General features: G+C 37.0%; 54 protein-coding genes and 8 pseudogenes (2 of these 62 cut by a window edge). 20 read left to right on the top strand and 42 right to left on the bottom strand.

Going from position 1 to position 57671, the window contains the following annotated elements:
- From HYG88_RS04475 to HYG88_RS04490, 5 genes and pseudogenes are all read right to left on the bottom strand, one after another.
- Positions 1-89 carry the start of a hypothetical protein gene (locus HYG88_RS04475; protein WP_178882662.1) on the bottom strand. It extends 412 nt beyond the left edge of the window, so only the first 89 of its 501 coding nucleotides appear in the window; the start codon lies at positions 87-89; its stop codon lies off the left edge, out of view.
- Between the two features lie 417 nt (positions 90-506).
- Positions 507-1598 carry a 3-deoxy-7-phosphoheptulonate synthase gene (locus HYG88_RS04480; RefSeq protein WP_005160221.1) on the bottom strand — a complete coding sequence of 364 codons (1092 nt, stop codon included), beginning with the start codon at positions 1596-1598 and terminating at the stop codon, positions 507-509.
- Between the two features lie 118 nt (positions 1599-1716).
- Positions 1717-2604 carry a sulfite exporter TauE/SafE family protein gene (locus HYG88_RS04485; protein ID WP_005160219.1) on the bottom strand — a complete coding sequence of 296 codons (888 nt, stop codon included), beginning with the start codon at positions 2602-2604 and terminating at the stop codon, positions 1717-1719.
- Positions 2605-2847: 243 nt separating this feature from the next.
- A pseudogene (locus HYG88_RS15235) lies at positions 2848-2979 on the bottom strand (DUF1634 domain-containing protein); the annotation flags it as partial.
- Positions 2975-3136, bottom strand: a pseudogene (locus HYG88_RS04490) (PepSY domain-containing protein); the annotation flags it as partial. The pseudogenes HYG88_RS15235 and HYG88_RS04490, both read right to left, overlap by 5 nt.
- Positions 3137-3359: 223 nt before the next feature.
- Between HYG88_RS04490 and lpxB the strand changes: the two are divergent.
- On the top strand, positions 3360-4538 hold the full coding sequence (gene lpxB, locus HYG88_RS04495) for a lipid-A-disaccharide synthase (RefSeq protein ID WP_171063561.1): 1179 nt from the start codon (positions 3360-3362) through the stop codon (positions 4536-4538).
- Between the two features lie 38 nt (positions 4539-4576).
- Here the strand turns inward: lpxB and HYG88_RS04500 are convergent, their stop codons facing one another.
- Positions 4577-5446: a DUF2797 domain-containing protein gene (locus HYG88_RS04500; protein ID WP_005160214.1), complete on the bottom strand. Its 870-nt coding sequence runs from the start codon at positions 5444-5446 to the stop codon at positions 4577-4579.
- 38 nt (positions 5447-5484) lie between these two features.
- On the opposite strand from HYG88_RS04500, the gene HYG88_RS04505 reads away from it, so the two are divergent.
- Both HYG88_RS04505 and HYG88_RS04510 read left to right on the top strand, forming a co-directional pair.
- Positions 5485-5946 carry a DUF6231 family protein gene (locus HYG88_RS04505; protein WP_005160212.1) on the top strand — a complete coding sequence of 154 codons (462 nt, stop codon included), beginning with the start codon at positions 5485-5487 and terminating at the stop codon, positions 5944-5946.
- 158 nt (positions 5947-6104) lie between these two features.
- The gene (locus tag HYG88_RS04510; RefSeq protein ID WP_005160209.1) at positions 6105-6725 is read left to right on the top strand and encodes a YidB family protein; all 621 of its coding nucleotides are present in this window, start codon (positions 6105-6107) and stop codon (positions 6723-6725) included.
- Between the two features lie 65 nt (positions 6726-6790).
- Here HYG88_RS04510 and HYG88_RS04515 read toward each other — a convergent pair whose 3' ends face one another.
- The 5 genes from HYG88_RS04515 to HYG88_RS04535 all read right to left on the bottom strand — a co-directional run bounded on the left by HYG88_RS04515 (position 6791) and on the right by HYG88_RS04535 (position 11041).
- The gene (locus tag HYG88_RS04515) at positions 6791-7897 is read right to left on the bottom strand and encodes a porin (RefSeq protein WP_005160206.1); all 1107 of its coding nucleotides are present in this window, start codon (positions 7895-7897) and stop codon (positions 6791-6793) included.
- Between the two features lie 253 nt (positions 7898-8150).
- On the bottom strand, positions 8151-8564 hold the full coding sequence (locus HYG88_RS04520; protein ID WP_005160203.1) for an HIT family protein: 414 nt from the start codon (positions 8562-8564) through the stop codon (positions 8151-8153).
- An 87-nt stretch (positions 8565-8651) separates the two neighbouring features.
- Positions 8652-8921: a YARHG domain-containing protein gene (locus HYG88_RS04525; RefSeq protein ID WP_005160201.1), complete on the bottom strand. Its 270-nt coding sequence runs from the start codon at positions 8919-8921 to the stop codon at positions 8652-8654.
- Between the two features lie 158 nt (positions 8922-9079).
- Complete coding sequence (locus tag HYG88_RS04530; protein WP_005160199.1) at positions 9080-9952, bottom strand: NAD(P)-dependent oxidoreductase; 873 nt, start codon at positions 9950-9952, stop codon at positions 9080-9082.
- 3 nt (positions 9953-9955) lie between these two features.
- Positions 9956-11041, bottom strand: a complete 1086-nt coding sequence (locus HYG88_RS04535; RefSeq protein ID WP_005160197.1) for an alpha/beta fold hydrolase — start codon at positions 11039-11041, stop codon at positions 9956-9958.
- A gap of 134 nt (positions 11042-11175) precedes the next feature.
- On the opposite strand from HYG88_RS04535, the gene HYG88_RS04540 reads away from it, so the two are divergent.
- The 11 genes and pseudogenes from HYG88_RS04540 (at position 11176) to aroC (ending at position 20102) form a co-directional block, all read left to right on the top strand.
- Positions 11176-12363, top strand: a complete 1188-nt coding sequence (locus HYG88_RS04540) for an O-succinylhomoserine sulfhydrylase (protein WP_005160195.1) — start codon at positions 11176-11178, stop codon at positions 12361-12363.
- Between the two features lie 11 nt (positions 12364-12374).
- Positions 12375-12704: a YbaB/EbfC family nucleoid-associated protein gene (locus HYG88_RS04545; protein ID WP_005160192.1), complete on the top strand. Its 330-nt coding sequence runs from the start codon at positions 12375-12377 to the stop codon at positions 12702-12704.
- 66 nt (positions 12705-12770) lie between these two features.
- Positions 12771-13367, top strand: a complete 597-nt coding sequence (gene recR, locus HYG88_RS04550; RefSeq protein WP_005160191.1) for a recombination mediator RecR — start codon at positions 12771-12773, stop codon at positions 13365-13367.
- A 279-nt stretch (positions 13368-13646) separates the two neighbouring features.
- A complete protein-coding gene (locus HYG88_RS04555) occupies positions 13647-14789 on the top strand; it encodes an HRDC domain-containing protein (protein WP_005160190.1) in 1143 nt (380 codons plus the stop codon).
- Between the two features lie 138 nt (positions 14790-14927).
- Positions 14928-15233, top strand: a complete 306-nt coding sequence (locus tag HYG88_RS04560) for a YcgL domain-containing protein (protein WP_005160189.1) — start codon at positions 14928-14930, stop codon at positions 15231-15233.
- Complete coding sequence (locus HYG88_RS04565; RefSeq protein WP_034601375.1) at positions 15226-15612, top strand: hypothetical protein; 387 nt, start codon at positions 15226-15228, stop codon at positions 15610-15612. The genes HYG88_RS04560 and HYG88_RS04565 overlap by 8 nt, the downstream gene beginning before the upstream one ends.
- Positions 15613-15649: 37 nt before the next feature.
- Positions 15650-16501, top strand: a complete 852-nt coding sequence (locus HYG88_RS04570; RefSeq protein WP_005160188.1) for a MoxR family ATPase — start codon at positions 15650-15652, stop codon at positions 16499-16501.
- Positions 16502-16513: 12 nt separating this feature from the next.
- On the top strand, positions 16514-17701 hold the full coding sequence (locus HYG88_RS04575; RefSeq protein WP_005160186.1) for a VWA domain-containing protein: 1188 nt from the start codon (positions 16514-16516) through the stop codon (positions 17699-17701).
- 45 nt (positions 17702-17746) lie between these two features.
- Positions 17747-17887 (top strand): annotated as a pseudogene (locus tag HYG88_RS04580) (tryptophan synthase subunit beta); the annotation flags it as partial.
- Between the two features lie 102 nt (positions 17888-17989).
- Positions 17990-19000 (top strand): 50S ribosomal protein L3 N(5)-glutamine methyltransferase, encoded by a 1011-nt coding sequence (prmB, locus tag HYG88_RS04585; protein ID WP_005160183.1) that lies wholly within the window; start codon positions 17990-17992, stop codon positions 18998-19000.
- A 10-nt stretch (positions 19001-19010) separates the two neighbouring features.
- Positions 19011-20102: a chorismate synthase gene (aroC, locus tag HYG88_RS04590; RefSeq protein ID WP_005160180.1), complete on the top strand. Its 1092-nt coding sequence runs from the start codon at positions 19011-19013 to the stop codon at positions 20100-20102.
- A 67-nt stretch (positions 20103-20169) separates the two neighbouring features.
- On the opposite strand, the gene HYG88_RS04595 is transcribed toward aroC, so the two are convergent.
- Positions 20170-21399: a GGDEF domain-containing protein gene (locus HYG88_RS04595; protein WP_005160176.1), complete on the bottom strand. Its 1230-nt coding sequence runs from the start codon at positions 21397-21399 to the stop codon at positions 20170-20172.
- 341 nt (positions 21400-21740) lie between these two features.
- On the opposite strand from HYG88_RS04595, the gene HYG88_RS04600 reads away from it, so the two are divergent.
- Together HYG88_RS04600 and HYG88_RS15415 are read left to right on the top strand one after the other, a co-directional pair.
- Positions 21741-22487 (top strand): TenA family transcriptional regulator, encoded by a 747-nt coding sequence (locus HYG88_RS04600; RefSeq protein ID WP_178882663.1) that lies wholly within the window; start codon positions 21741-21743, stop codon positions 22485-22487.
- 267 nt (positions 22488-22754) lie between these two features.
- Positions 22755-23014, top strand: a pseudogene (locus tag HYG88_RS15415) (helix-turn-helix transcriptional regulator); the annotation flags it as partial.
- Positions 23015-23526: 512 nt separating this feature from the next.
- Here HYG88_RS15415 and HYG88_RS04605 read toward each other — a convergent pair.
- From HYG88_RS04605 to HYG88_RS04615, 3 genes are all read right to left on the bottom strand, one after another.
- On the bottom strand, positions 23527-24297 hold the full coding sequence (locus HYG88_RS04605; RefSeq protein WP_005160169.1) for a tetratricopeptide repeat protein: 771 nt from the start codon (positions 24295-24297) through the stop codon (positions 23527-23529).
- Positions 24298-24694: 397 nt separating this feature from the next.
- Positions 24695-25273 carry a hypothetical protein gene (locus tag HYG88_RS04610; RefSeq protein ID WP_005160167.1) on the bottom strand — a complete coding sequence of 193 codons (579 nt, stop codon included), beginning with the start codon at positions 25271-25273 and terminating at the stop codon, positions 24695-24697.
- Positions 25274-25288: 15 nt separating this feature from the next.
- Positions 25289-25864, bottom strand: a complete 576-nt coding sequence (locus tag HYG88_RS04615) for a hypothetical protein (RefSeq protein ID WP_005160165.1) — start codon at positions 25862-25864, stop codon at positions 25289-25291.
- 245 nt (positions 25865-26109) lie between these two features.
- On the opposite strand from HYG88_RS04615, the gene HYG88_RS04620 reads away from it, so the two are divergent.
- Complete coding sequence (locus HYG88_RS04620; protein WP_034602689.1) at positions 26110-26361, top strand: VF530 family DNA-binding protein; 252 nt, start codon at positions 26110-26112, stop codon at positions 26359-26361.
- A 70-nt stretch (positions 26362-26431) separates the two neighbouring features.
- Here HYG88_RS04620 and HYG88_RS04625 read toward each other — a convergent pair whose 3' ends face one another.
- Positions 26432-26740 carry a helix-turn-helix domain-containing protein gene (locus HYG88_RS04625; RefSeq protein ID WP_004954417.1) on the bottom strand — a complete coding sequence of 103 codons (309 nt, stop codon included), beginning with the start codon at positions 26738-26740 and terminating at the stop codon, positions 26432-26434.
- Positions 26737-28068 carry a type II toxin-antitoxin system HipA family toxin gene (locus HYG88_RS04630; RefSeq protein ID WP_005160161.1) on the bottom strand — a complete coding sequence of 444 codons (1332 nt, stop codon included), beginning with the start codon at positions 28066-28068 and terminating at the stop codon, positions 26737-26739. Before HYG88_RS04630 ends, HYG88_RS04625 begins: the two co-directional genes overlap by 4 nt.
- A 277-nt stretch (positions 28069-28345) precedes the next feature.
- On the opposite strand from HYG88_RS04630, the gene HYG88_RS04635 reads away from it, so the two are divergent.
- Positions 28346-29044 (top strand): DUF1826 domain-containing protein, encoded by a 699-nt coding sequence (locus tag HYG88_RS04635; protein WP_005160153.1) that lies wholly within the window; start codon positions 28346-28348, stop codon positions 29042-29044.
- A gap of 4 nt (positions 29045-29048) precedes the next feature.
- Here the strand turns inward: HYG88_RS04635 and HYG88_RS04640 are convergent, their stop codons facing one another.
- The 12 genes and pseudogenes from HYG88_RS04640 to HYG88_RS04690 all read right to left on the bottom strand — a co-directional run.
- Entirely contained in the window at positions 29049-29891 is an 843-nt protein-coding gene (locus tag HYG88_RS04640; RefSeq protein WP_005160150.1) for a DUF4268 domain-containing protein, read from the bottom strand.
- 134 nt (positions 29892-30025) lie between these two features.
- Positions 30026-30826 (bottom strand): sulfite exporter TauE/SafE family protein, encoded by an 801-nt coding sequence (locus tag HYG88_RS04645; protein WP_005160149.1) that lies wholly within the window; start codon positions 30824-30826, stop codon positions 30026-30028.
- A gap of 51 nt (positions 30827-30877) precedes the next feature.
- A complete protein-coding gene (locus HYG88_RS04650; protein WP_005160147.1) occupies positions 30878-31369 on the bottom strand; it encodes a flavin reductase in 492 nt (163 codons plus the stop codon).
- A 129-nt stretch (positions 31370-31498) separates the two neighbouring features.
- The gene (locus HYG88_RS04655) at positions 31499-32527 is read right to left on the bottom strand and encodes a methionine synthase (protein ID WP_005160145.1); all 1029 of its coding nucleotides are present in this window, start codon (positions 32525-32527) and stop codon (positions 31499-31501) included.
- A 30-nt stretch (positions 32528-32557) separates the two neighbouring features.
- Positions 32558-33550, bottom strand: coding sequence for a DUF1852 domain-containing protein (locus HYG88_RS04660; protein ID WP_178882664.1), 993 nt, complete (start codon positions 33548-33550; stop codon positions 32558-32560).
- Positions 33551-33937: 387 nt separating this feature from the next.
- A complete protein-coding gene (locus tag HYG88_RS04665) occupies positions 33938-36070 on the bottom strand; it encodes a TonB-dependent siderophore receptor (protein ID WP_005160141.1) in 2133 nt (710 codons plus the stop codon).
- Between the two features lie 165 nt (positions 36071-36235).
- Positions 36236-36307 (bottom strand): annotated as a pseudogene (locus HYG88_RS15240) (type 1 glutamine amidotransferase domain-containing protein); the annotation flags it as partial.
- A 70-nt stretch (positions 36308-36377) separates the two neighbouring features.
- A complete protein-coding gene (locus HYG88_RS04670; protein WP_005160139.1) occupies positions 36378-38582 on the bottom strand; it encodes an OsmC domain/YcaO domain-containing protein in 2205 nt (734 codons plus the stop codon).
- Positions 38583-38884: 302 nt separating this feature from the next.
- Positions 38885-39580 (bottom strand): GntR family transcriptional regulator, encoded by a 696-nt coding sequence (locus HYG88_RS04675; protein ID WP_005160135.1) that lies wholly within the window; start codon positions 39578-39580, stop codon positions 38885-38887.
- Positions 39581-39591: 11 nt separating this feature from the next.
- Positions 39592-43197, bottom strand: coding sequence for an urea carboxylase (gene uca / locus HYG88_RS04680; protein ID WP_005160132.1), 3606 nt, complete (start codon positions 43195-43197; stop codon positions 39592-39594).
- Positions 43198-43212: 15 nt separating this feature from the next.
- Positions 43213-45039 (bottom strand): allophanate hydrolase, encoded by a 1827-nt coding sequence (gene atzF, locus HYG88_RS04685; protein WP_005160128.1) that lies wholly within the window; start codon positions 45037-45039, stop codon positions 43213-43215.
- 236 nt (positions 45040-45275) lie between these two features.
- A pseudogene (locus HYG88_RS04690) lies at positions 45276-45529 on the bottom strand (IS701 family transposase); the annotation flags it as partial.
- 48 nt (positions 45530-45577) lie between these two features.
- On the opposite strand from HYG88_RS04690, the pseudogene HYG88_RS04695 reads away from it, so the two are divergent.
- Positions 45578-45880: pseudogene (locus tag HYG88_RS04695) on the top strand (helix-turn-helix domain-containing protein); the annotation flags it as partial.
- A 22-nt stretch (positions 45881-45902) separates the two neighbouring features.
- Here HYG88_RS04695 and HYG88_RS04700 read toward each other — a convergent pair.
- The 10 genes from HYG88_RS04700 to HYG88_RS04745 all read right to left on the bottom strand — a co-directional run bounded on the left by HYG88_RS04700 (position 45903) and on the right by HYG88_RS04745 (position 55057).
- The gene (locus HYG88_RS04700; protein ID WP_005160127.1) at positions 45903-46487 is read right to left on the bottom strand and encodes a uracil-DNA glycosylase family protein; all 585 of its coding nucleotides are present in this window, start codon (positions 46485-46487) and stop codon (positions 45903-45905) included.
- A gap of 644 nt (positions 46488-47131) precedes the next feature.
- Positions 47132-48001 (bottom strand): MBL fold metallo-hydrolase, encoded by an 870-nt coding sequence (locus tag HYG88_RS04705; RefSeq protein ID WP_005160126.1) that lies wholly within the window; start codon positions 47999-48001, stop codon positions 47132-47134.
- 11 nt (positions 48002-48012) lie between these two features.
- Positions 48013-48423, bottom strand: coding sequence for a DUF6691 family protein (locus HYG88_RS04710; RefSeq protein ID WP_005160125.1), 411 nt, complete (start codon positions 48421-48423; stop codon positions 48013-48015).
- Positions 48420-48839 carry a YeeE/YedE family protein gene (locus tag HYG88_RS04715; protein ID WP_005160124.1) on the bottom strand — a complete coding sequence of 140 codons (420 nt, stop codon included), beginning with the start codon at positions 48837-48839 and terminating at the stop codon, positions 48420-48422. The genes HYG88_RS04710 and HYG88_RS04715 overlap by 4 nt, the downstream gene beginning before the upstream one ends.
- Positions 48840-49421: 582 nt before the next feature.
- Positions 49422-49898: a DUF6438 domain-containing protein gene (locus HYG88_RS04720; protein WP_005160116.1), complete on the bottom strand. Its 477-nt coding sequence runs from the start codon at positions 49896-49898 to the stop codon at positions 49422-49424.
- Between the two features lie 113 nt (positions 49899-50011).
- The gene (gene ispD / locus HYG88_RS04725; RefSeq protein WP_005160098.1) at positions 50012-50716 is read right to left on the bottom strand and encodes a 2-C-methyl-D-erythritol 4-phosphate cytidylyltransferase; all 705 of its coding nucleotides are present in this window, start codon (positions 50714-50716) and stop codon (positions 50012-50014) included.
- Positions 50700-51071 (bottom strand): cell division protein FtsB, encoded by a 372-nt coding sequence (gene ftsB, locus HYG88_RS04730; RefSeq protein ID WP_005160096.1) that lies wholly within the window; start codon positions 51069-51071, stop codon positions 50700-50702. The genes ispD and ftsB overlap by 17 nt, the downstream gene beginning before the upstream one ends.
- Positions 51072-51197: 126 nt before the next feature.
- Complete coding sequence (gene eno / locus HYG88_RS04735; RefSeq protein ID WP_005160092.1) at positions 51198-52487, bottom strand: phosphopyruvate hydratase; 1290 nt, start codon at positions 52485-52487, stop codon at positions 51198-51200.
- A 44-nt stretch (positions 52488-52531) separates the two neighbouring features.
- Positions 52532-53389: a 3-deoxy-8-phosphooctulonate synthase gene (kdsA, locus tag HYG88_RS04740; RefSeq protein WP_005160090.1), complete on the bottom strand. Its 858-nt coding sequence runs from the start codon at positions 53387-53389 to the stop codon at positions 52532-52534.
- Between the two features lie 30 nt (positions 53390-53419).
- Positions 53420-55057, bottom strand: coding sequence for a CTP synthase (locus tag HYG88_RS04745; protein ID WP_178882665.1), 1638 nt, complete (start codon positions 55055-55057; stop codon positions 53420-53422).
- Between the two features lie 371 nt (positions 55058-55428).
- Here HYG88_RS04745 and HYG88_RS04750 point away from each other — a divergent pair, with 371 nt between their 5' ends.
- On the top strand, positions 55429-55875 hold the full coding sequence (locus HYG88_RS04750; protein ID WP_005160086.1) for a hypothetical protein: 447 nt from the start codon (positions 55429-55431) through the stop codon (positions 55873-55875).
- A 70-nt stretch (positions 55876-55945) separates the two neighbouring features.
- Here the strand turns inward: HYG88_RS04750 and HYG88_RS04755 are convergent.
- The 3 genes and pseudogenes from HYG88_RS04755 to HYG88_RS04765 all read right to left on the bottom strand — a co-directional run.
- Positions 55946-56507 (bottom strand): annotated as a pseudogene (locus tag HYG88_RS04755) (hypothetical protein).
- Between the two features lie 19 nt (positions 56508-56526).
- Entirely contained in the window at positions 56527-57246 is a 720-nt protein-coding gene (locus HYG88_RS04760) for an SGNH/GDSL hydrolase family protein (RefSeq protein WP_005160077.1), read from the bottom strand.
- Positions 57247-57276: 30 nt separating this feature from the next.
- A protein-coding gene (locus tag HYG88_RS04765; protein ID WP_005160074.1) for a nuclear transport factor 2 family protein crosses the window boundary here: on the bottom strand, positions 57277-57671 show its 3' portion. It continues 22 nt past the right edge of the window; only the last 395 of its 417 coding nucleotides appear in the window; the start codon falls outside the window, past its right edge; it ends in the stop codon at positions 57277-57279.

The raw sequence follows: 57671 nt of genomic DNA on the forward strand, positions 1-57671 counted from the left end.
AAGAAGATATGCCAGAGCAAACAAAGCAAAGTAATCGCACCGAATGAGGCACGCCACTTTAGCAAGTGTTGACGAAAACTGGACTTCATATCAGCGATACGTCGTAGGGGAAATGTGGCAGCAGTATAATTAAAAAAATGTTACAGTTCAAAACAAATCCAATATTTAAGAACACAAATATATGGCAGATTACCGTATAAATTTTCCAGTTTTTTCGATGACGAACAATGGGTATTTGAATCTAAAGGATGGATTATTTTAGTATTAACGTATAGAAATAAGAATTATGAATTAGTTTTCTACGACCCTGTTCGTTTGATGCAAACCATAAATGATGATTTGCATTCCAGTCAATGTTTTATAGAACAAAATTTAATTGTAATCCCAAACGTAAATAGGGCAAATATTGAAAAAGTAGTTTTAGATCTAGTGAGTCATGAAACTTTAATGGAAAATTTAAAAATAAAAACAGGCTCATGAGAGCCTGCTTTACATCTACTTAAAGATTAACGATTTGGTAAAACATCTTTAAGTGCTTCATGCATTTCTAACAATGCTTTTTCTGTTGTATCCCAATCGATACAACCATCAGTCACAGATTGACCATATACTAGATCACATAGGTTTTCAGGAATATCCTGACGACCGCCTTTAAGGTGACTTTCAACCATGATACCTACGATTGATTTATTACCATCCAGAATTTGCTCTGTGATGTTCTTTAAAACCAAAGGTTGCAGGTACGGGTCTTTGTTTGAGTTGGCATGACTGGTATCAATCATAATCTTGTTGCTGACTTTGGCTTTTGCCAAAGCTGCTTCTGCTTCCGCAACAGAAGAAGCATCGTAGTTTGGCTTGCCATTACCACCACGTAATACCACATGAGCATAAGGATTGCCTTTGGTATTGATAATTGCCACCTGACCATTTTCATTTAAGCCGAGGAAGCTATGACCGTGCTTAACCGATTGCATTGCATTGGTTGCAACAGTCAAGCCGCCATCTGTACCGTTTTTAAACCCAACAGGAGATGATAAACCAGAAGACATTTCACGATGTGTTTGGCTTTCTGTAGTACGTGCGCCAATCGCAGACCAAGAAATTAAATCTTGATAATATTGCGGTGAGTTTGGATCAAGTGCTTCAGTCGCACATGGCAAACCTTTTTCATTTAATTCAAGCAAAAGACCACGACCAATATGTAAACCTTTTTCAATATTGAAAGAGTCATTCATATCTGGATCGTTGATTAGACCTTTCCAACCGACTGTCGTACGTGGTTTTTCAAAATATACACGCATCACAAGGTATAAAGTATCTTTTACTTTTTCACTTAATTCTTTTAAGCGATCAGCATATTCATTTGCAGCTTTAACATCATGGATTGAACAAGGTCCAATCACCACAAACAAACGTTTGTCATTGCCGTCTAAAATATTACGTACAGTTGCACGTCCTTGTAACACAGTTTGAGATGCAGCTTCAGATAAAGGAAGATCAGCTTTCAGTTCCGCAGGGGTAATTAAGGTTTGAATGCTTTTAATATTAACGTCGTCGATATCTGGCTGAGAAACTGGATTTGACTGTAGAGTATTCATTGCTGTCACAAATTCAATCGAAAGAAGAGGTTATTTTGTCTACGAATATAGCATGAAAAGCCGATTGATTAACTATCGATTCGCAAAAATTGCGGAAAACAATCGGCTTTTTTCAGAATTAAACCATACTAGATGAATGGCTTGTTTGTTGAACAACAGCAACTTTATGGATTTCAACTGGTTTAGGTTTTGCCTTAACTGGATTAACCATAAAGTTAACACCAAGGGCAAATAATGTAATACCTAAGATTCTACGAATAAGTCTTTCTGGCATACGCGAACTAATTAAAGTTCCGACAATAATTGCAGGAATAGAACCAACAAGTAACCACATTAATAAATGAAAGTCGACATTACCTGAAGACATATGACTTAAACCAGCAACAGCGGTTAATAAGACAGCATGTACGACATCTGAACCAATAATACGGATCATCGGTAAGTTAGGAAACATAATTACGAGCGCCATAATCCCGAAAGCACCAGCGCCTACAGAAGACAGGGTGACGAAAATACCTAAAACCATGCCCATGATGACGATATATAAGCGTTTATGCTGGAGAGCATGCTGCTCACTTTCCATATTTGCTTGTTCACGATTACGGAAACGATCAAAGAACTTTTCAACTTGGCTACGAAATACAATAGAGATACCTGTCAAGGTCAACATAAAGCCTAAGACCATGGTCAGCACAGCTTTATAATGCGTTGATTGACTTAAATAATGTTCTAAAATCCAAGAGGTGGCAAAAGATGCAGGAATACTTCCAAGTGCAAGCCAAAGTACAATTGGCCATACAATATTTAGTTTTTTAGCATGTACCATTGAACCGCAAAATTTAGAAATAGAGGCATATAACAGGTCTGTACCGATTGCAATATGAGGTTCAATTTTGAATAAACTAATCAAAATGGGGGTCATTAATGAGCCACCACCAACACCAGTAATTCCTACACAGAAACCAACCAAAACCCCAGCTAGAATAAATTCAACAGGACCAAACATAATCAATATGCCTAAATATGCAAAAACCAGCATATCTTATGCTTTTTTTAGATAACTCGTTGTGATGAATAGTGATTTACTTATGCAAAAAAAAGCTAAAGAATGTCGATGACGGTATAAAAACTGACTGAATTACACAGCCATGTTTCATTAATTTGCACTTATGAATTCGTTGAGTAAATCTTAGTTTGATCAAAGTGACGTAAAATAATTAATTGAAAAGTAGAGCGATTTAAACATTCTCTATTTTGCTAAAATTTTATTTTTGTTAGGTTTTAATTCATTAACCCATAACACCAGTAGAAATGTAATCGGTGTCGCAAATAGCCACCAACTTACAAATCCTATAGCGCTTCCATATTCAAGACAAAGCAAATCGTAGTAGTGGTTGCGCAAATGTAGCCATATGTAGACCATAAACGCCTGCATTTAAGGTTGCTACTGGACTATTATTTCTTGTGTTGCCTAAAATTTTTCCAGCACCATTTAAGGTAATTTGTGTTTGATTTAAGGTAATGGAATGATCTTCTAATAGGAGAATAAATATTAAATGAAAATGATTATTGTTAATAATAAATTGAAAATAAACTCGCAATCATTTAACTATCGTTAATCAAGATAATTTTTAAAGTAATGAATGGAATTTTAGATCAAACATTATATTCACCAATCTTGAACAATTTGGATAGCTTATTATGATTCGATGTAAAATCATTTTGTTAGAATCATTCAAATATTTCAGTGGGGCATTGGTCTTGTTAAAGCAAAAACTAAAAATTGGTATCGTGGTGGGAGAAGTTTCTGGAGATACTCTAGGAGTGAAACTCATGCGCAGTTTTCGCGAACAAGGAATTGATGCTGAATTTGAAGGTATTGGTGGTCCACAAATGATTGCTGAGGGTTTCCATAGTTATTATCCAATGGAAATTTTATCAGTAATGGGCATTGTGGAGGTTTTGAAAGATATAAAGAAGTTATTTGCTGTACGTGATGGTCTAGTTGAACGTTGGACTGAACATCCAGTGGATATTTTTATTGGAATTGATGCACCTGATTTCAATTTACGTCTTTCTAAAACAATAAAAGAAAAGAATTTACCAATTAAAACAGTTCAATACGTAAGTCCATCTGTTTGGGCATGGCGTCAAGGGCGGGTACATGGTATTAAACGTAGTATAGATTTAGTGTTGTGTTTATTCCCATTTGAAAAAACATTTTATGAAAATTACGATGTTCCAGCAGCTTTTGTTGGGCATCCACTAGCCAAACAATTACCTTTAAAAAATCCAATTGTAGAAGCAAAACATCAGCTTGGCTTATCTGCACATGAAATGCACGTTGCTTTATTACCAGGAAGTCGAAGAGGTGAAATTGACAGACTATTGCCTTTGTTAATTGGGGCTGCGGAAATACTACATAAGAAATATCCTGAACTAGAGTTTCTGATTCCAGCAATTAATGATGCTCGAAAACAACAAATTGAACATGGTATTCAAAATTTAAATATCACTTTAAAATCAAAAATTTATATTTTAGAAAATACCGATGCTGAATCTAAAATAGGTCGTATGGTCATGAATGCGAGTGATATTGTCGCACTAGCATCGGGAACTGCGACGCTTGAAGCAATGTTATTACATCGCCCAATGGTGACTTTTTATAAGTTACATTGGTTAACTTATATGATTGCTAAGTTTCTCGTTAAGATTCCATACTACTCTTTACCTAATATCATTGCAGGTAAAAAAGTCATCCAAGAATTAATTCAAGCTGATGCAACACCAGAACACCTTGCTTCTGAAATTGAAAAATTAATGGATAATGAAACAGCACATATTCAGATGATGCAACATCTAAGCATGCACAAACAATTAATCTCAGGAGATACTGAAAATCCTGTTGATGCAATTCTGAATTGTTTAAAAAAAAATTAAGTTAAAAAAAGGTGGCATTTCAAATGCCACCTTATCTTTTACGCTCTTAGAATCATTTCATAGCCTGTGTATTTGCGAATATTGATGACACCAATATCGAGTAATAAATATTGCCCCTTAATGCCATGTAAAACACCACGAATTTTGGGTGTTTTATCCAAATTTAAGGACTTAATTTTTTCTGGATATTGTTCAACTGGGTAAATAAATTCTTTAGGCAATTCATGTTCTAAAAATTCAAGTTCTTCATTGAATTCTAAGTTTCGGCTAAATTCATCTCGAATCGTTTGAATTTTTGGTGCAAATTCTTCCAAAATATGGTCACGTTGCTCAATTAAATTCAATGGTTCAGCTTCACCTTTAAGGAGCTTACGCCAATCCGTCTTATCGGCAATTTGTGTACCAAATAAAGTTTCTAAATGACCAGATAAGCGGCGTGAACCAACTTTTAAAATGGGTAAAGCTTGGGTTGCACCTTGATCTAACCATCGAGTTGGCATATTAACGATACGAGTAATTCCAATTTTTAGTGCACTTGAATTGGCTAGATACACAATATGGGGTTGGAAACAAACCTTGTGTGCAAATTCATCTTCACGACAAGTTCCAAGATGATAATGGCAAGTCTCAGGTTTCATAATACAAAGATCACATTCAGCTTTGGTCTTGAAGCACTTGAAACAGTGACCTTGGGAATATGATTTTGGAGTCTTTGCACCACACGAAGTACAAAAAATATTTCCAGTCCATTCAATTTCTAATTCTTGACCTAATACGAAGGGTAGATCAGTTTCTGAACGATCTAATATAAATTTATATTCAACATTTGCCTTGCTGGTTGGTTGATCAGTTACACTATGCGTTTTGAGCGCTGCGTGCATTTTGTGACAAATGCCTTGTAGTTCCATCAATAAACTCTCATCTTTCTCAATCAAGGGTTGCAGTTATGGCTGAACAAAATGTCATCATTTCTATGCTAGACGATTTATCTAAAGAACAGCCCATTCATACTGCACTTTGTATCGGTCAGCAAATTGATCAAAATGCTGAAATTCAATGGCATCATTTTAACGTAACTGACTTTTTAAATCTGCCATTTACACAACGTTATGATTTAGGTTTTGTATTATTTGATACAGAGCAAATGCAAAACATCACTGAAACACATAAAGCGCAGCTTTTAGTGAAGTTACGCGACTTAATGGCTAAAAGGATTGTTGTTGTTAGTAAACGAAACGATGAAAAGCTATTGCGTTCACTAGGTTTTACTCAACTTATTGATAAGACTACTCATGATAGTGATTTTGCTCTATGGCAATTCAATATTTTAACTTACAAACATGTACCTGATTGGTTTAACTCTAAATTTTGGGCAAATCCAGAAAATTGGAATAAATTTCGTTGGTAATTTCTTAGACTGTACTGCGGCTCTGAATAAGTCGCAGTTATAAAATAATAATAAACTGATTAAATGCTCTTGCAAATTTTAACACTTTAACTTTGTTTTCATGTTGAAAAGCAGCGTATGCTTTTCGAATAAATAATTCTAACTGGAATATAAAAATCATGACAGATTTGACAAATATCGTTGAGATTTTAGCGAAACAGGCCTTAGGCGGTCAGCAACAATCAGGTCAGGGTGGTGGTTTAGGCGGAATTTTAGGTTCGGTATTGGGACAGCTTGGGGGACAACAGCAACAAAATACCCAAAACCAGCAACAAGGTGGTCTAGGCGGAATTCTGGGTTCTGTACTGGGTCAATTAGGTGGTGGTAATACTTCAACACACAGTAATGCAGCAGGTGGTAACACAGCACAAACATTGTTAATCGCCGTTTTGCCTTTAATTCTTGCATGGATTCAAAAACAGGGCGGTTTGCAAGGTGCATTGGATAAACTGAAAAATACAGGTTTGGCAAATCAGGTACAAAGCTGGATCGATCCTCAACAAGTAAATGCTCAAGATGTTCCAACCCAAAATATTCAAAGCTTATTTGATGATCAAGATATCGAACAGGTTGCTCAACAAGCACAAGCGCCAAAGCAAGAAATTTACAGTGCGATTGCGTCTGTACTACCTCAAGTGATTGATTCTTTGACTCCACAAGGTGGAAACACTAATCCACAGGAAGCCAACAATGATATTCAACAAGTTTTAAACTTGGTCAGTGGTTTCTTAAAGAAATAAAATCAATAAAAACAAAAGGGCAGATCGCCCTTTTGTTTTTGGTTTTAGCGGATTACTTCAATTTATTAGAAGTTATATTCCATGCCTAAACCGATTGTGGTTTTCTTATCATCTTTAGTCAACCAGTCACGTTTTTGCTGACCAACTACGCCATAAAAACGTGCTTGTTTATTGATCTGATAGTCAGCACCTACACCATAAAGGTCTTGTCTAAGGTCTTTTTTACCTGCGATGATCGCTGCATCTGTTTCACTTTTAGCAGAAATATACTCTGCTTTTAATTTGATTGGTGTAGAAGGAATGATATATGCAGCAGTTACACCGAAAGCGTTTTCTTTTAAGCCTTTGTATCCTACAAGTGTATCATCTGTAGGTTTCGCAGTTTGCCATAAACCACCGAATACTAAACCTTCAGCACCTACTTGAGATAAATCAAGTGAGCCAGTTACACGTACTGCATCTGTATATACACCAGATAAGCCATAAGCATTATACTTTGATGCAACTGCAAAGTTACCTGCAACAGCTGCATTTAAACCAATATCTTTATTTTCGTAAGTTAGAGACGTTGAAACACCATCACCAAATCCATTACGACTACCTTTTTGACCACTTGCAGAGTTATCTAGAGGTATTGTTTGACCGTTTTTATCCTTAGTAGTTTCATTCTGTTCACCTTGTTGGAACATAATGTTAAACGCTAAACCGCCAAGCAATTTTTTATCAGTTTCAAAACCAATTACGTTAGTTAAGCGATCTTCACCAACAAGAACTTTAGTCATATCCAGTTCATTGTTATCGTTAAAAATATCTTGGTTATTACCCGCAGCACTTTTGAAGTAAGAATCGTATTGACCTACTTTTAATGTTGCAACACCAGCAGATTTAACACCTACAAAACGGTTACGGTTTTTAAAAGCATCACCATCGCCATCTGCCCAAATTTCCCATTCGGCTAAATAAACTGCTGATAAGTTATCAGTCAATTTTTCTTCACCTTTCACACCCAAACGTGAAGCGTTTGAGTTTACTTTCACTACGCTTTCGTCTTTAAAATCATTGTTATCAATATTGTCTAAAGTTACACTCAGCTTACCATACAAAGTTGGTGCTGCTTGCGCTGCATTCATGGCTAAAGTTGCTACAGTAGCAGCAAGAAGCAATTTTTTCATTGAGATTTCTCCAGAACACTTTTTTGTAAATGGCAGTTGCCTTAGTTACTGTAATAAGCTTGCTTATGTACAAAAAGTTACACAGCTCACTGACTTGTATGCAGTATCGGCAAACTTTGTGACAGATAAGTGAAAGAAAAATGACAGTTTGATGACGATTCATATTTAGCAATAATTATATTTGTTATTGATTTTTATATATTTAATAAATAAAAATGGGGCGAAAAGCCCCATCGTATAGATAATTTTTTACTTACAGCATTGCTTTAATCTTTTCAGCAAAGGCTTTAATCTTTTCCTGATCACCCATTTGTGCTGCATGACGACCAAGTTCATGAACTGAACTAGGAATCAAATGGAAGTGCACATGTGGAACTGTTTGCCCAGCAGCAACTCCTGAAAGTTGCATTAGTACGATCCCTTTAGCATCTAAAGCGGTTTCAATTGCTTTAGCTATCTTTTGAACAATTTGAATCGTATAGGCTGCTGCATCAGCAGGTAAATCCATCAAAGTAACAGCAGGTGTTTTAGGAATAACTAAAGCATGACCATCTGCTTGAGGCATAATATCCATAAAAGCGAGGACCTGATCATCTTCATAGATTTTGATTGCAGGTAGTTCGCCTCTTAAGATTCTTGCAAAAATATTTTGGTCATCGTACGCCATGATTAGTCCTTTAATATAATGAGCTGAGAAGTTTTGCTTTTCAGACAAAAATAGAAAATAAACTGCTAAGACTTAAAAATAAGGCTTTTATTTGCAATTTAATTCTTTTTGACGCTCTTTAATTTCATCTAAGCGTTGTTGCTCTCTGTCAGAAAATTTAGGCTTTGTTGTATGGCAGTTTTCATTACCATATTTAGCCTTGGCATCTGCATCTTTAAAACAAAATCCTTTCGATGCATAGATGAGATTATAGTCATCTTGCAACTTTTTACATTCTTGTTCTGGTGTAGCTGCTTGAAGGTTAAAACCTGTAAGGCTTATCAATCCAGCAAAAACTGCAACAGCAAACTTATTCATGAGGTATTCCTCTAGTTAAAAGGCATGAACTCAAATAAATTAAGAAAATATGTCTATTTTCACGATTTGACTTAAGTTCAATTACTAATATACGGCTTATGAATGAAATTTCAATGAAACTGTATTATTGGAGTGTAATTTTTATCACCTTGAGCTTTTTACTTTAGTATAATTTTTGTCCACTCTTCATACATTTTGACAGCAGAAGAAAAGTCACTATTCGCTTCGGCAGTTAAACTTGCAGCCTGAATCAAGCTTTGGGTTAAGGCAAGTATAGGCGCTGGAAGCTTTGCCTCATGCACTAAATTCAACGCAATCCCTGTATCTTTTGCGAGCAAAGGTAATGCAAAAGTTACAGGGAATTCACGGCTGAGAACGCGTTGTGGAAAAACAGTTTCTGTGACCATGCTTTTTCCACTAGAAGCATTAATACAATTCAAAGCTGCATCTAGGTTTACACCATGCGCTTTGAGTGTACTAAATCCCTCTGCAACCGACCATAAATTGACAGCCAGTAACATGTTATTAATTGCTTTAACGGCAAATCCTGCACCCGAATCACCTACGTGTTGAATGAGCTTTCCGACTGCTGCCATCGCAGGATAAGCACGTTCAAAAGCATTAATGTCGCCACCCACCATAACCGTAAGTGTTGCATTTTCTGCACCAATGGTTTGTCCGCTGACAGGCGCATCGAGAAAATCAATATTTTGTGTTTTCAATCGTTCTGCTAGACGGCGCGCTGCCTCAGGAACACCACTGGTGCAATCAATCCAGATTGCACCTGATTTAACATTCACACCATCAATTAATGTTTCAACGTCATCACTAGTCGGTAAACACGAAAAGATAACATCTGCCTGAACCGCTTCAGCAAGTTTAACCGCCAAAGTGCCAAATTCTGTTGCATGTTGCTTAGCTTTATCAAAGTTACGATTCCAAACATAAACTTTTTCGAAATACTTGGGTAAATGCGCAGCCATGCGATAGCCCATAGCACCTAAACCGATGAATGCAACAGATTGAGTCATAGTTTACCTTTTTATTGGAGTTGAACGTTCTGATAACCAAGTTGTCAGTGTTGGCCAGAACTCAATTGAACTGTTTTGACTAGACATTAAACCTAAGTGCCCGCCAGGTATCAAAGTAAACGTGACATCTTGACTATTTGTCAACTGGGTCAGTGGAAAAGCGGCATCAGATGTAACCAGTTGGTCACCTTTACCAGCACCTACCAAGAGCGAACAATTGATATCCTTCAGTTCAATCGTCTCATTCTTGAGTTTGATTGCACCATGCTTTAATGGATTTTGTAGCCATACATTAAACAGCATGTCCTGATTGATACCACCTGGATAGTCAATCATGTTATTCAGGAAATGGCTGAGTGTGGCGTCTTCTTGTACCAGTTTGAGGTTATCAAGATTTTTGAGTAATTGAATATTGCCATCAATCCAACCCTTAGGATCTAACAATTTAAAACCTAATGAGTTTAAAAAACCTGGTGAATGGATCATTAACTTTGGTAGGCGATTATAAATATAGTCCTTGATCATTGGATTACGTGTGGTGACATAAGCTAAGGTTTTATAAAGTCTGCCAATATAACCTGATGCATAACTATCAATTGGGCTACCTAGAACGATTAAATTCTTAACAGCATTGGGTTTATGCCGTGCTGTATAAAGTGTGACAAAAATTCCAGCCATACTCCAACCATGCAAAGAGATTTTTTCAGATTTAGAATGCTTTTGAATCGCCTCAATACAACGTGGAATAAATTTATCGATAAATGATAAAAAATTCACTTGGTAGTTCTTGTAAGTCAACTTACCCCAGTCAATTAGATAAACATCAAAACCACTGTCCTGAAAATGTTTAATCAAAGAGCGGTATGGATATAGATCATAAATATCCATGTTGATGGCAAGAGGAGCTGTAAATACCAATGGCTCTTTGTAACGTTTGTTTTCAGAAGCATAAAAACGAACACGAGTTTGTTTAAATTCAGCAATCACTTGATAAGCTGTCGATTGTGACAATACAAGCCTATCTGCATCGAAGACACGCATAGCCAGATGTTTAAAATTTATTTTTTGCTGTTCTACAAGTGATTTCATCTTTGAAAGTCTCATCATGAGTCAAGATTGCACGAAGTCTAAGCGATAATTTCATCTTATGCCTTGACCTTAAATACGTTAGGCGCTCAAAATGTTGGCATATTTAAACACCTGATCATAAGGCATACAAAACGATGAATCCAAGCGATGATTTAGAATACCAACTTGAAACACTGGCTATTCGCACAGGGCATGATCGTACCTTTGAAGGGGAACATAGTGAACCTATCTTTTTAACATCTTCGTTTGTTTGCGAAAGTGCCGCAGATGCTGCTGCAAAATTTTCTGGGCAAATCGCAGGAAATACATACTCACGTTATACCAATCCAACAGTGCAAGCCTTTGAAAAACGTTTAGCAATATTAGATGGCGCAGAGCGTGCAGTTGCGACCAGTTCTGGTATGGCTGCTGTACATGCGATGTGTATGGCATATTTGAAAGCTGGCGATCATGTGATTTGTTCTCGCGCAGTATTTGGTTCAATCATTGCTTTATTTGAAAAATATGTTGCTAAATTTGCTGTAGAAGTGACTTTTGTCGATTTGGATGATCTTGAAGGCTGGAAACAAGCGATTCGTCCAAATACACGTATTCTCTTTATTGAAACACCCTCGAATCCTTTGGCACAGGTTGGTGATATGCAAGCAATTGCAGATATTGCCCATGCCAATGGCGCATTATTTGCTGTAGATAACTGTTTTTGTACACCGGTATTGCAACAACCGATTAAGTTTGGTGCCGATTTGGTTCTTTATTCAGCAACAAAATATATTGATGGTCAGGGGCGTGCATTAGGTGGTGCAGTTGTTGGCAAAAACGATTTACTTGAAGAAATTAATGGTGTAATCCGTACTTTGGGTAATTCAATGAGCCCATTTAACGCATGGATTTTCCTCAAGGGCTTGGAAACGCTCAGTATCCGTATGAAAGCGCACTGTGAAAATGCACAAAAACTGGCTGAATGGCTGCATCAACATGACAAGGTTGAAAAAGTCTATTACGCAGGTTTGCCTGACCATCCTGGTCATGAGCTTGCTAAAAAACAGCAAAAAGGTTTTGGCGGTGTTGTATCTTTTGTCGTAAGAGGCGAACGTGAAGGTGCGTGGACGGTTATTGATAATACGCGTTTTCTGTCGATTACCAGTAATCTGGGCGATGTAAAATCAACAATTACCCATCCAGCAACGACCTCACATGGTAGAATGTCGCCTGAAGCCAAACAAGCCGCAGGGATTGAAGAAGGATTGATCCGTGTATCTGTTGGCTTGGAAGATATTAATGATATTATTCGCGACTTATCATGCGGTTTAGATTTAATTTAAGAGAGAAATTTATGAACATTAATATGCTCATGCAGCAAGCTCAGCGCATGCAAAAGGATATGGAATCCAATATTAAAAAAGCCAAAGAAGAGCTTGCAAAAACAGAAGTTCACGCTGAGGCGGGCGGTGGTTTGGTTAAAGTAACTATGACTTGCCGTAATGTCGTTAAGCGTATCGAAATTAGCCCAGACTTATTACAAGATGAAGCTGATATGATTGAAGATCTGATTGCTGCTGCGATGAATGATGCAGCACGTCAAGCCGAAGTCATTTCTGAAGAAAAACTTCAAGGTGCAAATTCAGGTATGGGCTTACCACCAGGTTTATCTGGTTTATTCTAAGCCAAAAGTCTCTAAGTCTTTTAGTGAGGCTTAGAGAATCTTTTTTATAAATAATAGAGTTGATCTGTGTTTAGTGAACGATTTGAACAGCTAGTTCAAGCATTGCGTATTTTACCAAGCGTTGGTCCAAAATCTGCACAACGGATGGCATTACATTTGTTGATGAAAAATCGTGAAGGTGCTTTTGCATTATCTTATGCATTACACGAGGCTTCGAGCCATATTCACGAATGCCATATTTGTCATTCATTAACTGAAAACGAAATCTGTGACATTTGTGCGTCTGTAGAAAGAGATGAGCAATTGCTTTGTGTGGTTGAATCTCCAGCTGATGTCATGGCAATCGAACAAAGTGGAAGCTTTAGAGGAAAATATCATGTACTTGGTGGTCATTTGTCTCCATTGGATGGAATAGGTCCTGAAGAAATTGGTATTCCATATTTGATTCAACGATTAAGCCAAGGACAGATTGAAGAAGTAATTTTAGCAACTAATGCCACCGTGGAAGGTCAAGCGACAGCACATTACTTAGTTGAGGCAACGAAACATTTACCAATTCACATGACCAGAATCGCACAAGGCGTGCCACAAGGTGGCGAATTAGAATATGTCGATAGTCATACGTTAAGTCAAGCGGTACATAATCGTATGAAGATGAAATAATTTTATATTCATTGTAAATTCATGCTATTAATTTAAACAAATAATTCACTTTTACATTTTGTCTAACATTATTTTAGGTATATTTGCTTTAATTTATGGCAGTATAAGCAAACGAAAAGGATTTTCGTTTTTGATGAATAGAATAGGAGTAATTTCATGTTTTTCATGTGGAATAGTGATTAAATTATTCTTTGTAGATTTAATTTAGTTTCGTTTCAGCAAAAACTGTATTTTTACAGTTGTATTGCTAGTGTTTTTTATTATTTTACTTGAGCAAATATGTTTCAGTTCATTCAACAGCAAAAAGACCTTGCTGTTCTCCTCAGTCAAATGGAACAATGTTCTACCTACGCACTTGATACTGAGTTTATTAAGGTTGATACCTTATATCCAAAACTTGGGGTATGCCAGATTAATTGTAATGGTCAAATTGCTTTACTAGATGGAGTAGCACTTGATTTAGAGCAGTTTTGGCAGAAGGTTTTTACTGCACAGCAGAATATCTTTCATGCGTGTGGCGAAGATATTGATTTAATTTATCATTATGCAGATCAAAAACCATTAAAAAATGTATTTGATACGCAGATCGCAATGGCATTTCTTGGTCATGGGCTTCAAGTAAGCTATCAAAATGCATTAAAAACCTGCCTAAATATTGATATTGATAAGGATCAAACTCGCTCAGATTGGTTGGCACGCCCTTTAAGCCAAGAGCAAATTAATTATGCCGCAAATGATGTCTTATATTTGACAAAGCTCGCTGATACATTAAAACATGATTTACAGCGTAAAGGGCTTTATCAATATGTTTTGGAAGATTGTCAGAATTTAACGAAAGAAATTGCGATAGAAACTCCATTGACAGAGCTATATACCGATATTGGTAATTATCGCCATTCACGTCGCGAGTTAATGCAATTACAACAGCTCAGTATTTGGCGTGAGCAAATTACTAAAGCAATGAATCAACCGCGTAGTTTTGTTCTCAAAAATACAACAATGCTAGATTTAGTGGAAAAAAATCCACGTAATAATTTCCAACTTGCACAAGTTAAAGATATTCGTCCAAACGTTGTACGTGAACATGGCAAAACCATATTAGATTTATTAAAATTTTTACCGCCTGAAGATGAATGGCCATTAAGAATGGCAAGACCAGTGAAGAATAATTCTAAAGAAGCCGCGCCTCAAATTGATGCTTTAATCGATCGAGTCGTGTTTGAAACTGGCATTCCTAAAGAAGTCTTACTACGTAAGAAATGGCTGAATGCAATTTATGAATATGTTGTATTCCATTTAGAAGAGCAAGAGTTGCCGAGTTATTTGTTAGGTTGGCGCTACGATATCTTGACTAAGCCATTGGTTGCATTACTGCGACAAGATATTGAGTATTTGGCGGCCCAAATGAAGTTAGCTAGGTAAAATAGTTCAGCTGTGAAATACGACTGTTGCGTTAATATTCGTTAATGTACCTAGTTTTTTTTTCATGTATGCTATTTAAAGTCTGTTGGAATCTAAATGACCAATAGTCTCTAAGATTGATAAGAGTTGTGAGTAAACATGCGCTGCGATATTTATAGATCAAGCAAAAAAGACGAAATGTATATGTATATTGCTCGTCCAAATTATTCTGCAGATCAGGAATCAGAAAATCCATTTGAGTCTGTTCCTGAGAGTGTCTTACAAGCTTTTGGAAAAGCTACTTTTGTAATGCATTTGGAACTTCATGATGATCGGAAACTTGCACGTGTAAACGTATTGCATGTCTTAGACTCATTACAGACTAAAGGCTTTTTTATTCAAATGCCGCCAGAAGGACTTATTAATCCAAATGCGGTAGAACCAGAGGGTTTGCGTGGTGCTTGAAACTATAACTGCAATGTGGTCTCACATTCTATCGGTACTGGATCAATTCCCTGAAGAGAATGTTGCGATTATTGTGTATGTTACAGGTGCAATGATTGCATTATGGTGTTGGTATCGTTTGATGTCACGTATGCCTAATCCAATAGGAGGGATTCTTTGGATTATCGTTTTTGCAATCCTTGCTACACCAACAATCTCTGAAGGTCCTAATTCAGAGTTAGCACCCGCTATTTTTGGTTTGATTTTTGGTGTGCTCACAAAAGAGCATGTTTTAATCTGGTCAAATTTATCTTTGATTCTCTTTGTCATTGGTACAGGATTATTGATCGGCTTCTGCTGGTCAAAATACAGTGCAAATAAACTTGCACGTTCGGTTTAGATATTCACATAAAGTTAAAGAAAAATAAGGTTTTCAAATGTCTGCTGATACACAACACTTCACTGGTACAGATCAATATATTGCAACTGACAGCCTGAAACTTGCGGTAAAAGCCGCGCGTGCTTTACAAAAACCATTATTGGTGAAAGGTGAGCCAGGTACAGGTAAAACATTACTTGCAGAACAAGTTGCAGAAAGTTTAGGTCTAAAACTAATTACTTGGCATATCAAATCAACAACCAAAGCTCAGCAAGGTTTGTATGAATATGACGCAGTTTCTCGCTTGCGTGATAGCCAGTTAGGTGATGACCGAGTCTATGACATTAAAAACTATATTAAACCGGGTAAATTGTGGGAAGCATTTACGAGTGAAGAACGTTGTGTATTGTTAATTGATGAAATTGACAAAGCAGATATCGAGTTCCCGAATGACTTATTGCATGAACTCGACAAAATGTCGTTTTATGTTTACGAGACTGGTGAAACCATTACCGCAACACAACGCCCAATTGTGATTATTACTTCGAATAATGAAAAAGAATTACCAGATGCATTCTTGCGTCGCTGCTTCTTTCATTATATTGAATTTCCTGATGAAGCAACGATGCGTGAAATTATTGCAGTGCATTTTCCAAATATTTCGAATACTTTGGTCGGTGAAGCATTGCAAATATTCTTTAAGTTACGTGAAGTCACGAATTTAAAAAAACCACCATCAACGTCAGAGTTAATTGACTGGTTAAGCTTGCTTATGGCAGATGATATGCCTGAAGACGTATTGCGTAATCATGATAAATCTAAAGCAATTCCACCATTGTATGGTGCGCTGATTAAAAATGAACAAGATGTACAATTACTTGAACGTTTAGCTTTTATGTCACGCCGCTAAGAGTGTAATCACATGTTTGTGCGATTGTTTTACACCTTACGTAAATATGGTGTACCTGTTACAACTCGTGAGTTGATTGATCTCAACCAAGCGGTTGCATCAGGTCTGGTATTTGCAGATCAGGAAGAATTCTATCAGTTGGCTAAAACAGTTTTAGTCAAAGATGAACGTTTCTTTGATAAATTCGATCGTGCCATGAAAGATTATTTTGATGGCATTGAAACTTTTGATTTAGATGAACTACTTAAACAAGTTCACAAGTTACCTAAAGACTGGTTTGACCTAGAACTCTTAGAAAAACATCTGACACCAGAGCAACGTGCTGAGCTACAAAAAGCAGGTTCTTTGGAAGAACTGATGAAAATGTTGGAAGAACGTTTACGTGAACAGCATAAAAAACATCAGGGTGGTAATCGTATGATTGGCACTGGCGGAACTTCACCTTTTGGTGCTTTTGGCGATCATCCTGAAGGTGTCCGAATAGGTGGTCCAGGGCGTAAACGTTCAGCGGTAAAAGTATGGGAGCAGCGTAAATACCAAAATCTTGATGATGATCAAGTTTTGGGAACACGTCAGATGCAAATTGCATTACGCCGATTACGTAAGTTTGCCCGTCAGGGTGCAGCTGAAGAACTCGATGTTGACGGTACCATCCGTGAGACTGCAAAGCAGGGTATTCTGGATGTACAGCTCGTGCCTGAGCGCCGTAACCGTATCAAGGTACTGATGCTGTTTGATGTCGGTGGTTCAATGGATGCCTATATCGCTGAGTGTGAAAAATTATTTAGTGCGGCGAAGTCTGAGTTCAAAACCTTAGAATATTTCTATTTCCATAATTGTCTCTATGATTATGTTTGGAAAGACAACCATCGCCGTAGTTCAACTCGTATGAATACATGGGATTTATTCCATACTTACGGTCGCGACTATCGTGTAATTGTTGTCGGTGATGCCAGTATGGCACCATACGAACTCAAGTCGGCAGGTGGTTCAGTTGAATACATGAATGATGAGTCGGGCGAAGTATGGCTTAGACGTTTACGTCAGCATTTTGACAAAACCGCTTGGTTAAACCCTGAAATGGAAGGTTACTGGCATTACACCCAGACCATTAACTGGATCAAAGAAATTTTTGAAAATCATATGTACCCAATGACACTAAAAGGCATTGAAGATATGACGCGTTATTTGTCACGTTAAAAATTCATATGAATACTTTATAAAAACAGGAGGAATCATGGAACAGGTGTTGAACCCGCAGGTCATGGTTTAGATACAGATAAGCATTCGGCAACGTTAACCTTAGGCAAACCCGGTCAAATTCATGGGATGGCGTGTTACGTACTTGAGGATGAAAATGGTGAGCCACTTCCAGTGCATTCGATATAATGACCGCTTCTGTATAGAGGCGGTTTTTTTTCTGTTAAATAGATGCTAATCCCGTTAGAATAAAGCGTTTTTGCAATTAGCACTTTTGGAGACGCCTAAGTGGAGCGACCTACAATCAGCCCTGAACATTTACAAGAAGCGGCTGAAAACTTAGTAACCATTCGAGATTTTATTCGTTTTGGTGTAACCGCACTTCGTCAATATGATGCACACTTAGGTCAAGGTACTGAAGATTATTTTGCGGAAAGCTCTGCACTTGTTTTGCAAACACTGTCCCTAGAATGGAAAGCTGATGCAGAAATATTAGATGCAAAATTACTACCAACTGAAAAAGCAGAATTTTTAAGTCTATTAGAACGTCGCATCAATGATCGTATTCCAACCTCATATTTATTAAATTTGGCATATTTCTGTAATAAACCTTATTATGTAGATGAACGTGTACTCATTCCGCGTTCGCCAATTGCTGAATTGATCGAACAACGATTTGCACCATATTGTTTGAATGAAAATGGTCAAATGCTCGAAGCATTGAATAATTTACCAGAAAACACGAATCCGAAAACGCCACAACGTATTTTAGACATGTGTACGGGTTCTGGCTGTATTGCAATCGCTTTAGCTTATGCATTCCCAGATTCTGAAGTCGATGCAACTGATATTTCCAAAGAAGCTTTGGAAGTTGCATCAATTAATGCTGAACACCATGATAAGCAATATCAAGTCGCATTACTTGAGTCTGATTTGTTTGCAAAAATTCCTGCTGAAAATCAATATGATTTAATCGTAAGTAATCCTCCATATGTAGACGCAGAGGATATGGCAGATTTACCAGAAGAATTCTTATACGAGCCTGAGCTTGCACTTGCTGCTGGTCAAGATGGTTTGGATTTGGTTCGTAAAATGTTAGCGCAAGCTGCTGACTATTTGACAGAAGATGGTTTAATCGTCATTGAAGTCGGTAATTCAGAATGGGCGATGCGTCAAAACTTTAATACTGTTGATTTCCATTGGCTTACATTCCAAAAAGGTGGTTCTGGTATTTTTGCATTAACTGCGGAACAATGCCGCCGTTATAAAGATATATTCCAGCAATCTATTCAAAATTAAGGGGGTGAAAATGGCAGGAAATAGTATTGGTCAGTTATTCCGTGTGACCACATGTGGTGAATCACATGGTGCTGGCTTGATGGCAATTGTAGATGGCGTACCACCGGGACTAGAACTTTGCGAAGCAGACTTGCAAAAAGATTTGGATCGCCGCAAGCCGGGTACTTCTAAGTTTGCAACGCAACGTAAAGAGCCTGATCAAGTTGAAATTATTTCTGGTGTTTTTGAAGGCAAAACTACGGGTACATCAATTGGTTTATTGATTCGTAATACAGATCAAAAATCAAAAGACTACGGTAATATTGCCCAAACATTCCGTCCTGGTCATGCTGATTATACCTATACTCAAAAATATGGTTTCCGTGATTATCGTGGTGGTGGTCGCTCAAGTGCACGTGAGACAGCAATGCGTGTTGCGGCAGGTGCGATTGCTAAAAAGTATTTGGCAGAAAAATTTGGTATTGATATCCGCGGACATGTAACACAGATCGGGAATGAAATTGCAGAAAAGTTAGATTGGGCTGAAGTGCCAAATAATCCATTTTTTTGTGGTGATGTTGATGCAGTTCCTCGCTTCGAGCAATTAGTCACAGCATTGCGTGAGCAAGGCACTAGTTGTGGTGCAAAACTCGAAATTATTGCTGAAAAAGTACCCGTCGGTTGGGGTGAACCTGTATTTGATCGTCTGGATGCAGATATTGCTCACGCTATGATGAGTATCAATGCGGTTAAAGGCGTTGAGATAGGTGATGGTTTTGCAGTTGCTGGACAGTTTGGTCACGAAACTCGTGATGAATTAACCACAGATGGTTTCCTTGCAAATCATGCTGGTGGAATACTTGGTGGTATTTCAAGTGGTCAAACGATTCGTGTCGCGATTGCTTTAAAACCAACCGCAAGTATTACCACTCCTGGTAAAACCATTACAATTGATCGAGAAAACACGGATGTGTTAACCAAGGGTCGTCATGATCCTTGTGTGGGCGTTCGAGCGACTCCAATTGCTGAAGCAATGTTAGCAATTGTTCTAATGGATCATTTTTTAAGACACCGTGCTCAAAATGCTGATGTTGTAGTTCCATTCCAACCAATTGAGCCATAATTTTAATTTTTCACATACTTGCGACACTTTGCGCGCAAGTATGTTGTTTAATAATAAAAAATTAATCTTATAAAGTCTCAGAAATTACATTTTCACTCGTTGCAACATGATATTGATTTCTACCATTATTTTTTGCTACATACAAAGCATGATCTGCTTGAGAGATAAACTCTGATAGGCTGTCATTAAGATGAGGAGTTGTTGTTGCAACACCCACACTGATCGTTACATATTTAGAGACATTACTTCTAGGATGTGCAATCCCTATATTTTGCATTAATCCCATTAAACGTTGAACTTGTATCAGTGCTTGATCTTTATCCGTCATGGAAAATAAAAGTAAGAACTCTTCACCGCCATAACGTGCCGCAAGATCTCCACTTCGCGATGAGATTGAACCCAGCAAAATGGCAATTCGTCTAAGACATTGATCCCCCTGAATATGGCCTAATGTATCATTGTATAGTTTAAAAAAATCGATATCGATCATCATGATTGTGATAGGAACTTCATGACGGATTGAGCGTTTCCACTCATTTTCAAGCACTTCATCGAGGTATCTACGGTTCGCTAAACCAGTTAAAGCATCTTGTTGAGATAAAATTGAAAGTTGTTGCGCCTGACGCATAAGCTCTAATCGATTTAGTTCGATCATACAGTCTTGTAGATAATTCTCTCTATGTTGCCGATCTATTGCATAAGCTAAAGCCATTCCTAGAAAGCTACTAAAAGTATAAGTTCGATTTAAGTAAGTCCAATCAATTGATCCATTAAGCCAAACACTAATGGCAATACCAATTAAACCACCAGACCAACCAGCAAACATCGCTGTATAAAATCGCATACCAACGAAGCCATATATAATGACCACGGCATACATCATGGCAGCATGAAAAAGAACGTTATTCTGGCCATGTTCAAATACATTAATTAACGTGAAAGTAAGAGCGACGGCACCTATAGAGCCTAAGCAAACATAGTAATCAAACCATCTATTCATTGATGGAATGAAAGCAAGTAACCATGCAAAAACAATTATCATGCCGACCCAACCGTAGTACGCGACCCATGCAGTGCGTAGCTCTGTAGGTAGAACTTGATAAGTACCAAAACTTAAATATAAATAGAAGAATAGAATGATTGGTGCACGGTAACGGAATTCATGTGCAGCTTCATTTTTATACTGATCTTTATAAATGACTTCTAATTCTTTAGGAAACCAAACTAAATTTAGTCCGCGAGAGATTAACAAGTCAATCTGTTCTTGCCCGAGTAAGTTGGATGCTTTTAACTTCATCTTAATTCTCATCGCCCCCAATGTTCTTATAAATGTAAATAGGGATTGTTAACTACGTTACACTGTATTAAATAAAATGTGTATTGGATTATATAAAATTAATCATTTTTTATGATAATCAGATTTTATTGCCAGTATTCTATATTCTTCGGGTGTAATATGAATGTATTAGCAACGAATATAATGATTAAACTTAATAAAATGCTGAACAGATAAAAAATGTTACAAATTAAATAGCAATCATTGTATATTAATTGTATTACGATTAAATCTAGCTATAAAAATAAGCAGCAATCGTGGAAAATAATTGAAATAAGTCATACGAAATAGGATGGATCGAAATGACTGTTATGAAGCAATATGGAACAAAACTAGAAATAACACCTCACTCAGAATGGGCACAACAATTTTGGGATGAACTTGTTCCTGCAAAAGAACGAGTAAGCAACCACCCTTTATTTTTAGATATGGCAAGCGGTAGCCTAAATTTAGAATGCTTTCGGTCAGCATTATTAAATTTTTACCCTTTGGTTGCTCATTTTCCATCATATATGGCAGGTGCTTTGGCTAAAGCGACGGCTTTTTCTTTAGATGGTGTAACTGAGACTAGAGATTGGTTAATTCAAAATATCAAAGTTGAAGAAAGACATTTACATTGGTATCAAGATTGGGCGAAGGGTTTTGGCATAACGACTGAAATGTTGAATGAAGTTAGACCACCAGTAGCAATGAATGCAATCAATCATTTTTTATGGGATGTAAATTTTAGGGGAAGTTTAGCGGAGAGTATTGCTGCAACAAATTTAGCAATAGAGTGGGCGACAGGCGATTGGACCATTCATGTTTATAAAGGAATACAAGCTTATACAGAAACACCAGAAGTAAATATTAATAAAAGATCATTGGCATGGTTAAGAGCTCATGCACACTATGATGATCTACATCCTTATGAGGCGATGGAGCTGATTAAGAGATTATGCGACAAAGATCCAGTTTCTCAGAGAAAAGCTTTTTTAGCAGCGAAAGAAGGCTTGGCTTATTATGAGCTGGCTTTAGATGAGTGTTACAAGTTACAAAATAATAATTAAAAATACTGAATAAACTGCTATTTAGTTGGAGTACTAAGTAGCAGTTTTATTTAATTTTTTAAACTGAATTCATTTTATCGTAGAAATTCTTTAATTTAGGGAACTCCAGTGGCGGGTTAAGTTGTCTAGATTAACTATGTATTCTTCAAAACGAATAAAAATTTTTTCTCGTTCTTTATATATAGGACATGGTAGGCAATAAAAGTTTGGTGCTGATCAATATCATTTAATATTTAATAAAGAACTTCTAAAGCAGAATTACAGCAATTTTTGTCGTTGAACCAAATCGCTAAGCATCTTGGTTTAACTGATAGAACTTTACAACGTCAACTTGCAAATGAAAAAAAACATTTCAAATCTTACTTAGTGAAAGCCGTCAGGCAAAAGCAAAAGCTCTTTTAAAAGAAAATAAATTTATCCATTCAAGAGATTTCAAATCTTTTAGGCTATGCAGATATTTCTCATTTTCACGTGCTTTTAAAAAGTGGACAAATATGACGCCAAGTAACTATAGAATACCAAAATAAAGAAAATAGACTATCTAACTAATGTTATAATAATTGCGTATAATGTATATTATGTTAAATAAAGTATTCCAAATGAACAGTTCGCTATTCGCTTTCTCCATTTTGATTATTTTCGGTTATCCAAGTCGACAATTTGTATAACTATGACCTTAATCAAATAATACAATGTGTCTATAATCCAAAAAGATAATAAAAAGGACAGAAAATATAATAGATTTACCATTTTTTTTACTTAATGTGGATTACTAACTCTCTCCCAGACAAATTCCGTCTATTGCCAAAATGAACTAGAAAAACCTTTAGGTTCATGAACTACGATTTCATTTTTTTAATTTTTTCCAACTAAGTATTTAAATTTAAAGCATAAATTTAAATAATACTTTTTTAACTAGATTTTAGGTGAACATAAGTTAAATAAAATGTCTGAGACAGTGATTAGTTTTATTTAAACGGATTTACCTGCAAGTACTGTTAGTTAGTAGTGCCTTATCGGAAATAAAGTTGAAACAACTTTATTCATTATTAGGATAAAAAATTAACGCCATTTCATTTCCTTGTTGTACTGCTTTTTTAAGCCATACTTTGGCGATTTTCTTATTTTCTTGAACACCTGTGCCAGTAAAGTACATCATTCCTAAATGATATTGAGCATCTGAATGTCCACCATTGGCAGCTTCTGTTAACCATTTCAGAGCTTTAACATAATTTTTTTCAACTCCCTGTCCTGTTAAATAGCTATGCCCAAGATAACTTTGAGCATCAATATTTCCTTGCTCTGCTGACTTAATTAGCCATTCTAGACCTAACTCAAAATTTTGTTCTGAAGCAATTCGACCATTTCTATAGCTAACCGCTAACTGAAGTTGTGCTAAAGAATCATTTTTAGCTGCTGCTGACTCCCATAACTTCATTGCTTCTATAAAACTATTCCAAAGCCCGCCTCGACCTTGTAAATACATATTTCCCAAACTGGTTTCAGCTTTAGGATTTCCTTGAGAAGCAGCTTTTTTCCACCATATTACAGCCTGTAAATCATCTTGCTTTACGCCTAAACCTGAAGCATATATATTGCCTAATGCATATTGAGCTTCAGCATTACCATTTTCAGCTTCTTTTCGAGTTTCTTGTGCTGCTTTTTCTAAATAGTTTAAAAAGTTAGATGTTTGATAGGATTCAATATTTTCAGGCAACGGTTTTATTTCTTCCGCATTTGAATTTATTGAGCAAATTAAAATCACAAGAGAAAAAAATATTTTATTCATAATTAATTTAAATATGGTCATTCTGAAGTCGCATAACTTAATTTTATGTTAAATAGCATATCCAAGACTGTGGCCTACAACACTGTTTGTAGCCACAGCTCAGTAACGTGATGATCTACGATTATACATCACGTTACTGAGTATCCTAATGAACATAATATAAGTTATGCAGAAATCAGACCGCTACTCGACTTGCGTATTAGCCGAGCCTACGCAAATCTGCGTGGCTATGACCTCTATGTCTGGGTACATGATGCAGATTTTGTCAATCGTTTCCCGCATATTATAAATTGGGGGTTGAACATCTTGCTTAGCAGTTGATTCTGCCGTGTTTACCAACACTTTGGTTATAGTTGCCTTATTTAAAAGTTACCAATTTATGGTTAGGATTAAATCACTAGTGTGACTCATTTTTATTTTATTCACTTGAATAAAAGAACGAATATTCTCCATTGAGAAAATCATAATTCACATTGAAGGTTACACCAAGAAATTTAATTAAAGAGTGAACAGATTTTTGATATTTCTCCATGTTTAGCAAGGAAAAATCATGTTGATATTGTGGGGCAAAGCTAAAACCAACATATGTAATAGGTTTCTTGAAATGAACCAACTCATCTCTAACAGTAATTAACTTTTTCAAATCTGCTATAAAGTTAATCCTATCTAAATTTACATCATTCCGTCTACATAATTCTTTGAATTTTGCTACAGGACCGCCTTTAATACTTCTCTCGTTAATATCTTGAGTATTTATATTTGTAATCCAAACAAAATTTATAAAAGATTCTACTGCTAGTGCCCATCCTAAAACACAATCAATGCAGGATAAAAGAACTACTTCATTTTCAAATTCAGGACCATAAAAACTCTGACTTTGCCCTGTTTCTGGGTCAGCATCAGGCAGTAGTTTAAAATCTTCCTTAACGGACAACCACGCTTCATCTGCCCTTTTTAATAAAATTTGTTCTAAGTTTATGCGATAACCGTAAGTCATTTTTTACCTTCTAGACTAGAGTCCATCATTAAAAGACGTGTACCCTTTTTTATTTGGAAATTTTTTTAGAGATGAGGATATTTCTCTCAGTGATTTTTTAATTTCAGTTTGGAAAGATGGTTCACTAATATTGACGCCTGAGAACTCCATTGGATTAACAATGACCTTATTAACGATTTTTCTTTTAAATATTTGTAGTGCTGTACGACTATAAAAAGTAATTGTTATTTCCAAGGGCTTATTATCTAAAGCCTCTTTTAGTCCACCAAACTGCCCCCATGAATAAACTAATTTTTCATCAGGAAGCAGTATTGTTAAACCATCAACTAAAGCACCTGATTCATAAATTTTCTTAGGTTGAGTCAATCCTTCAATACCATAAGATTTTTCAGGTATACCAGTGGGACTAATAAAATTAATATCCCTAGCGACTCCTTTCCCAATATTATGAATGACAAGATTAATCATTGTAGGTCTTGTTAAATCTACTTTTGCATAAACAACAACATCACCAATAGAATTGTTATAATAAATAATATAAGCAACAATCAGCGATGTAAGTGCAACAATTAAAGATAGTATGTCAATCATTTTCGATCTTAGTCATTCTGAAGTCGCATAGCTTCATTTTATGTTAAGTCTGATACACCTAGCAATAACTTCATATATTTCTTTCTCACACCAAAATTCAATAGCTTTACTAATTTATATTTAGAAAAAGGTTAACTAGAAAATAAGCTGTGATTTTCTATTTTAATTACGTTCAAATTCCAACTCTCTCATTTTTAACTAGCCTAGGTTATAATGGTGGTCTTCCAAAATATTGTTGCTCTATTATGAACGCCTCCAATGACCCTCTACACGGCAAAAAACTTGCTGACATTTTGGATGAATTATTGGATTACTACGGTGGCTTTGAAGGCTTAAGTTGTAAAATTGAAATTAGATGTTTTTGCATAGATCCAAGTGTTAAATCATCATTGCGATTCTTGCGTACCACACCATGGGCACGTGAAAAAGTAGAAAGCTTATATTTGTATGTCTTACGCCAAAAAGCCAAACAAAAATCTCAGCTATCAAAACTCTAGTCCCAGCATTTTAATTAGCCGATTCTTAATATCTTTTATCAGGAAACTATATGTTCCATAGCCATTGATCTCATTCTGATGGTTTAATGATCTTTCTCACAATGTGCTCATGAGTCGGTACAAGTCCTGCTTTCAATCCAAGTGGTTTAAATACCTTGTCTAAAACAGATTGCGTAAGTTTTCCTTTATCTTGTTCAATATCTGTTAACGTCCTACGACTTACACCGACTAAATTTGCATATTGTTCCTGAGACATACCAAGAATATTTTTTCGCAAATACGCCAATAATTGTCCCAATGTAATTTCATTCAATAAGTACTGCATATATAGATCAATAAGAACTTGTTGACGATCTTGAGTCTGATTTTTTGTATTCATAATAGTTCCCATCTTTCTAATTTAGCTTCAACATAGTCAAATGAAAGCGCTGGAATCTCCATAATTTGTTTTGGTACACCTTTATCTATTAATCTTTGTTTTAGCCCAACAAGATGACTTGCTAAAGATTTCAATGTAGTTAGAGACAAATTCGGATCGCATAAATGTGCAAGCTTTTGTGTAATTTGCTCCCATTGATATTCTCCTCCTTCCTCATAAGGACTTCCCCAAGTTGTTGATCTTGTGACAACTTCTGGATCAGCTTTCATTGGAGCAAAATCATAAATTGGAGCAAGCGAAATTTTTCCAGATTGTTTTAGAAATGAAGTATTTCGCCCATGATTATCAGAATTACCAAAAATAATATTGAGTAAATCTCGCTGTAACCACTCACAAACGAATTGTTCTGAATCAAACTCTGAATCAATAGATATCAGTAAATTGCATAGATTTTCAATCACTTCAAAGTGATTGAGATGGCTACCCGAAGCTTTATTTAATACGGAATAGACAGATTCAAGTCCATAACGATGCCATTTTTGGTTGTGCCATTCAACATCAAATCTTGGTAGCCATAATGATGGATATTTTTCACCTTCGATCAGCTTCATTTCTGTAGTTTCAATGGTATTGAAACCCAACTCTTTTAGCTCTTGATAGTAATAGTATTCTGCTCTGAGAATATTACAGTCGATCTCACTACGATTATTTCTAGGGAATTTAACTAGATAGTGTTGATCAGGTTGATCAAAGTTTTGTTGATAAGTATCAATCCAAATATTTTGATCTTTTGTAGCACGAATCAATAATTTAGGAGCTTCACCACCCGCTCCTGTTGCACCACCACTAATTGCACCCATTTGCTGTGCATATTCAAGAAAATCTACATTTCGGTCAGCAACATCACTTTGACTAAAATAACGTAAATGCAGAGTTGATTCAGGATTGATTGGTGGAAGAGCTTCTTTTATTCTCAAATTGCCTACGGGTGCGATGCCACCTTTTTCTAATAAAATACTATCTTGCTCAGCATGCGTTAGTCTTTGTAGACCTAGAAAATTCACCCAATAACGGCGTGCAGCACCTGATGGAACAATATCATCTAAAAAACCAAACCATGAACTAGATTCATGTTTTATTAGTATTTGTATAGGTAGCGACAAACTACAGGCATGCTCATCTCGCTTGTCCAAATTGTGGATTGCGTATTCTAAATCGTAAGCTAATTCACTGGCACTTGCTGAGCCTAGTTTAGGTTCTAATAATGTTAGTTCAGCAATATCAAACCAACTTTGATCAAGTAACGCCTGTATTGTTAATTTTTTCATTGATGTAAATGAGCAATTATTTTCTCAAAAATACTCTCTTTTTTTATATTTGTGAATATATTTGCGCATAATTATTTTTTATGTAAGTTTTTGAGCATAAATTTGCTCATAACGATCTGTGGAAAATAACTTATTCAGTGTCTATTTAAAACCCTTTATTTCATTGTTATAAGGTATGAAAAATTAAATGTTTGAAAAATACTATTCCATCTATCGTTGTTAACGTGATCGAACTGTGTATCATTAAACATATTTTCTTTTTGATAAACTTCTTTTTATGAAGAATGCATTTTCTAATCACAAGCAAATTAGCGTGGTTTCTAGTTTCTCCGAACTTATCAGTTCTAATTTTCAAGGAGATAGAAATGCGATTTGTTGGTATAGAAACCTGAATGGAGATTTTCAAGAAATCGTCAAAAAACTTCAGCTAAAGGAAAATATCACTGAGATTTCAGTTGATGATTTATTGGCTTTACAACTTTCTGAACATGGTCGTTTAGCAAGAGAAATCATAATTTCGGATATTCAGCAATTAACAGAGCTTGGCGCATCACCTACGCTTAACTTAATTCAAAATTACGAACGTGATGATGAGTTAGATTATATTTCGACAGATGTTTATTCATTTCATGTTGATCGCTCGCCTATTCCAACAGATACTTTTTTATGTACCTATCACGGTGCGGCAAGTGAGATTCTGCCAAACGATCAAGTTGAGCAAAAGATTTTAGTTCCTGAAATTAGAGAAAAACTAAAAAATCTACATGATGGACCAGAAGCCGAATTTGAGAATTTTTTAGAAGAATATTTCTTTGATTTGCACTACCGAGCAAAACCTGAGAGTAAACCTATTAATTTGGGTTTAGGTCATCTATGGCGTTTGGCAGTCGACCATCCAACACAACAAGTTTTACCCTGTGTGCATAGAGCACCTACTGAAAATGATGGAGAGTATAGACTTTTATTAATTTGTTAGATGTTTATTCATCTTCATGTATCTTGGATTGCCACTGCCCTTGTTTGAGCAATTGATAAATACCATTCATGTGCGGAGCAAATGCTTGTTCAAATTTTATCATATTTGTAACCATCCATTCGATCATTTTTGGCCATTCTGCTTTGTCATAACCATCAAAAGGTTTTGCATATTGAATGCGACATGATTTTTTTCCAGGTAAAGGTAACCACTCAAGTGGTTGTCCAAATATTTTCTCAATTTGATCTCGATGAGATTTTAGGTATTCAAAAGTAGCATTATTTGCATCAGGTTCTGAACGAGAAATACTAAAGCATTGACATGATAGGTTAAATTGGCTTAGCCAAAGCATAGTATTCGTAACTTCTTTTCTATAGTTAGCTGCAACTAAAATAATTCTTTGACTTGTACTAGTATTGATAAGTTTGGTCTGTAAATCCTCAATTTCTAAGAACTCAGATAATCGATCTGAAGCTTTGACGTGGTCATTCGGATAATATTGGTCAAGATATTTCTGATAAATTTCGATAATGTCATTTTTAGTAAGATTAGAACAATAACCTGCATATTTTAAAGCTTGCCATACAACATCACGCCCAGAATCATCAAGTTTATTTTCAATAATAACTAAATTACCTTCTTTGTCGATCGCCAAGAGATCTAAACGCTCTTTTGTATCATCAAAACCAGCAAATTCCTTTTGAATTATCAATAGTTCTTCTCCAAAAACAGCTGGGGTATTAACCAACCACTCTTGAAGATGATGACGCTCAGAAAACCCAAGCTCAGAAAAAGTTTTAGTAAGTAGCGGAGAAATTCTATTTTGTTGAGAGTTAATTTTGTACATTTATGAGATAAGCTCGAAATTCATAACTGCTGGGGATAATATTAGATTACCATATCTGTAATACATTTAATCACAATGTAAAAAAAAGCCCATATTTAATGAGCTTTTATCAAAGTGAATCAAACTCTTATATTTCAACGTATCCCCTTAAAAAGGAAAAAACATCCGACAAACAACAGTAGTACAGCAAAGCATTTTTTTAACATTTGCGGTGATAAAGCATGTGCCACTTTGGCACCTAGCTTTGCAGTGAAAAAGCTCATCGCACTGATACCCAGAAATGCATAAACATGAACAAAACCAATGCTATTCGGAACATTTATTTGTTCTTTCATACCAAATAACATAAACCCTAGCGCACCTGCGATTGCGATAGGTAAGCCACATGCAGCAGATGTTCCAACTGCTTTTTGCATGACTACACCGTGATGATTTAAATAAGGTACGGTTAGACTACCTCCACCAATACCAAAAATTGCTGATGCTATGCCTATTCCTGTACCTGCGAACACCTGTTTAGTCGTTGATGGAAGGACTTTATTCTGATCTATTACTTTTTTGGCTCCAATAAACATTTGGTATGCAACCCAAATCACAAAAACACCAATAATCAGTTGTAAGTGTTCCCTTGATAGTAATCCTGCAATACCCGCACCAAAAAATGACCCAATGACTAAACCAGGAGTCAGATTTTTGAATACAGGCCAAATTACTGCACCATTTTTATTATGCGCCATTAATGAGCTGATAGACGTCACAATAATGGTGGCTAATGAAGTACCCAAAGCAAGATGCATCACAACTTCAGGATCATAGCCCATTTGTGTAAAGACAACATATAAAAGCGGTACAATGATCAGCCCACCACCTACACCAAAAAGTCCAGCAGCGAATCCCGCTAATGCACCTATAGCTAAAAAAATGATTAATTCCACGACATACTTACTTGATTGAAGGTTAATATTAAATGAATAGCGAATGTTGGTTTAAGCAACTTCAGTCTCACCTACTTGGTGATAAGCACGATTAAAATACACCAGACTATGTTCATGCTGACTTTTTTGAATAGCAACTGTACGGCAAATAAAAATAGTATGTGTTCCTACTTCCTGAATTTGTTCAATCTGACAATCAAAACTGACAAGAGCATCCTCTAAAACAGGTGCACCTGTTTTTAATTTAGTCCAAGTTCCATGTTTAAACCGCTCTTCAGACGTCAACTTAGAAGAAAACACATTGGAAATATGCTGATGTTGCGCGCCTAGAACATTCACAGTTAAAGTTTCATTTTCAATAAAATGTGCATGTGACCTAGAGGCTGTATTCATACACACCAATAATGTCGGAGGTGTATCCGTAACGCTACATACAGCAGATGCGGTAAATCCATGACGACCAGATGCTCCCGCTGTAGTCACCACATTCACTGCACTTGTCAGTAAAGACATCGCATTTCTAAAGTCATTTGCTTCAATCATCATCTGATTCCTAAATTGAACTGTAGCTTTTCTTTAGATTAAGACCTAACACACACTTGCGTCACATTTGCACATCTAAATCATTTCAAACCGAATGGGCTGCTAACGATATTTCCTAATTGCTAAATACTAAACGGCGAGCTCTTTTCGGATAATTTCTGCACCTGCACTTAAGGCATTCAGCTTGCCGCGTGCTACTTCACGAGATAAAGGCGCCATTCCACAGTTAGTAGATGGATAAAGTTTATCGGCATCGACAAACTGAAGCGCTTTGCGTAGCGTATCTGCAACCTCATCCGCTGTTTCAATATTATTGGTTGCAACATCAATCGCACCAACCATGACTTTTTTACCACGGATCAGTTCGATGAGATCCATTGGTACACGAGAGTTTTGGCATTCAAGTGAAACGATATCAATTTTAGACTTTTGAAGCTTAGGGAAAGCTTCTTCATATTGACGCCACTCTGAACCCAAAGTCTTTTTCCAATCTGTATTGGCTTTGATGCCATAGCCATAGCAAATATGAACCGCAGTCTCACATTTAAGACCTTCAAGCGCTCTTTCCAAGGTTGCAACACCCCAATCATTCACTTCATCAAAGAATACATTAAATGCAGGTTCGTCAAATTGAATAATATCAACACCCGCAGCTTCTAATTCAAGTGCTTCTTGATTAAGAATCTTGGCAAATTCCCAAGCCAGTTTTTCACGGCTTTTATAGTGACCATCATATAACGTGTCAATCATAGTCATTGGACCTGGAAGCGCCCATTTGATTGGTTGTGTTGTTTGGCTACGTAAAAACTTGGCATCTTCCACGAAAACTGGCTTTTGGCGAGAGACTGCACCGACTACAGATGGAACACTTGCATCATAACGATTACGGATACGAACTGTTTCACGCTTCTCAAAATCTACACCATCAAGATGCTCGATAAATGTGGTGACAAAATGTTGGCGAGTTTGCTCACCATCGCTCACAATATCAATTCCCGCATGGATCTGTTCTTGTAGAGATAAACGCAGAGCATCTTGCTTCGCTTCGATTAATGCCTCACCCTCTAATTTCCAAGGTGACCAAAGTTTTTCAGGTTCTGCAAGCCATGAAGGTTTCGGTAAGCTGCCAGCCGTTGATGTTGGTAATAAAATTGCCATTTTAAATCTTCTATCTCTATTTCGGGTAAATTAAGCAGCGTTACTTTGTACGGTGTAGTTAGCAGCCCATTGTTCAAGGATGTTTTGATAAGGTTTGATAAAGTTTTCTTCCGTCCATTTACCTTGTTTTACTGCCAATTGACCACGCTCTACACGGTCGTAAACGATTCGTGTTAATGAGTAATCTGGATACTCTAAACTTGCTTGATACACTTGTGCTGCTGAAGAATTTGCATTGTAAATTTCAGGACGGTAGATCTTTTGGAAAGTTTCCATCGTGCTAATTGCGCTAATCAGTTCAAAATCGGTGTAATCACGTAATAAATCACCCGCAAAATAGAATGCTAAAGGCGCAACACTTCCTTTCGGCATGAAGAAGCGAACCTGTAAGCCCATTTTATGGAAATATTCATCTGTACGTGAATATTGATCTTGCTTATATTCAACACCTAAAACTGAATGCTCATTAACAGTACGCTGATAAGTCCTTGCCGTTGAAACACTTAAACAAATGACAGGTTGTTGATTAAATTCAGCCTTAAACGTATCTGAATTTACTAAATATTGATAAAGCTTACCGTGTAAATCACCGAAACCTTCGGGTGCATACGAAGTTGAGTTCTCTCTATTATGTTCTTTCAGCACCACACTAAAATCATAATCACGTACATAAGACGAGAAACTATTGCCAATCATGCCTTCAATACGTTGATTGGTATGGTGATCGGTAATGGTGCTTTTCAGCATTTCAATGATTGGAAAAGTTTTACCATTACCTTCAATATCTAAATCTGCAGAAATAATATCAATTTCAAGTGAATAACGGTCACCATTCGGATTATCAGTTTGTGCTAAAGCATTGAAACGATTATTAATCATTCGAAGTGTATTACGAAGATTCTCCTCTCGACTTTCACCGCGTGCTAAGTTGGCAAAATTAGTCGTTAGACGTGTGCTATCCGCTGGTTGATAGTTTTCATCAAAACGAATGCGTTTAATTGAACATGCAAACTCTTTACTCATGATGATTGGTATCCTAATTTTTGCGATAAACCGTAAACTTCTTTATGTTGTAATTTATACTCGAATCATCACATGAATAAAAATGATTTAATCTAACCAAAAGATGAATAAAATTCATTGTTGTGTGTTTTTATAGGTTTCAGTGCTCTAACCTGAACGAGCTTCATCATGAGCTGAAAAACTATCAGGATATTGATTGAATTATTGCTATAAGGGCGTCTTTGTAATTTGGAATTATTCTTTAGATGATGACATACAATGTTTCGTTTCTATTTTTTGTTTACAACGATATAAAAACTTGAATTTTATTAATCCAATAGCAGAATCTCGTAAAAAGACGATCTAATTTTAAGTCAGATCGTCTTTATTCATATCAGTGAATTGGATTTAAAAATTCACCGTCCAAGACAATTGTGCTGTCCGTGGTGTACCAAGAAATAAATAATCATCACCAAAGAAGCTACCGACATCTCGCCAATATTTTTTATTAAATAGATTATCAACATTGAATCTTAACGTGTTTTCATAGCCATTAGCTTTAAAGTTATAAGCTGCACCAGTATTAAAAACTGTGTAGCTTGGAACTTTTACGCTGCCTATTTTATTGGCATATTTACTGCTACTGTATTGTATGCCAGCGAGTAAACGTAATCCTTCAACTTGGGGAACTTGGTATGAGATATAACTCGCCAAACGTACAGTTGGTACATTTTGAGTTTGATGACCATCATATTCAGATGATTGTATGTCTTTTAAGCGTGAACGGGTCAGTGCTAAAGTCGATGTCATATCTAGGTTTTGACCAATACGCCCTTGTAGACCAAGTTCTAAGCCGAGGTTATGTTGTTCACCATCTTTTACGAAATCATTTGAAGTATTGGTATGTTGATTATCTTGTTTTAAATCAAATAATGCAGCTGAAAAAAGTAAATCTTGCCACTGCTGCTTAAATCCCAATTCATATTGCGCTGAATGTTTAGGTGCTAATGTCACAGAAGGATTGTTTGCAAACCACGGTGCTTGTCCGCCGTCACTTAATCCTTTGGCATAAGAAGCATAAATATGAGTCTTTTCCCAAGGCTGATACATCACAGCAAATTGAGGTAAAAAGCGATTAAAGTTAGTGTCACGAATATTATTACCAGATGCATTATAAGCATCTTCATTTAAATGCAGTAGTTTTCCGCCTGCTAGAATTGACCATGCTGTATTAAATTCAACTTGATCAAGTAAATTTAATGCTGTTTGCTGACTGTTTAAAGATTTGTAGTGATTGCCCAAAACCGCGCCTGATGGAGCAAAGTCCACAGTATCAGTGTAAATATTCCCTGTACCGACAGCTTGGTTAATCGCATCGTATTGCGCATGTCGTTTATAAGTTTGTGATAATTCTAAACTCAACTTATGTTGCCATGATCCTGTACTAAATTGACCATTTAAGCCTGCTTTAAATTGATTGGTCAGGTAACTGTCATCAGGACTGCGGAAGTCATAAATATCATAGTTACCATTTTGATCAAAGGTATAGGCAAACGCTGAATAATCATCCACTACAACACGACTTTGAGAAGCACTTAGATTTGCTGACCAATCTTTATTGATTTGGTAATTATATTTTAAGCCTGTGTTTAAACTTTGGTTAATGACAGGTTGGCTCCAACTTTGATAGCCAAGTAAACGATCCCACTCTACGCCAGTAGGTACGGTTTTACCATCAAGCAACTGATAACCAGGTACTGAACGCTGACGTTGACGCTGTGATTCGATATCAAGTTCTAATTTTGAACGATCTGATATATTCCAGTCTAATGCTAAAGAACCAAATAAGCGTTTACCATTGGCATGTTCTACATACGGATGGATTTCCTCATGCGCCAAATTTATTCGATAACCCAATTGCTGCTCATCTAAAAATCCACCAAAGTCCGCTGCGATACGATTACCGCCATGACTATCTGCATCAACGGTTATTGAACGGATGTCTTTAGGGCGTTTGCTTACATAATTAACCACACCCGCAGGTGTTGACATTCCACTTTGAATGGCACTGATACCCTTTAAAATTTCGACTTGTTCTTTGTTTTCAAGTGCGACATTTTGTTCACCGCGAAGTAAGTTACCATTGAGCAAGTAGCTTGAACCAAGGTTCAGTGCGAAACCACGCATCATAAAGTTTGAGTAATAGCCAATTGGGGCGTAACCATCACCTACCGCAGCATCGTTTTTCACAACATCCGTTAATGTTTTCGCATGTTGATCAGCAATTCGCTCAGCCGTCACGGCATGAATAGATGCAGGAATCTCAGCAATATTTTGTTGAGTAAAACCAGATAAATTCACCTTTGGTTGAAAATATACACTTTCTGCTGCTTGGGCGTTTACTGTGATTGTTTCTAATTGGGATACCTTATTTTCATCTTCAGCATGTACCAATACTGAGCTTAGCCCTAGGCATGAAAATGAACCAACTGCCAGTAACGCTTTGTGTAAGCGAGAAAATGTAAATGGATATGTTTTCACAGTAATTGCCTAACCCCGAAAGATAATCTTATCGTCTAAATTTTCGGGCATGAGTATTCACAATTTTCTATGATTGAACAAGTACGTTTTCCACCATCTATCTAATATTTTTAAATGTTCTGTATACCGTAGGTAGAGACAGAGCATATGATCAAAATGTTTTTAATCGGCATTATTTAAAAAACCCCACATCACGCCGTGCCCACCCGTGTAATAAATTACATCATAGTCTTCCCAACAGTGGACTAACGATATAAAAGTGCATGATCAACATGCACTTTTTAAAGGTTTAACGTTTAGCTTGTATTTATACAGCTACTCCGACAGCCTTTGCACGCGCTTGATGCAATTTCTTATAGCTATCAATCAAACGTAAATGGCGATCAAGCCCTTCAAGTTTCATACTTGTTGGTGTGAGACCATAGAAACGAACATTCCCTTCAACAGATCCGATGACTGCATCCATACGTTCGTTACCAAACATACGACGGAAATTCGTTTCATAGTCTTCTAATTCCATCTCATCATCGAGCAATACTTCAAGTACTACGTTCATGCATTGATAGAATAGTCCACGTTCAACGGTATTGGTATTGTATTGTAAGAAGGTTTCAACCAGTTCTTTGGCTTCTTCAAACTGTTCTAATGCAATATAGATCAATAGTTTGAGCTCAAGAATAGTCAACTGTCCCCACACGGTATTGTCATCAAACTCAATGCCAATCAAGGTCGCAATTTCAGTATAGTCATCTAATTCACATTCTTCTAAACGTTCGACCAAAGCTTCAAGTTGAGTCTGATCCAAACGATGCAGATTTAAAATGTCTTCACGGAATGCCAACGCTTTATTAGTGTTATCCCAAATTAAATCTTCGACCAAATAAATTTCAGAATAATCTGGAACTAAGATACGACATGCTGTTGCACCTAAATGCTCATAGACAGCCATATATACTTCTTTGCCCATTTCTTCCAAAATGCCAAACAATTCAGCCGCTTCTTCTTCATTTGAGTTTTCACCATCATTGGTGAAATCCCACTCGACAAAGTCATAGTCTGATTTTGCACTAAAGAAACGCCATGAAACTAATCCACTTGAGTCAATAAAGTGTTCAACAAAATTATTTGGTTCAGTGACTGCTTCACTTTGGAAGGTTGGTTGAGGAAGATCATTTAAACCTTCAAAACTACGTCCTTGTAAGAGTTCGGTTAGGCTACGTTCCAACGCAATTTCAAAGCTTGGATGTGCGCCGAATGAGGCAAATACGCCTCCCGTACGTGGATTCATCAGTGTCACACACATCACTGGGAAATCACCGCCCAAAGAAGCATCTTTCACTAAAACAGGAAAACCTTGTTCTTCTAAACCTTGGATGCCCGCCACAATACTTGGGTATTTTGCTAATACTTCTTGAGGTACATCAGGTAAAGCAATTTCACCTTCTAAAATTTCACGTTTGACAGCACGCTCAAAAATCTCAGATAAACATTGAACTTGTGCTTCAGCCAAAGTATTACCTGCACTCATTCCATTACTTAGGTACAAGTTTTCAATCAGATTCGATGGGAAATACACAACTTCCTGATCTGACTGACGCACAAATGGCAACGAACAAATACCCCGCTCTGTATTTCCTGAGTTGGTATCATATAAATGTGTACCCAGTAATTCATTATCTGGGTTGTAAATTTTAAGGCAATATTCATCCAAAATTTCTTTTGGTAATTTACCTTTCGGGTCCGGTTTAAACCACTTTTCGTCTGGATAATGTACAAATTCTGCATTGGCAATTTCTTCACCCCAGAACTGATCATTATAGAAAAAGTTACAGTTCAAGCGTTCAATGAACTCACCTAAAGCTGATGCCAAAGCACTTTCTTTGGTAGAGCCTTTACCATTGGTAAAGCACATTGGTGATTGTGCATCACGGATATGTAAAGACCAAACATTTGGAACAATATTACGCCAAGATGCAATTTCGATCTTCATCCCTAGATTCGCCAAAATACCAGACATGTTGGCAATAGTTTCTTCTAGTGGTAAATCTTTCCCTGCGATATAAGTGCTGCTTTCTGAAGTCAGACTTGGCATCAACAGAGCTTGCGCATCCGCATCAATACTTTCGACTTCTTCAATGATAAATTCAGGACCCGTTTGAATTACTTTTTTAACGGTACAACGATCAATTGAACGTAAGATGCCTTGACGGTCTTTTTCAGAAATATCAGCGGGTAATTCAACTTGAATTTTGAAAATTTGTTTATAACGGTTTTCTGGATCAACAATATTGTTTTGTGACAAACGAATATTATCAGTCGGAATATCACGCGCTGCACAATATACTTTAACGAAGTAAGCTGCACATAATGCTGATGATGCTAAAAAGTAGTCAAATGGACCTGGTGCAGAACCATCACCTTTATAACGAATGGGTTGGTCAGCGATAACTGTAAAATCATCGAACTTGGCTTCTTGTCGAAGATTGTCGAGATAATTAACCTTGATTTCCATGCTGGCACCTAAATATTCTTATGTGTCAGCACTGACACATAAAATTTCAAATATTGATCAATAACCCGAATCGCGGATAAGAAATTGATTTAAAAAGAGTAGCTAGAGTCATTCATTCATCTGAACAAAAAACGGACTCTAGTCATAATGGGCGCTATTATAGAAGTATTTTATGTAATTGATAACTTTTGTCTGTTTTTCTAGCCTATTTATGAACAATTAAATCCGCCTTACTTCCAAGTGAATAGCCACCAAAATTCTAGACACACATAACCATCTTTTGAAAGGTTATTATTTAAAACCTAGTAAAACTGACTCGAATCCAACATCTGTAAAGTAATTTTTTTCACTTCATCACGACTTTGCATAATATGTGCTTCAATCGCCTGAATGGCTTCATCTACTTTACGATTAAAAATATAACCCAATATTTTCTGATGCTCCTGATAAGTCGCTTCAACACGATAATCTTTAGAGAAGTCTAAACGACGAATAATACGTATTCGCTCGCTCAAGTCACGATGAATCCTTGCCATTTCATTATTGCCAGAGGCGCGAACCAAAGCGCAATGGAAATCTTCATCTTGTTGTGAAAGTTGTTTAATTTCTTTTAGATATTGATGAGGTTCAATCAACCATAAATCTTTTAATACGGATAACTCAACCGAGTTTTGATGATCAATCTGACAAAGTTTACGAATCGAATCTTTTTCTAATACGATCCGCACATCATAAAGTTCTTCATAATAACGAAAATTGAGTGGTCGGATTTGCCAACCGCTACGAAAACTCACATCAACATAACCCTCTTGTTGCAAACGATATAGCGCTTGTCGGATTGGGGTGCGACTTACATCATAAGCTTTTGCAACTTCAGATTCAGTGAAACGTTCACCCGGCATCAGTTTGAAATCAAAGATATCATTCTTGATGCGTTGGTAAACTAGCTCAGACAAATTGTCTGAGCTTTTTGTTGTTTTTATTTTGGTTTCTTTCATGCAACCTTGCCTTATTCCATATAAACCAATGGTTCACCTCTATGTACGGTTTGCCCTGCTCTACAAATAATGGCTTTTACAATGCCATCTTCTTCTGCATAGACAGGAAGTTCCATTTTCATTGCTTCAATAATAGCAACAGTTTCACCTTTTTTAACCTCTTGACCATGTTCAACAAAAATTTTCCAGATATTACCTGTCATCGATGCATTTAATGATGCTAAATGACTGTAATCAGCATAGTTATTTTCTTGAATCTGTTCTTCAGGTTGAGCTGCAAACTCCTCTTTCCAGCGATCCACTTCAGTTGTGAATGCTTGTTGTTGCTTAGCTTTAAACTCGGCAATACTTTCAGCTTCATCATCTAAGAAGTGTACATAATCTGCATAATCGAACTCTGTTTCTTCAATCTTGATCTCAGCACGACCATTTTCAAAGTCGGCACGCCATTGATTCAATTCTTCTTCAGTCACTTCAAAATATTTGATTTGATCAAAGAATTGTAAGAACCATTGCTTATCACCAAATTGTTTGTTTTTCTTAAACTTGTTCCAGATTGGTAGTGTACGCCCAATTAATTGATAGCCGCCCGGTGAATCCATGCCGTAGATACACATGTACATACCACCAATACCGACTGTTCCCTCTGCGGTAAAGGTACGTGCTGGATTATATTTAGAACTGAGTAAACGATGGCGTGGGTCAACTGGCACAGCACAAGGTGCAGTTAAATACACATCACCCAAGCCAAGAATTAAATAGTTCGCATCAAAAATAATATCTTTAACTTCATTTCGATCTGCCAAACCATTAATGCGTTGGATAAAGTCAACGTTATTTGGTAGCCACGGTGCTTTAGAGCAAACACTTTCTTGATAACGTTCAACTGCGCCTAAAGTGGCACTGTCTTCAAATGCCATCGGCAAATGTACGATACGAGATGGGATTTTTAATTGGCTCAAATCACCCATCTCTTCTTCGAGTTGAAGTAATTGAGCAATCAATTGTGATTGTGGAATGACTAAGCCGTCGTATTTAATCTGTAGTGAACGAACACCCGGTGACAGTTCTAATACGCCTGCAATTTTTGCATCACGAATCATTTGAATCAGTTGATGCACTCGTAAACGTAAAGCTAAATCTAAAACATTTTCGCCGTATTCTAAGAGAATATAACTATCACCTGCTTGGCGATACACTGTTTTTGGCGACAATTCCGTTGGTTCACGTTGTGCCAAAATCGTACTGACAACTTCTTGAATTGGCTCAATTGTTTCTACAACTTTGCTTGCTTCCGCAAAGTTTTGGATATTTTCAATTTGCTGACGTTCAAGTTCATTGGCTTGTTCAACACTAATCGGATAAAAGCGAATTTTATCATCGGCTTTGAGTTGTCCCACTTTCCAAAGTTCTGCTTTGGCAATCGTCACAGGACAAACGAAACCACCTAAACTTGGACCATCTTTTGCCAGAATCACAGGGAAATCCCCTGTGAAGTTAATTGCACCGATTGCATATTCACAGTCATGCACATTGGATGGATGTAAACCTGCTTCACCACCATTTTCTCGTGCCCAGCTTGGTGTTGGTCCTGATAAACGCACACCTAAACGATTTGAGTTAAAGTGCACCGTCCACTCTGATGCAAAAAACTCTTCTACATATTCAGGTTTAAAGAAATCTGGTGCGCCGTGCGGGCCATATAACACCGCAATTTCCCATTCATTACTATATTCAGGAATCAATTCAGCCGACAATGCTTGAGGTTCATCATGAGCAAGTGGCAACTCTGCGCTCGCAAATGCTGGATCAACCATTTTAATCATATCGCCGACACGCAAGGTACGCCCTGCATGACCACCAAAATTACCAAGTGCAAAGGTAGAACGACTGCCCAAATAAACAGGAACATCCAAACCATTACGCACGGCTAGATAAGTACGGCAACCTGATTCTACTTGACCGATTTTTAAAATTTGTCCTGCTTTGACTGCAACAGGTCTCCAAAAATCAATTTCCTGATCATCTAACAAAGCAGTACAGCTTGCACCTGCCAAAGCAATGGTTGCATCTGCATGGAATTTAAGTGTTGGCCCAACAAGGGTAAACTCAAAACCTGCGGCTTTAGCATCATTTCCAACAATACGATTGGCAAGCTGAAATGCATAATCATCCATTGGACCAGATGGCGGTACACCAATATCCCAGTAGCCTGTACGACCTGGATAATCTTGAATTGAACTCAAAGTCCCTGCTTGAATCACTTCAATCACGTTTGGCGTGTAGTTGAAATCATCCAACATTCTTGTCCATATTTGCATATCATCAAAACGCTGATCGGAAATAATCGCACGGGCATAATCCAGATTGGTGCTAATACCATTCAAGCGTGTTTCCGCCAAAACGGTTTTTAATTTTTCAATCGCACTAGCACGATCATCAGCATGCACAATGATCTTGGCAATCATCGGATCAAAATATTGTGAAATCTCTGTGCCCGTTTTCACCCAAGTATCAACACGTGTACCTTCTGGAAATGCAACTTCTGTCAGTACACCGGGACTAGGCTGGAAATTTTTAACGGGATCTTCAGCATAAACACGAACCTCAATCGCTGCACCTTTCGGCTGAATATTGCTGAGATATGCCCAATCAAGTTCATCACCAGCAGCCACTTTGAGCATGCATTCAATTAAGTCTAGACCCGTAACCATCTCAGTGACTGGATGCTCAACTTGTAAACGTGTATTCACTTCAAGAAAATAAAACTCATCTCGATTGGCATCGTAGATAAACTCAACCGTTCCTGCACTACGATAATTAACGGATTTCCCGAGTTCTATCGCTGCTTGATGTAGTTTTTTACGTGTCGCTTCAGGTAAATTTGCCGCGGGCGTTTCCTCTACCACTTTTTGGTTACGACGTTGCAAAGAACAATCCCGCTCACCAAAGGCAACGACTTGCCCTTTTCCATCACCAAAAATTTGCACTTCAACATGACGGGCTTTATCAATAAAGCATTCAATAAATACGCCAGCGTCTTTAAAGAATTGTTCTCCCAAGCGTTTGACACTTTCATAAGCATCGGTCAAGGCTTGTGGTGTATCACAACGGGTCAAACCAATACCACCACCGCCAGCAGTACTTTTCAACATAATTGGATAGCCAATACGATCTGCGGCAGTCAGTGCCTCTTCTAAACTATCCAACAATCCTGTTCCCGGAGTCATTGGTACATTTGCCGCAGCCGCCAATTCACGGGCACGATGTTTTAAACCAAATTCTAAAATTTGCTCTGCTGTTGGTCCCATAAAGGCAATATTATTTTCTTCACAAGCGCGAGAAAAATCAGCACTTTCAGACAGAAAGCCATAACCAGGAAAGATTGCCTCTGCGCCAGTTTGTTTAGCTGCCTGAATTAATTTTTCGATACTCAAATAAGTATCGGCTGGTTTTAAACCCTCTAATCCAATCGCAATATCAGCATCTTCGACATGTTGCGCATAACGATCACTATCCGAATACACAGCAACACTGGTTACACCTAATTTTTTAAGTGTGCGAATCGCTCGAACAGCAATTTCACCGCGGTTTGCAATAAGTACAGTTTTAAACATGATGATTTCCCCCAATTAATTCGCTGTGTTTGCTGCTTGGCTGTTACGATGCTGGATATAAGCTCTCCATCCACCAAAATGACTAATATTCTCTGCATCATCTATGCCATAAGGCTCACAGATAAAACCTTTCACCCAGCGCCCATCTTCTAATTCGACATTGCCCATTCCTAAAGGTGTCGGAATTTCAGCCACAAATTCACCAAATCGAGCAGTTGGAACATCCCAAAGTTCTACAATGATGCTTTGACCATCTTGCTGACGTGCTAAGCCGGGTTTCGGTGGAACGGTGCCATTCAAAGCATAAAGCGCATAGTTTTTAGAGGTCGTTGTGGTTTCGATATGTACGGCATCACGTGTGGTGAGCTGAAAATTTAGCGGCATACCTGTCAAATGAGCACCGACGACTGCAACGCGAATATGATGTTGTGAAATAGGTGTAGAAGAACTTAAAGGCAGAGCTTTATCCAATGCCCCTAATTTCAGTGCAAGATAGTTTTGCCAAGCTTTACCAAAATGAACCAATGCCGCATCATGCCAAGCTGGTGCAATTAGAGTGATCCCAAATGGTAAATGGTCAGCCCTAAATCCTGCTGGTAAAGCTAAAGCACTCAAATCTGCCAAGTTGGTAAAGTTAGTGTAGGTTCCTAAATGAGCGTTATATTCAATCGGATTTTTTTCAAGCTGCTCAATGGTATAAATTGTAGATGCGGTTGGAACAATTAAGGCATCAAAGTCAGCCAGTCTTTGTTGGATTTTTCGAGCTAAATCTTGTTTTAAATATTCTGCATTGTAGGCATCCACCGCTGAATATTTTTCACCGTTTTTAATAATTTCTAATACCGTTGGATCAAATGCATCAGGATTGGTTTTCAGTAAATATTCAACGGCTGCGGTACGTTCTGCCACCCATGAACCTTGATATAGTTGCACCGCCAGCTGCTCAAAATCTGAAAAATCAATTCTAGTAATTTCAGCATTTAATGATTCAAGCAATTGAATTGTTTGCTGAAATGCTTTTTCTGATTGCTCATCTCCAAAGAAATTTAGTTTTTCTGGAATGGCAAATTTTAATTTGCTAGAGAAATGCACTGGAACATTCTTTGGATGCTTACGTGAATAACTATCCAACGGATCATATGCTTCTAAAATATTTGCAACCAAGTCTGCATCTGCAACAGTCAAGGCAAAGATCGAAATACAATCTAGACTTTTACAAGCAGGCAATAAACCACGATTTGAAAACCGCCCTTTGGTTGGTTTTAGCCCAACAATATTATTAAATGCCGCTGGCACTCGACCAGAACCTGCGGTATCTGTCCCCAATGCAAATGGGACAAATCCACGAGCAACCACACTTGCTGAACCAGAGCTCGATCCACCACTGATATATTCAGAATTAAAGGTATTTGCAACAATACCAAAAGGTGAACGCGTTCCCACTAAACCCGTTGCAAACTGATCAAGGTTGGTTTTACCAATGACAATCGCTCCCGCTTGTTTTAACAAACGTACTGTTTCAGCATCTTCTGCTGCAACAGTAGTTAAAGCTTTACAAGCTGCGGTAGTTACAAACCCTGCAACATCAATATTATCTTTCACTGCAAACGGAACGCCGTAGAGTGGAAATTGTTTTTCTAAACTTTCAGCTTCTTTGCTTAATTCATTGAGAACTTGAATTTGCTGTTCAATCTGTTCTAACGTCGCAATTGAAATCCATGCATTATCTTGAGGATCAATTAATGCAACTAAATCTTTTAAAGTATCAAGCTGAATCTCATTTTTCAAATATGCGGTTTGCCATTCTGAAATTGTCCAGCCTAAAGTTTTTATTTCATGCATTTTATGAATCCCATCTTGTATACAAGTTTGAATTTTAAAATGCAGAATCCATGCCAATTTATTTTATATATCTAAATCAGATGTTTATATTATTGTATAGATATACTATTTTTTCTAATTTTCATCTTGGTGCTTAAAAGGCTTTGTTTTAATGCAAATGCTCCATGATTTAGCAAATAACATTTTTTGTTTATCAAAAGTTGCTCAAATTCATATTTAATAGGACTTACGCAGTATTATTTATAGATTCTTTGTGGTAGCAGATGATTTTTATCGAGAATAAAGTCATCAATGAAGTTTTTGATCATTGGTCTAAATAATTTCTTCTGCCAACGATATACATTTCAAAGATCCGCTCAAACTGGTTCTTTTGTATCTCGACGTAGGCCATCAAGGCTGAAAAAATATGATTCAAAATCAGTTTAGATCGTCTTACTTGAAACTTTTCAATATGACAAACCTGTTTAATCACTCGGTGATAAGTTGACAAAACAACTAATCATGCGAAAAGGTTTTTTTAGTTAACAGATGTTCACACATGCCTCGAATTGTTTCTGTACCACTCAGTTTAGAACAGCGAGAACGACTCATTTTTCTGTCCAAACATGCAAAACATTGGCGTGAAAGACAACGTGCCCCAACTATTCTCTAGCTTTCCGAAGGTAAAAGTGTTGCGGAAGTTGCCACTCTACAAGAACGTATCCCAGAAACCATAAGGCTACAACGCCGACGTTGGAAATTGTATGAGTTTGGATCGATTAAAGATAGTCATCGCTCAGGTCGGCCCGATACATTGATCTCAGACTATCAGGCGAAAATCCTAGATTGGCGACATCGTTCATTCATTTCCCCTGCTTTTATAATTAAACCAAACCTATTTGTTGAAAGAACTGTTTGTAAACATCGGCTTTTTTTTCGAGCGCCAACGGATATGCCCGTGATGATGAAGGCAAGCGATATAAGCTTAGCTCACGATTGTCATAATTCACCTGTACCGATTGCCCAATCATGGGTTTATTTATTTGTTCAGGAAAATGCTGCATCAGCGTATCTGTGGCCTTGTCTCCCGTTGTCATAATGGTATGGCACATTGGTATTTGCTCAAGCAATTCTGACAAATCGGTTGGAGTCACAATTTCCAGAAACTTGTCTGAGGCATTGCCCTGCAAGCGTTTAATTTGATAGGCCGTATCAAATATCCCAATTCCAGCTTGAGACAAAAACTCACGGATTTGGCTTTCCTTAAAATTTTTATTAGGTAAATCTAAAAAGTGGTTTTTATCACTGAAAAAAATCAGACCAAATATTCTCCACATATCATTTTGATAGTTTGGATAGTAAAAGTTCATCTTCCACCGATTCTGAGGTGGTGGAAAACTCCCCAGCATCAGCAGTTTTGCATTGCCAGGCAAAAATGGAGTGAGTGGATGGGTTTCTATTTCTATCATCGTGCCGCTAAAAAATACCTGTTCACTAATAATTTAAGCAGCTCAGGATGCAAATTACCACGATAAACATCACCTTTCTATTCTTAGTGTTGATTATCATATCTGTATCAAATTCGCCCCACTTCAAAATAAGAAATTAAATTCTTGTCAAATTGCTTGAGTTGTCACGATTTCCCCACGAACCACTTACCCACACTTTACCATTGTCTAAAAATTAAATCCTGTTTTTAAGTTATTGTTTAAGTAGGGATATTTTTATTAGAGAAAATTATGATAACTTTTTCTGGGATGAATTGTTACAGTAGAACGCTTTCTAAAAATTTTGACAAAAACATATCAAAGGAATAAACGGTTATGGATTCTGGATTGATCACACTGTTCTTGCCAATTGCTTTAGCAATTGTTATGGCTGGAATAAAGAAGTTTTGACTAGTTAATTTTCAAATTCAATTTGAAAAACAGTACATCTATTAATGCGCTCTTTTTATTTCTTTATTGCTAATAAATAATATATTGATGTCTAATAATTAATTTAAATTTATGAGATGGTTTTATTCTCTAAATTTTTAAAATTCACTTAGGCTATTTATATAGTTAAGCGAAAAGAATCCTTATTACCAAAAACAAGGTTTCCTAAGATAAGTCTAGGATTTGAAATAATTTAGCGGTAATTTCAGATAACGTATTCCATTGGATTCTGGTTCAGGAAAACGTCCTGCATCCATATTGATTTGAATAGACGGTAGAATTAGTTTTGGCATTGTTAATTTTGCATCACGCACCTGACGCATCCGCACAAAATCCTGCTTGGTGGTTGTGGCATTTAAATGAATATTGCCCTGCTTTTGTGCTTGAATACTGGTTTCATACACAAACTCAGTTCTTCCATCAGGCTTATAGTCATGGCAAAGAAAAACGCGAGTCTGTTCAGGTAACTTATAAAGCTGCTGCACAGAGTCATATAAAATTTCCGCACTACCCTTTGGAAAGTCACAACGCGCTGTCCCATAATCAGGCATAAATAATGTATCACCGACAAAAACAGCATCACCAATCACATAACTCAGACAGGCTGGCGTATGGCCTGGAGTTGGAATATTGTAGGCATCCATCTCACCAATCTTAAAATGTTGGTGATCCTTAAACAGGTAATCAAAGGTTTGATGGGTATTAAAATATTTAAGATCAATATGATAGATTGCACTAAAAATTTCCTGCACAATTGCAATCTTTTCACTCATGGCAATTTTGCCACCTACCCTGCTTTTTAAATATTGTGAGGCAGTTAGATGATCTGCATGGACATGAGTTTCTAAAATCCACTCCACCTTGAGCTGGTTTTCTTCAATGTATTGAATAATTTCATCTGCACCCTGAGTTGATGTTGAAACCGATGCCGCATCATAATTCAATACACTGTCAATGATTGCACAAACCTTTGTACATGGGTCAGTAACCACATAGCTGAATGTATTGGTATCCTGATCAAAGAATGCCTTGACTTGAGGTTGCATAAGTTTGTCTCCTATCGTTCAGCCCAAAAGCGATGGATAAACATTCCCACAAGCATTGCAACAATAAAATACCATACTTGAGAATAACCCAATCCAATCAATGTAATTGCAGGTGCGGGACAGATTCCAGCAATGCCCCAACCAACTCCAAAAAGACTCGACCCAACTATTAATTTTTTATCAATTTGGGTACTGATTGGTAATGATATTTCTTCACCAAAAATCGTTTTCGGATTTCGAATCGCTTTTTGAAATGGAAGAATCGCCACAATGATTGCACCTATCATCACGAACATCAAACTGATATCCCATTTTCCAAAAATATCAAGAAAACCTAAAACTTTTTCAGGATTAGACATTCCTGAAACCAGCAAGCCTAGCGCAAACAAGCTACCAAATACAAAAGCAAGTGCATTCTTCATAGCGCAACTCCAAAGATATGACGAATAACATATACAGTTATTATTCCAGCTAACATGAATGTAACTGTAGCAATCATGGAGCGTATAGATAGGCGACTGATCCCGCAGATCCCATGCCCACTTGTACAACCTGAACCCAAACGAGTACCAAAACCAACCAATAAACCAGCAATAATCAATCCAATTGGAGATGATTTAATAACAATCTCAGGTGTTATAAATATCTGATAAATAAATGGTGTGATCAGTAGCCCCAATAAGAACCACATAGCTGAGCTTCGAACCAATAGCTTGGGTTGTAATAATTGAGACAGTAACCCACTGATACCCGTAATGCGACCATTCACATATAAATAGCCAACGACTGCAAGCCCTAAAATTCCACCACCGATTAAAGCAGAAATAATGCTAGACATAATTGATCCGCAAAAACATTATATATTTTTATATTATATTATTAAGTATAATAATTAAAGCTCTTTATTGTTACAGAATTTCTATTCAAATTCAGCCAATACCCTCCCAACAAATCAAATAGGAAAATCATTTACAAGATAATTTAACTTGCGTAATTCTGCTTTTTCACCATTTGAAGATTTAGATCTGAAATCTGCATTAAAATATGCCTCGATATGCCAGAGTAACAAATCATCTTTAATTTTGCTTTTCCCAGACCATTCGAATTCTAGAGCTAATTTGCCGCATTAAAATATACAATAGCCTGTTTTTCTTGGGTTTTAGGACATGTTGATTTATTTGTAATGATACAAATTTCACCCATCAGCGAGGGTTCAAATAAAAAATGATTTTTCACAATATCACAGTCGAAGACTGGCTTGCTTGAACACATTGCGGCATGCTTCTACAGCAAGATTAGGAGAATAATCTTCTTCTTACATACTCATTTTCATGATTATAAAAGCTGTCATTTAAGACTCCTCCGCATGGTTCATTCTTATACTTGAGACAAATTTATCTATTTTAGACTCTCATGGACATTAGCGTACTAAATCTTCGATACCAATCAATTTAGGAAGCTTATTAATCAGTTTATTTAATTCTATATTTGCTGGTGAAATACAACCAGTATAGTGACTTAATTTTGTTGTTGTTCCATCTGGTCTAATCCAAACAAAATATGCACTCGGTTGATCAGTTGCCGTTTGCTGACAGCCAGTTGTTTTAACGTTTGCACCTGTTTCTGGACGATAAGTTTTCAACTCCTGTTGTAATTTTTTATATACCGAAGGATCTATTGTTAACGTCTGAGTACCCGTCACTTTAGTATATTGCTTACCATTGAAATTCACTGTTCCAGAAGGTGAGATTTCTACCGAATAAATTGGACAAGCACCAAAACAAGGACTTGATGAATAATGTATCGTTTCCTGTACAGTGTTTGAAGTTTCTGATGGTGTAGATGCACATCCTACTAAAGAAAAAGTAAAAAGACTTAAGATTAATAATTTTTTCATTTGTTAACCCATTATAAATTATGTTTTTAATCTAACAAATCATCATTTTATTGTCATTCAGAATGATGTAAAAGTATAAAATAAAATTTACTTAGGCTATTTGAATCTAAAAATTAAAGCCGAATTTGTGATTGAAGAATTAACTTTGCAAGTTCTAAATCATCAGGATAAGTAATTTTAATATTGTCTGAACGACCTTGTACTACTTGTACAGGAAAATCAGCGTATTCTAATGCACTTGCTTCATCAGTAATCGTCAAGTGATCTATCAATGCTGTTTCAAGCGCATTTTTTAATATTTTTAATTTTGCGATCTGTGGCGTTTGTGCTTGCCACAACAACTCACGACTTACAGTTTTTTCAATCTGATGTTCAACACGCACTTGTTTTAAAGTATCACGTACTGGAATAGCCAAAATTGCACTTTGATTATGTTTTATTGCAGAATTAACCAATTGCTCTAAATTAGCGCACGTAACACAAGGACGGGCTGCATCATGCACCAATACCCAATCATTTTCATCCGCGATATCCGATAAGTAAATTAATGCATTGAGCACAGAATTTACTCGTTCGACTCCACCTAAACAAAAATGTAATTTCTCTTTATGATCAAAAGAAAGTGTTCTAGCAAAATTATCATTCTCACCAATTGCAAGTACACAACCCGCTAAATCCAGTGTATTTAATCGATTAACTGTATGCTCAAGCACAGTACGATTTTGAATATATTGATATTGTTTTAATTCAGTTTTTGAAAAACGACTGCCCGAACCTGCGGCTGGCACAACCGCCCATAGTCTAGTCTGGGTTTTCATTGGTTGCTGCATCTACTTTTGCATTTGGATCGATATAAATTGGTTTATAATGGGTACTGATGGTACTCATTTGCACAAAAGTTTCATTTGGCTTGATTAAACCTAAATCTAAGCGTGCATGTTCTTCAATCGCTTCCGTTCCATTTTTTAAGTCGAAAACTTCGGCTGCTAAAATACGATTGCGCTCTTTAAGCTCCGTATTTACTTCTGCTTGTTGCTTAATCTGTTGAGTCAAGGCTTGATGAGGAAAATACCCTCCCTCACCTAGCCAAAATTGATACTGTAAACTTGCCACCAAAAAGATGACAAGTAACAGAATCAATTTACTCGAGGTCGATCGAAACATCTCTATCATGAAAAATTCCCTACATCCTTCTTACAAGAAAGATCACCTACAAATTCTATATGATTATGAATTTGCAGAGTTTCTGTCTTTTGTAAAGAAAGATGATCAGAAGTATTCAACATAGATAAATTGACCTTAGTTTAGACCTTTGAATTCAGCTTTACCGCGGTAAGCTGCATTCGTTAATTCTTCAATACGAAGCAATTGGTTATATTTCGCTACGCGGTCAGAACGGCAAAGTGAACCCGTCTTGATTTGACCCGCTGCTGTACCTACTGCCAAGTCAGCAATCGTTGAATCTTCAGTTTCACCTGAACGGTGTGAAATTACAGTGCTATAACCATTTGCTTTCGCAAGGTAGATTGCATCTAGAGTTTCAGTCAACGTACCGATCTGATTATATTTGATCAGAATAGAGTTACCGACTTTCTCATTAATGCCGCGTTGTAAAATCTTAGGATTAGTTACGAATAAATCGTCACCAACCAATTGGATTTTGTCACCAAGGATTGATGTTAAGTAGCTCCAACCTTCCCAATCAGACTCATCAAGACCATCTTCAATCGAGATGATTGGGTATTGATTTACAAGACCAGCTAAATAATCAGAGAATTGATTGCTTGTGAATGCTTTATTGCCTTCACCTGCAAGAATATATTGACCATTTTTGTAAAATTCTGAAGATGCACAGTCAAGTGCCAACATAATGTCAGAACCCGCTTTGTAACCCGTTTGACCAATCGCTTCAAGAATAACAGTGATTGCTTCTTCATTTGAACGCAAGTTCGGAGCAAAACCACCTTCATCACCTACAGCAGTGTTTAAACCTTTTTTGTTTAAAACTGATTTTAGGGAATGGAAGATTTCAGCACCTGCACGTAATGCTTCAGAGAATGAAGTGAAACCAACTGGCTCAATCATAAACTCTTGAATATCAACGTTATTATCTGCATGTGAACCACCATTAATGATATTCATCATTGGTACAGGCATGCTCAAAGTTGTTTGACCACGCAAGTCTGCGATGTATTGGAAAAGAGGAATTTTCTTTTCAGTAGCAGCAGCGCGAGCAGCAGCCAAAGAAACAGCTAGAGTTGCGTTAGCACCTAGTTTTTCTTTGTTTTCAGTACCATCAAGCTCAATCATCGTGTTATCGATGTCTTTTTGTTCAAATACTGATTTACCCACTAAAGCATCACGGATTAAAGTGTTTACGTTATTAACCGCATTTTTAACACCTTTACCTAAATAGCGTGCTTTGTCGCCATCACGAAGTTCTAAAGCTTCACGAGAACCAGTCGAAGCACCAGATGGTGCACATGCACGACCCACAACCCCAGATTCTAAAATAACGTCTGCTTCGATGGTTGGGTTACCACGAGAGTCCAAAATTTCACGTGCGCGGATGTCAACGATTTGGCTCATGAACAATTCCTCTGTTGAATGAAAATAAGATGTAAACAATTACATCAATGGGTATCTAACTTTTTGAATCCTTTGACTAAAGTATCCAATTCTTTTAATTGCGCCAAGAATGGCTCAAGCTGAGATAAACGCAAAGCACACGGTCCATCACATTTTGCGATTTCAGGTTCTGGATGTGCTTCCAAGAACAGACCCGCTAAACCTGTTGCCATACCTGCACGCGCTAAAGTCGTGATTTGAGCACGGCGACCACCCGCAGAATCAGCACGACCACCAGGCGTTTGCAATGCGTGGGTGACATCAAAAAATACAGGTACATTCATTTCTTTCATGATGTCGAAGCCAAGCATATCTACAACCAAGTTGTTATAACCAAATGCTGAACCACGTTCACAAAGAATGAGTTTATCGTTTCCAGCTTCCAAACACTTATGCAAAATATGGCGCATTTCGTGTGGTGCTAAGAATTGTGCTTTTTTGATATTGATAATGGCTTGAGTTTTTGCCATTGCTTCAACCAAATCGGTTTGGCGGCTTAAAAAAGCAGGAAGCTGAATAATGTCTGCCACTTCTGCCACAGGCGCAGCCTGATACGGCTCATGTACATCGGTAATGATTGGCACATTAAAATGCTTTTTAATGTCAGCTAGCCATTCAATGCCTTTTTCTAAACCCGGACCACGAAATGAGTTCAGGCTAGAACGGTTGGCTTTGTCAAAACTAGCTTTGAATACATACGGAATATTTAAGCGTGTGCAAATATCCACATAAGTTTCAGCAATTTCAAATGCAAGGTCTTTAGACTCAAGTACATTCATGCCGCCAAACAATACAAATGGCAAATGATTCGCCATTTGTATATCACCCAAACTTACAATTTCTTGTGGTTTTAATTGTGACATTTCAACTTCCTAGTTTATCCCAAAGCCATCTTATTTGTTTTTTTGATGCTGTTGTTTTGCTGCACCAATAAAGCTAGCAAACAATGGATGTCCATCACGTGGCGAGCTGGTAAATTCTGGGTGGAATTGTACAGCAATAAACCAAGGATGTTCAGGAATTTCTACAGTTTCAACTAAATGTTGTACAGAAGAATAACCTGAAATTTTCATACCAGCTTTTTCAAGCGTAGGAATGTAACGATCATTCATTTCATAACGATGGCGATGACGCTCAGTAATTTCATCTTTACCATAAACTTCGCGAGTTTTCGTGCCTTCAACCAATTCTGACTTTTGAGCACCAAGACGCATTGTTCCGCCTAAGTCTGATTCAAGACTGCGCTGTTGTAATTCGCCACGCTCGTCTAACCATTCAGTAATTAAGCCAATTAATGGATATTTAGTTGAACGATTAAACTCTGTAGAGCTTGCTTCTGGAATACCTGCTACATTGCGAGCATATTCAATTACAGCGAGTTGCATACCTAAACAAATACCTAGGAATGGAATCTTGTTTTCACGTGCATATTGAATAGCTTTCATCTTGCCTTCAGTACCACGCTCACCGAAACCACCTGGTACTAAAATCGCATCAGCAGTGCTCAAAATACTCATATCTTGCTGTTCAAGGTCTTCAGCATTCACGTAGTCAATCTGAACTTTAACGCGATTTTGAATACCTGCATGTAAAAGTGCTTCATTTACAGATTTATAAGCATCTGGTAATTCAACATATTTACCGACCATCGCAACACGAACAGTGTATTCAGGGTTCAATAATGCTTCTACAACATTATCCCAATCTTCAAGATTTGCTTCTGGAAGGTCGTTGTAACCAAAACGTTCACAAATTAAATCGTCAACATTTTGTTCGTAGAATGTACGTGGAATTTGATAAATTGTTTTTGCATCTTTACAGACGACAACGGCACGCGCTTCAACATTAGTGAACAATGCAATTTTACGTTTAGTATCAACATCAACATCATATTCAGTACGGCAGATTAAGATATCTGGCTGAATACCGATCGAAAGAAGTTCTTTAACTGAATGTTGAGTTGGCTTAGTTTTAAGTTCAGCAGCAGATTTGATATATGGTAATAATGTCAAGTGCATCAACATGGTACGTTTATGACCAAGCTCTACCATCAACTGACGTACTGATTCCATAAAAGGAAGTGATTCGATATCACCAACAGTACCACCAATCTCAACGATTGCAACGTCGTAGCCTTCACCTGCGCGAAGTACACGTTCTTTAATATTATCTGTAATATGTGGAATAACTTGAACCGTACCACCTAAGTAATCACCACGACGTTCTTTATTCAAAACGTCCTGATAGACACGACCACTGGTAAAGTTATTCAGTTTGGTCATTTTCGCACGACGCAGGAAACGTTCGTAATAGCCCAAATCTAAGTCAGTTTCAGCACCATCCTCTGTGACGAAAACTTCACCGTGCTGAAATGGGCTCATGGTACCTGGATCGACATTAATGTATGGATCCATTTTTACCATAGTGACTTTCAAGCCACGAGCTTCCAAAAGTGCGGCAACAGAAGCAGCAGAAATACCTTTACCTAGTGATGAAACCACACCACCAGTGACAAAAATAAAATGGGTCATTGAGTTTCTCGTACAATCGAGCCGAAATCGGCCTACAATGTTGGGCAATTTTACTGTACTCTGCCCCTATAAAGCAAAGTCAAACCGCATCAATTCAAAGAACTATAAACAACTGACTATTCTATCAGCATTTTCAATAAAAATTTATGGGGTTTGTGGATATTTCATCCATAAATTACGTTTAATGTTTAAAAACAATTTTAGATCAGAAATAAATTCATTTGAAGATTTTGACCATATTGCAATTTCAACAGATACGCTGATGCAAGCATTTATAAAATATCAACAAGCTCAATAAATCCTAGGGATTTTTTCATTTAATTTTACTGCTATAATCACTGGCATCTTTCATTCAATATGTAGCTTTAACAATGGCGAATAAAAAACTTTTAATCTGTGCTGCACTTGCAACTGGTCTATTACTTACTGCTTGTGTCAAAAAAGAAGAGCCAAAAAATGAAGAACCATCAGAACAAACTTCTGAAACACAAACGACTCAAGCAGCATCTCAACCACAACAAAACCAAGAATTTCAGCCTTTGGAAAGCGTAGATAAACCAGCAACGCCAGCTCCAGTAATTGAGATGAGTCGAGAAGAAACGCCAAATACAACTACAGAAATTCGTCGTGAAACTCGCCCAGCTCAAACAGCAGAAGAGACAACAACGGCACAAGCTGAACAACCAAAACCTGCGCAAACTGAGCAGAAACCAGCAAAAGTTGAACAACCTAAAGCCGTCAAACCCGCTCCAGCACAAACTGAAGACGATGCGGTTGCTGCAGCGATTGCGGCAGCAACACCTGCATTAAATAATTAATTTAATTAACCTCTCAAAAAAGCCATGAGCCGTCGTAAAGCGACTCGTGGCTTTTTTTATAGTCTAGAAATTAGGAGTAGTGTTTAAAAAAGTCTGCCATCAGTCGTGATGCCCACGATTTCACTTCTAAACTTTCGTAAAAACCACAGTGACTTCCTTTTTTAGTGGTGACCACCACAATATTTTCCATTTGCTGAATAACTTCTTTATAAGGTTCTAAGTTTTTAATGGAACATACAGGATCATCTTCCGCATTTAAAATCATCAGTGGAATCTTGACATTATCAAACACATAAATCGGGTTAATGGCTTGGCAATAACTTTGATAATCCTGAAAGCCTGCCATTTCAAAATATTCTTTTTCAAATTCTTCCAAACTGGTCGTGGTGAGCACTTTCATATTCAAGCTTAATTGTTTTTTTTCTAATGATATCGAAATATAAAAGATGTACATGAGTATTACTAAGCCAAGGTGTTGGGCGATACTTTTTCTTTAACTGAGGTAATTTTTCCAAAACGTCTTTTATTTTTCCTTTCGGGTCATAGTACATTTTGGGTTGCTCAGCACCAAGTACAGAATCAAGCAGCTCAGAGCCTAACACTTTAATTTTATCTAAAGCAGATATACCCATATTCAATAAAAACCTCTATTTAACCACGAGTAAATGTTTGTCGCACCAATGTCGCGACCTGTTGCCCCCAAATAGCATAGATTTCTTTACTTGGATGAAAGCCATCACTTGCCATAGATAAATTCATCGCCTGAAAATTTTTAATATCGTATTCAATAAGTCTAAATTGTGACTGTGGGGCTAGCCACTGTTTTAATGTTTGATTCATTTGTTCTGCATATTGTCCAAATAACCATGCTAATGGATTGGGTAATGCAGGAAAATGCTGCATTGGCGGGACTCCAGACACAATAATCAATTTTGGCTGAAAATGATTTTGTATTTGAGTAAATAATTGTTTTTGTTGTTTTATCCAAGTTTTAGCAGAAATTAATTTAGTCACATCATTGACACCAACTGAAGTGACGACTACATCATATTTTTTGGGTTCTAATTGTTGGATCGCTTGATAAACTTGTTTTGTTGTATCACCAGTTTTTGCATGCAATTTCCAGAGCAACGTATATTCTGTTTTTAATTCTGAAATAATCGCACCAGATAAAGCATCTTGCTGGGTCTCAACACCAACCCCAGCTGCTGCCGAATCGCCTAAAATTAATAAAGAGAGTGGCTGTCCTTGTCCAATAAGACCATCACGATCACCACTCGCTTCTAAAAGTCGTGGTGTGTTTTTACGAACTTTTACACCTTGTATAACAACTACAGGTAGTAATGCAAAAGTTGAAAGTTTTAACCACATATTAATAATCTCAATATTACTTAGGCTATTTTACTGAGATGCGTTTGGCTGATATTGTGCGAAGCGTGCACCCATTTTTTCTGCTAAAGCCGCTAAACCACTCATTGGACGAATCATCACTTCAAAATCAATGATTTTTCCCTGTGCATTAAAACGAACCATATCAATACCTTTAAGCGATTTTCCACTTACATTAGCACTGAACTCCAAAACGACATTTTCACCATCTTCAGTGTAGAACTCACGGTGATAAGTAAAGTTTTCAAACACCTGAATCACATTCGTTAAAATGAAGAAAACTACATGTTTTCCCTCATATGGCTTAAAAGCAACAGGTGAACGAAATACCACATCGTCAGCTAATAACTCATTTAAATTTGAAAGGCCACCTGTTTTGATCATCTGATGCCATTTTTCTAACGCTT

This window comes from Acinetobacter sp. SwsAc4 (assembly GCF_013391535.1).
In the GTDB taxonomy this organism is placed as follows: domain Bacteria; phylum Pseudomonadota; class Gammaproteobacteria; order Pseudomonadales; family Moraxellaceae; genus Acinetobacter.

What these genes read in the sequence shown, in the direction of transcription:
- HYG88_RS04640 (WP_005160150.1), bottom strand. Translation starts at nt 29,891, where the DNA reads ATGTACAAAATTAACTCTCAACAAAATAGAATTTCTCCGCTACTTACT.
- aroC (WP_005160180.1), top strand. Translation starts at nt 19,011, where the DNA reads ATGGCAGGAAATAGTATTGGTCAGTTATTCCGTGTGACCACATGTGGT.
- HYG88_RS04655 (WP_005160145.1), bottom strand. Translation starts at nt 32,527, where the DNA reads ATGGCAATTTTATTACCAACATCAACGGCTGGCAGCTTACCGAAACCT.
- HYG88_RS04705 (WP_005160126.1), bottom strand. Translation starts at nt 48,001, where the DNA reads ATGCAACCTCAAGTCAAGGCATTCTTTGATCAGGATACCAATACATTC.
- HYG88_RS04635 (WP_005160153.1), top strand. Translation starts at nt 28,346, where the DNA reads ATGAAGAATGCATTTTCTAATCACAAGCAAATTAGCGTGGTTTCTAGT.
- HYG88_RS04720 (WP_005160116.1), bottom strand. Translation starts at nt 49,898, where the DNA reads ATGAAAAAATTATTAATCTTAAGTCTTTTTACTTTTTCTTTAGTAGGA.
- HYG88_RS04650 (WP_005160147.1), bottom strand. Translation starts at nt 31,369, where the DNA reads ATGATTGAAGCAAATGACTTTAGAAATGCGATGTCTTTACTGACAAGT.
- HYG88_RS04630 (WP_005160161.1), bottom strand. Translation starts at nt 28,068, where the DNA reads ATGAAAAAATTAACAATACAGGCGTTACTTGATCAAAGTTGGTTTGAT.
- ftsB (WP_005160096.1), bottom strand. Translation starts at nt 51,071, where the DNA reads ATGATAGAGATGTTTCGATCGACCTCGAGTAAATTGATTCTGTTACTT.
- HYG88_RS04545 (WP_005160192.1), top strand. Translation starts at nt 12,375, where the DNA reads ATGAACATTAATATGCTCATGCAGCAAGCTCAGCGCATGCAAAAGGAT.
- HYG88_RS04525 (WP_005160201.1), bottom strand. Translation starts at nt 8,921, where the DNA reads ATGAATAAGTTTGCTGTTGCAGTTTTTGCTGGATTGATAAGCCTTACA.
- HYG88_RS04600 (WP_178882663.1), top strand. Translation starts at nt 21,741, where the DNA reads ATGACTGTTATGAAGCAATATGGAACAAAACTAGAAATAACACCTCAC.
- HYG88_RS04510 (WP_005160209.1), top strand. Translation starts at nt 6,105, where the DNA reads ATGACAGATTTGACAAATATCGTTGAGATTTTAGCGAAACAGGCCTTA.
- HYG88_RS04535 (WP_005160197.1), bottom strand. Translation starts at nt 11,041, where the DNA reads ATGAAATCACTTGTAGAACAGCAAAAAATAAATTTTAAACATCTGGCT.
- HYG88_RS04675 (WP_005160135.1), bottom strand. Translation starts at nt 39,580, where the DNA reads ATGAAAGAAACCAAAATAAAAACAACAAAAAGCTCAGACAATTTGTCT.
- HYG88_RS04595 (WP_005160176.1), bottom strand. Translation starts at nt 21,399, where the DNA reads ATGAAGTTAAAAGCATCCAACTTACTCGGGCAAGAACAGATTGACTTG.
- HYG88_RS04750 (WP_005160086.1), top strand. Translation starts at nt 55,429, where the DNA reads ATGGCGAATAAAAAACTTTTAATCTGTGCTGCACTTGCAACTGGTCTA.
- uca (WP_005160132.1), bottom strand. Translation starts at nt 43,197, where the DNA reads ATGTTTAAAACTGTACTTATTGCAAACCGCGGTGAAATTGCTGTTCGA.
- ispD (WP_005160098.1), bottom strand. Translation starts at nt 50,716, where the DNA reads ATGAAAACCCAGACTAGACTATGGGCGGTTGTGCCAGCCGCAGGTTCG.
- HYG88_RS04575 (WP_005160186.1), top strand. Translation starts at nt 16,514, where the DNA reads ATGTTTGTGCGATTGTTTTACACCTTACGTAAATATGGTGTACCTGTT.
- HYG88_RS04520 (WP_005160203.1), bottom strand. Translation starts at nt 8,564, where the DNA reads ATGGCGTACGATGACCAAAATATTTTTGCAAGAATCTTAAGAGGCGAA.
- HYG88_RS04555 (WP_005160190.1), top strand. Translation starts at nt 13,647, where the DNA reads ATGTTTCAGTTCATTCAACAGCAAAAAGACCTTGCTGTTCTCCTCAGT.
- HYG88_RS04560 (WP_005160189.1), top strand. Translation starts at nt 14,928, where the DNA reads ATGCGCTGCGATATTTATAGATCAAGCAAAAAAGACGAAATGTATATG.
- HYG88_RS04570 (WP_005160188.1), top strand. Translation starts at nt 15,650, where the DNA reads ATGTCTGCTGATACACAACACTTCACTGGTACAGATCAATATATTGCA.
- HYG88_RS04605 (WP_005160169.1), bottom strand. Translation starts at nt 24,297, where the DNA reads ATGACCATATTTAAATTAATTATGAATAAAATATTTTTTTCTCTTGTG.
- HYG88_RS04515 (WP_005160206.1), bottom strand. Translation starts at nt 7,897, where the DNA reads ATGAAAAAATTGCTTCTTGCTGCTACTGTAGCAACTTTAGCCATGAAT.
- HYG88_RS04715 (WP_005160124.1), bottom strand. Translation starts at nt 48,839, where the DNA reads ATGTCTAGCATTATTTCTGCTTTAATCGGTGGTGGAATTTTAGGGCTT.
- HYG88_RS04670 (WP_005160139.1), bottom strand. Translation starts at nt 38,582, where the DNA reads ATGGAAATCAAGGTTAATTATCTCGACAATCTTCGACAAGAAGCCAAG.
- HYG88_RS04760 (WP_005160077.1), bottom strand. Translation starts at nt 57,246, where the DNA reads ATGTGGTTAAAACTTTCAACTTTTGCATTACTACCTGTAGTTGTTATA.
- HYG88_RS04500 (WP_005160214.1), bottom strand. Translation starts at nt 5,446, where the DNA reads ATGGAACTACAAGGCATTTGTCACAAAATGCACGCAGCGCTCAAAACG.
- kdsA (WP_005160090.1), bottom strand. Translation starts at nt 53,389, where the DNA reads ATGTCACAATTAAAACCACAAGAAATTGTAAGTTTGGGTGATATACAA.
- HYG88_RS04710 (WP_005160125.1), bottom strand. Translation starts at nt 48,423, where the DNA reads ATGAAGAATGCACTTGCTTTTGTATTTGGTAGCTTGTTTGCGCTAGGC.
- HYG88_RS04540 (WP_005160195.1), top strand. Translation starts at nt 11,176, where the DNA reads ATGAATCCAAGCGATGATTTAGAATACCAACTTGAAACACTGGCTATT.
- HYG88_RS04625 (WP_004954417.1), bottom strand. Translation starts at nt 26,740, where the DNA reads ATGAATACAAAAAATCAGACTCAAGATCGTCAACAAGTTCTTATTGAT.
- HYG88_RS04700 (WP_005160127.1), bottom strand. Translation starts at nt 46,487, where the DNA reads ATGATAGAAATAGAAACCCATCCACTCACTCCATTTTTGCCTGGCAAT.
- HYG88_RS04615 (WP_005160165.1), bottom strand. Translation starts at nt 25,864, where the DNA reads ATGATTGACATACTATCTTTAATTGTTGCACTTACATCGCTGATTGTT.
- HYG88_RS04485 (WP_005160219.1), bottom strand. Translation starts at nt 2,604, where the DNA reads ATGTTTGGTCCTGTTGAATTTATTCTAGCTGGGGTTTTGGTTGGTTTC.
- eno (WP_005160092.1), bottom strand. Translation starts at nt 52,487, where the DNA reads ATGAGCCAAATCGTTGACATCCGCGCACGTGAAATTTTGGACTCTCGT.
- HYG88_RS04505 (WP_005160212.1), top strand. Translation starts at nt 5,485, where the DNA reads ATGGCTGAACAAAATGTCATCATTTCTATGCTAGACGATTTATCTAAA.
- HYG88_RS04660 (WP_178882664.1), bottom strand. Translation starts at nt 33,550, where the DNA reads ATGAGTAAAGAGTTTGCATGTTCAATTAAACGCATTCGTTTTGATGAA.
- HYG88_RS04480 (WP_005160221.1), bottom strand. Translation starts at nt 1,598, where the DNA reads ATGAATACTCTACAGTCAAATCCAGTTTCTCAGCCAGATATCGACGAC.
- HYG88_RS04610 (WP_005160167.1), bottom strand. Translation starts at nt 25,273, where the DNA reads ATGACTTACGGTTATCGCATAAACTTAGAACAAATTTTATTAAAAAGG.
- atzF (WP_005160128.1), bottom strand. Translation starts at nt 45,039, where the DNA reads ATGCATGAAATAAAAACTTTAGGCTGGACAATTTCAGAATGGCAAACC.
- HYG88_RS04530 (WP_005160199.1), bottom strand. Translation starts at nt 9,952, where the DNA reads ATGACTCAATCTGTTGCATTCATCGGTTTAGGTGCTATGGGCTATCGC.
- HYG88_RS04620 (WP_034602689.1), top strand. Translation starts at nt 26,110, where the DNA reads ATGAACGCCTCCAATGACCCTCTACACGGCAAAAAACTTGCTGACATT.
- HYG88_RS04745 (WP_178882665.1), bottom strand. Translation starts at nt 55,057, where the DNA reads ATGACCCATTTTATTTTTGTCACTGGTGGTGTGGTTTCATCACTAGGT.